46 protein-coding genes and 2 tRNA genes (1 of these 48 only partly in view) are annotated in these 57,671 nt (G+C 62.7%); 30 read left to right on the forward strand and 18 right to left on the reverse strand.

What is annotated here, in order from left to right; all coding sequences use genetic code 11:
* Positions 1–89: 89 nt before the first annotated feature.
* The gene (locus tag AC56LN_RS16205; RefSeq protein WP_499573210.1) at positions 90–2,372 is read left to right on the forward strand and encodes a tetratricopeptide repeat protein; all 2,283 of its coding nucleotides are present in this window, start codon (positions 90–92) and stop codon (positions 2,370–2,372) included.
* A 107-nt stretch (positions 2,373–2,479) separates the two neighbouring features.
* Here AC56LN_RS16205 and AC56LN_RS16210 read toward each other — a convergent pair whose 3' ends face one another.
* Positions 2,480–3,277, reverse strand: coding sequence for an FkbM family methyltransferase (locus tag AC56LN_RS16210; RefSeq protein WP_499573212.1), 798 nt, complete (start codon positions 3,275–3,277; stop codon positions 2,480–2,482).
* Between the two features lie 240 nt (positions 3,278–3,517).
* On the opposite strand from AC56LN_RS16210, the gene AC56LN_RS16215 reads away from it, so the two are divergent.
* A complete protein-coding gene (locus AC56LN_RS16215; protein ID WP_499573214.1) occupies positions 3,518–4,303 on the forward strand; it encodes a class I SAM-dependent methyltransferase in 786 nt (261 codons plus the stop codon).
* A 66-nt stretch (positions 4,304–4,369) separates the two neighbouring features.
* Here AC56LN_RS16215 and AC56LN_RS16220 read toward each other — a convergent pair whose 3' ends face one another.
* Positions 4,370–5,992, reverse strand: a complete 1,623-nt coding sequence (locus AC56LN_RS16220) for an MFS transporter (RefSeq protein ID WP_499573215.1) — start codon at positions 5,990–5,992, stop codon at positions 4,370–4,372.
* A gap of 268 nt (positions 5,993–6,260) precedes the next feature.
* Here AC56LN_RS16220 and AC56LN_RS16225 point away from each other — a divergent pair, with 268 nt between their 5' ends.
* From AC56LN_RS16225 to AC56LN_RS16250, 6 genes are all read left to right on the forward strand, one after another.
* Positions 6,261–8,465, forward strand: a complete 2,205-nt coding sequence (locus tag AC56LN_RS16225; RefSeq protein WP_499573217.1) for a TonB-dependent receptor — start codon at positions 6,261–6,263, stop codon at positions 8,463–8,465.
* A gap of 190 nt (positions 8,466–8,655) precedes the next feature.
* Positions 8,656–8,883, forward strand: coding sequence for a hypothetical protein (locus tag AC56LN_RS16230; protein ID WP_499573219.1), 228 nt, complete (start codon positions 8,656–8,658; stop codon positions 8,881–8,883).
* A gap of 231 nt (positions 8,884–9,114) precedes the next feature.
* Entirely contained in the window at positions 9,115–10,113 is a 999-nt protein-coding gene (gene dusA / locus AC56LN_RS16235; protein WP_499573221.1) for a tRNA dihydrouridine(20/20a) synthase DusA, read from the forward strand.
* Positions 10,114–10,470: 357 nt separating this feature from the next.
* Complete coding sequence (locus tag AC56LN_RS16240; RefSeq protein ID WP_499573223.1) at positions 10,471–12,261, forward strand: methyl-accepting chemotaxis protein; 1,791 nt, start codon at positions 10,471–10,473, stop codon at positions 12,259–12,261.
* A gap of 88 nt (positions 12,262–12,349) precedes the next feature.
* On the forward strand, positions 12,350–12,694 hold the full coding sequence (locus tag AC56LN_RS16245) for an energy transducer TonB (RefSeq protein WP_482897717.1): 345 nt from the start codon (positions 12,350–12,352) through the stop codon (positions 12,692–12,694).
* 221 nt (positions 12,695–12,915) lie between these two features.
* Positions 12,916–13,320 carry a YXWGXW repeat-containing protein gene (locus AC56LN_RS16250; RefSeq protein WP_499573225.1) on the forward strand — a complete coding sequence of 135 codons (405 nt, stop codon included), beginning with the start codon at positions 12,916–12,918 and terminating at the stop codon, positions 13,318–13,320.
* A 36-nt stretch (positions 13,321–13,356) separates the two neighbouring features.
* Here AC56LN_RS16250 and AC56LN_RS16255 read toward each other — a convergent pair whose 3' ends face one another.
* Both AC56LN_RS16255 and AC56LN_RS16260 read right to left on the reverse strand, forming a co-directional pair.
* A complete protein-coding gene (locus AC56LN_RS16255; RefSeq protein ID WP_499573227.1) occupies positions 13,357–14,937 on the reverse strand; it encodes a sensor domain-containing diguanylate cyclase in 1,581 nt (526 codons plus the stop codon).
* A 143-nt stretch (positions 14,938–15,080) separates the two neighbouring features.
* Positions 15,081–15,749: a pentapeptide repeat-containing protein gene (locus AC56LN_RS16260; protein WP_499573229.1), complete on the reverse strand. Its 669-nt coding sequence runs from the start codon at positions 15,747–15,749 to the stop codon at positions 15,081–15,083.
* A 333-nt stretch (positions 15,750–16,082) separates the two neighbouring features.
* Between AC56LN_RS16260 and AC56LN_RS16265 the strand changes: the two genes are divergently transcribed.
* The 6 genes from AC56LN_RS16265 to AC56LN_RS16290 all read left to right on the forward strand — a co-directional run bounded on the left by AC56LN_RS16265 (position 16,083) and on the right by AC56LN_RS16290 (position 25,226).
* Positions 16,083–17,555 carry a hypothetical protein gene (locus tag AC56LN_RS16265; RefSeq protein WP_499573231.1) on the forward strand — a complete coding sequence of 491 codons (1,473 nt, stop codon included), beginning with the start codon at positions 16,083–16,085 and terminating at the stop codon, positions 17,553–17,555.
* Positions 17,552–19,030 (forward strand): hypothetical protein, encoded by a 1,479-nt coding sequence (locus AC56LN_RS16270; protein WP_499573233.1) that lies wholly within the window; start codon positions 17,552–17,554, stop codon positions 19,028–19,030. Before AC56LN_RS16265 ends, AC56LN_RS16270 begins: the two co-directional genes overlap by 4 nt.
* Positions 19,031–19,070: 40 nt before the next feature.
* Positions 19,071–19,508 (forward strand): hypothetical protein, encoded by a 438-nt coding sequence (locus AC56LN_RS16275; RefSeq protein WP_499573235.1) that lies wholly within the window; start codon positions 19,071–19,073, stop codon positions 19,506–19,508.
* 25 nt (positions 19,509–19,533) lie between these two features.
* A complete protein-coding gene (locus tag AC56LN_RS16280; protein WP_499573237.1) occupies positions 19,534–23,256 on the forward strand; it encodes a tubulin-like doman-containing protein in 3,723 nt (1,240 codons plus the stop codon).
* A gap of 187 nt (positions 23,257–23,443) precedes the next feature.
* Positions 23,444–24,484, forward strand: a complete 1,041-nt coding sequence (locus tag AC56LN_RS16285) for a hypothetical protein (protein ID WP_499573239.1) — start codon at positions 23,444–23,446, stop codon at positions 24,482–24,484.
* A gap of 34 nt (positions 24,485–24,518) precedes the next feature.
* Positions 24,519–25,226 carry a hypothetical protein gene (locus tag AC56LN_RS16290; protein ID WP_499573241.1) on the forward strand — a complete coding sequence of 236 codons (708 nt, stop codon included), beginning with the start codon at positions 24,519–24,521 and terminating at the stop codon, positions 25,224–25,226.
* Between the two features lie 446 nt (positions 25,227–25,672).
* On the opposite strand, the gene AC56LN_RS16295 is transcribed toward AC56LN_RS16290, so the two are convergent.
* From AC56LN_RS16295 to AC56LN_RS16325, 7 genes are all read right to left on the reverse strand, one after another.
* On the reverse strand, positions 25,673–26,008 hold the full coding sequence (locus AC56LN_RS16295) for an STY0301 family protein (protein ID WP_499573243.1): 336 nt from the start codon (positions 26,006–26,008) through the stop codon (positions 25,673–25,675).
* Positions 26,005–26,442 (reverse strand): BPSL0067 family protein, encoded by a 438-nt coding sequence (locus AC56LN_RS16300; RefSeq protein WP_499573244.1) that lies wholly within the window; start codon positions 26,440–26,442, stop codon positions 26,005–26,007. The genes AC56LN_RS16295 and AC56LN_RS16300 overlap by 4 nt, the downstream gene beginning before the upstream one ends.
* Positions 26,443–27,099: 657 nt before the next feature.
* Entirely contained in the window at positions 27,100–27,474 is a 375-nt protein-coding gene (locus AC56LN_RS16305) for a hypothetical protein (protein WP_499573246.1), read from the reverse strand.
* A gap of 249 nt (positions 27,475–27,723) precedes the next feature.
* Positions 27,724–27,799, reverse strand: a tRNA-His gene (locus AC56LN_RS16310).
* 76 nt (positions 27,800–27,875) lie between these two features.
* Positions 27,876–28,751: a glutamate racemase gene (gene murI, locus AC56LN_RS16315; RefSeq protein WP_499573248.1), complete on the reverse strand. Its 876-nt coding sequence runs from the start codon at positions 28,749–28,751 to the stop codon at positions 27,876–27,878.
* A gap of 17 nt (positions 28,752–28,768) precedes the next feature.
* The gene (locus AC56LN_RS16320; protein WP_482897730.1) at positions 28,769–30,304 is read right to left on the reverse strand and encodes a fumarate hydratase; all 1,536 of its coding nucleotides are present in this window, start codon (positions 30,302–30,304) and stop codon (positions 28,769–28,771) included.
* Between the two features lie 35 nt (positions 30,305–30,339).
* The gene (locus tag AC56LN_RS16325; protein ID WP_482897731.1) at positions 30,340–30,948 is read right to left on the reverse strand and encodes a TIGR00645 family protein; all 609 of its coding nucleotides are present in this window, start codon (positions 30,946–30,948) and stop codon (positions 30,340–30,342) included.
* A gap of 219 nt (positions 30,949–31,167) precedes the next feature.
* On the opposite strand from AC56LN_RS16325, the gene acs reads away from it, so the two are divergent.
* The 4 genes from acs (at position 31,168) to AC56LN_RS16345 (ending at position 35,270) form a co-directional block, all read left to right on the forward strand.
* The gene (gene acs / locus AC56LN_RS16330) at positions 31,168–33,168 is read left to right on the forward strand and encodes an acetate--CoA ligase (RefSeq protein WP_499573250.1); all 2,001 of its coding nucleotides are present in this window, start codon (positions 31,168–31,170) and stop codon (positions 33,166–33,168) included.
* A gap of 390 nt (positions 33,169–33,558) precedes the next feature.
* Positions 33,559–33,649 (forward strand) — tRNA-Ser (locus AC56LN_RS16335).
* Between the two features lie 144 nt (positions 33,650–33,793).
* Positions 33,794–34,774, forward strand: coding sequence for a hypothetical protein (locus AC56LN_RS16340; protein WP_499573252.1), 981 nt, complete (start codon positions 33,794–33,796; stop codon positions 34,772–34,774).
* A 175-nt stretch (positions 34,775–34,949) separates the two neighbouring features.
* Positions 34,950–35,270 (forward strand): hypothetical protein, encoded by a 321-nt coding sequence (locus tag AC56LN_RS16345; RefSeq protein WP_499573254.1) that lies wholly within the window; start codon positions 34,950–34,952, stop codon positions 35,268–35,270.
* Positions 35,271–35,543: 273 nt separating this feature from the next.
* On the opposite strand, the gene AC56LN_RS16350 is transcribed toward AC56LN_RS16345, so the two are convergent.
* The 3 genes from AC56LN_RS16350 to AC56LN_RS16360 are packed head-to-tail and all read right to left on the reverse strand — an operon-like array spanning position 35,544 to position 37,320.
* Entirely contained in the window at positions 35,544–36,230 is a 687-nt protein-coding gene (locus AC56LN_RS16350) for a dihydrofolate reductase family protein (protein WP_499573256.1), read from the reverse strand.
* Between the two features lie 50 nt (positions 36,231–36,280).
* Positions 36,281–37,144 (reverse strand): oxidoreductase, encoded by an 864-nt coding sequence (locus AC56LN_RS16355; protein WP_499573258.1) that lies wholly within the window; start codon positions 37,142–37,144, stop codon positions 36,281–36,283.
* Complete coding sequence (locus tag AC56LN_RS16360) at positions 37,144–37,320, reverse strand: DUF3606 domain-containing protein (RefSeq protein ID WP_499573260.1); 177 nt, start codon at positions 37,318–37,320, stop codon at positions 37,144–37,146. Before AC56LN_RS16360 ends, AC56LN_RS16355 begins: the two co-directional genes overlap by 1 nt.
* Positions 37,321–37,723: 403 nt before the next feature.
* Between AC56LN_RS16360 and AC56LN_RS16365 the strand changes: the two genes are divergently transcribed.
* The 4 genes from AC56LN_RS16365 to AC56LN_RS16380 all read left to right on the forward strand — a co-directional run bounded on the left by AC56LN_RS16365 (position 37,724) and on the right by AC56LN_RS16380 (position 41,965).
* Positions 37,724–38,467 carry a PEPxxWA-CTERM sorting domain-containing protein gene (locus tag AC56LN_RS16365; RefSeq protein ID WP_499573262.1) on the forward strand — a complete coding sequence of 248 codons (744 nt, stop codon included), beginning with the start codon at positions 37,724–37,726 and terminating at the stop codon, positions 38,465–38,467.
* 55 nt (positions 38,468–38,522) lie between these two features.
* Positions 38,523–39,353 carry a sterol desaturase family protein gene (locus AC56LN_RS16370; protein WP_499573264.1) on the forward strand — a complete coding sequence of 277 codons (831 nt, stop codon included), beginning with the start codon at positions 38,523–38,525 and terminating at the stop codon, positions 39,351–39,353.
* A gap of 93 nt (positions 39,354–39,446) precedes the next feature.
* Entirely contained in the window at positions 39,447–41,009 is a 1,563-nt protein-coding gene (locus AC56LN_RS16375) for a TerC family protein (protein WP_499573266.1), read from the forward strand.
* 161 nt (positions 41,010–41,170) lie between these two features.
* Positions 41,171–41,965, forward strand: coding sequence for a fatty acid desaturase (locus AC56LN_RS16380; RefSeq protein ID WP_499573268.1), 795 nt, complete (start codon positions 41,171–41,173; stop codon positions 41,963–41,965).
* On the opposite strand, the gene AC56LN_RS16385 is transcribed toward AC56LN_RS16380, so the two are convergent.
* The 3 genes from AC56LN_RS16385 to AC56LN_RS16395 form a co-directional block, all read right to left on the reverse strand.
* Positions 41,901–43,466: a PepSY domain-containing protein gene (locus AC56LN_RS16385; protein WP_499573270.1), complete on the reverse strand. Its 1,566-nt coding sequence runs from the start codon at positions 43,464–43,466 to the stop codon at positions 41,901–41,903. The genes AC56LN_RS16380 and AC56LN_RS16385 overlap by 65 nt on opposite strands.
* A gap of 13 nt (positions 43,467–43,479) precedes the next feature.
* On the reverse strand, positions 43,480–45,621 hold the full coding sequence (locus AC56LN_RS16390) for a TonB-dependent receptor (RefSeq protein WP_499573272.1): 2,142 nt from the start codon (positions 45,619–45,621) through the stop codon (positions 43,480–43,482).
* A gap of 98 nt (positions 45,622–45,719) precedes the next feature.
* Entirely contained in the window at positions 45,720–46,073 is a 354-nt protein-coding gene (locus AC56LN_RS16395) for a DUF2946 domain-containing protein (protein WP_499573274.1), read from the reverse strand.
* Between the two features lie 182 nt (positions 46,074–46,255).
* Here AC56LN_RS16395 and waaF point away from each other — a divergent pair, with 182 nt between their 5' ends.
* Positions 46,256–47,278 carry a lipopolysaccharide heptosyltransferase II gene (gene waaF / locus AC56LN_RS16400; protein WP_499573276.1) on the forward strand — a complete coding sequence of 341 codons (1,023 nt, stop codon included), beginning with the start codon at positions 46,256–46,258 and terminating at the stop codon, positions 47,276–47,278.
* A 34-nt stretch (positions 47,279–47,312) separates the two neighbouring features.
* Entirely contained in the window at positions 47,313–48,323 is a 1,011-nt protein-coding gene (gene rfaD / locus AC56LN_RS16405) for an ADP-glyceromanno-heptose 6-epimerase (protein WP_332530429.1), read from the forward strand.
* Positions 48,324–48,326: 3 nt separating this feature from the next.
* Here the strand turns inward: rfaD and AC56LN_RS16410 are convergent, their stop codons facing one another.
* A complete protein-coding gene (locus AC56LN_RS16410; protein WP_499573278.1) occupies positions 48,327–50,705 on the reverse strand; it encodes a DUF4214 domain-containing protein in 2,379 nt (792 codons plus the stop codon).
* A gap of 239 nt (positions 50,706–50,944) precedes the next feature.
* Here AC56LN_RS16410 and AC56LN_RS16415 point away from each other — a divergent pair, with 239 nt between their 5' ends.
* The 6 genes from AC56LN_RS16415 to kdpD form a co-directional block, all read left to right on the forward strand.
* Positions 50,945–51,751: a TorF family putative porin gene (locus AC56LN_RS16415; protein ID WP_499573279.1), complete on the forward strand. Its 807-nt coding sequence runs from the start codon at positions 50,945–50,947 to the stop codon at positions 51,749–51,751.
* Positions 51,752–51,882: 131 nt separating this feature from the next.
* On the forward strand, positions 51,883–51,972 hold the full coding sequence (locus tag AC56LN_RS16420; RefSeq protein WP_183549701.1) for a potassium-transporting ATPase subunit F: 90 nt from the start codon (positions 51,883–51,885) through the stop codon (positions 51,970–51,972).
* Positions 51,972–53,771, forward strand: a complete 1,800-nt coding sequence (kdpA, locus tag AC56LN_RS16425; RefSeq protein ID WP_499573281.1) for a potassium-transporting ATPase subunit KdpA — start codon at positions 51,972–51,974, stop codon at positions 53,769–53,771. Before AC56LN_RS16420 ends, kdpA begins: the two co-directional genes overlap by 1 nt.
* Positions 53,772–53,785: 14 nt before the next feature.
* Positions 53,786–55,885 (forward strand): potassium-transporting ATPase subunit KdpB, encoded by a 2,100-nt coding sequence (gene kdpB / locus AC56LN_RS16430; protein ID WP_499573283.1) that lies wholly within the window; start codon positions 53,786–53,788, stop codon positions 55,883–55,885.
* 8 nt (positions 55,886–55,893) lie between these two features.
* Positions 55,894–56,502 carry a potassium-transporting ATPase subunit KdpC gene (kdpC, locus tag AC56LN_RS16435; RefSeq protein WP_499573285.1) on the forward strand — a complete coding sequence of 203 codons (609 nt, stop codon included), beginning with the start codon at positions 55,894–55,896 and terminating at the stop codon, positions 56,500–56,502.
* A 3-nt stretch (positions 56,503–56,505) separates the two neighbouring features.
* Positions 56,506–57,671: the 5' end (the start) of a two-component system sensor histidine kinase KdpD gene (gene kdpD, locus AC56LN_RS16440; protein ID WP_499573287.1), read on the forward strand. It continues 1,558 nt past the right edge of the window; only the first 1,166 of its 2,724 coding nucleotides appear in the window; its start codon is at positions 56,506–56,508; the stop codon falls past the right edge of the window.

Here is a 57,671-nt window from a genome sequence, read left to right on the forward strand (position 1 = left end):
GTCCTCTCCCTGTAGGCAATGCACAACATCGCCTGCGTGCCGCAGTGGAATGTGCCACAATTGTCATACGGAAACTTAAGTGGCCGTATATGATGGATGTTGCGGGCGCCAGCACCACGCATTCCATCCATTACAGCAAGGTATTTTCCATGACCAGTATGTCACCCGAGCCAGTGGGCATCTCCGGACACGATCGCAACGAACAGGTTCATGCACTGTTTTTAGGCGGGGTTGCGCTTCACCGAGAGAACTTGCTCCCGCAAGCGATGCAAGCTTACGAAAAAGTGCTGCGCATGGCACCCGGTCATGTGGGGGCCTTGCATCACGTCGGCATCATTGCCATCGAGACGGGTAGTTACGAAGGAGGTGCAGGCTTTCTGCGCTCGGCACTGGCAATCAATGCCGAGATCGGCGCGATTCACGTCGACCTGGGCAATGCATACCAGCAATTAGGACAATTTGATCTGGCGCTTGTCTGCTATGGCCGGGCGCTGGCACTGGACGGCGCCAGCGCGGACCTGCACTACAGCCGTGGCAACGCCTTGCAGGCGCTGCGGCGTTTCGAAGAAGCGTTGCACGAGTATGAGCAGGCGCTGGCCATGAATCCGCACGATACGCAAGCGCTGAATAATCGGGGCGTCGTATTGAGGGAATTGGGGCGATTCGAGCAGGCGCTTGCCAGTTATGATCGCGTACTGATGTTGACGCCACATTGCCTGGATGCGCTCAATAACCGGGGTAATGTGCTCAAAGAGCTGCGTCGGTTCGATGAGGCACTGGCCAGCTTCAATGCAGCGCTGTTCGTCGACCCTGCCTCGCCCGATTCCTGGTTCAATCGCGGGGTGACCGAGCATGCGCGCGGTGACCATGACGACGCCCTGGCCAGCTATGGCCGCGCCATCGATATCGACGCGAACTTTGCCCAGGCTTACCACAATCGCTCAACCGTACTGCATCATCTCAAGCGCTACGATGACGCGCTTGCCGACTGCCAACAGGCGATCAAGCTCAAGCCCGACTATCAGGAAGCCTACAAGAGCTGCGCAGCAGTACTGCGGGCCCTCAAGCACTTCGACACCGCGCTGGGCTGCGCCGACATGGCAGTGCGTTTGCTCGAAGACGATGCCCATGCGCATGACGTACGCGGAACCATCCTGAGAGACGTGAAACGCCTGGAAGACGCGCTGGCGGCGCACGAACGCGCCATTGAGCTCGAACCGCGCATGGTCAGTGCGTACCAGAATCTCGCTAACGTCTTGCGCGACCAGAAGCGTTTCGCCGAGGCCGAAGCGACCTACACCAGAGCCATTGAGCTCGACGATGAGCGTTCGGAAAGCTACCTCAATCGCGGAACCGTCTATGCCGGCTATGGTGATTATGCGCGTGCGCTGGCAGACTACGATGCCGCAATTGCGCGTGATCCGCGCATGGCTGGCGCCTATTGGAATCGCAGCCTGCTGCACCTCGAGCACGGTAATTTCCGGCAGGGCTGGATCGACCATGAGTGGCGCTGGAAGACGCCACACTTCGAGAATTCCGCAGACAGTCGCAATTTCATGCAGCCGCAGTGGCGAGGCCAGGCGTTGAACGGGAAGACGATATTGCTGAGTTCAGAGCAGGGATTCGGTGACACGATTCAGTGCAGCCGATTCGCGACGCTGTTGGCGGCGCGTGGCGCGACTGTCATCATGGAAGTGCAGCGTGGGCTGGTGGAGGTGTTAAGCTCGATTGAAGGCGTGAGGGCGGTGGTGGCGCGGGGCGACCAGCTTCCGAGATTTGACTACTGGTGCCCAATGATGAGCGTGCCAATGGCGCTCGCAATGGAGCTCGACGACATTCCCGCACCAGCCCATTATTTGCGGTCGGATACAGGCCGGATGCAGGCATGGGCGCAGCGCCTGGGGCCGCAAACGCGGCTGCGGGTTGGCCTGGTCTGGAGCGGAAATCCCACGCATGGCAACGATGTGAGTCGAAGTATCGTGTTCGCGCAATTCATGCGCATGCTACCCGTTGGACCCGAATACATATCGTTGATGAAAGACGTGCGTGATGGGGACATCGCAGCGCTTGGTGAGCGCGGCGATGTCACTCTGATCAATGAGCACTTGCACGATTTCAGTGACACTGCCGCGCTGTGCGAGCTCATGGACGTAGTGGTATCGGTCGACACCAGCGTTGCCCATCTGGCGGCCGCTCTGGGGCGGCCTACCTGGATTTTGCTGCCGGCCATCCCCGACTGGCGCTGGCTGCGCAATCGCCGCGACAGCCCCTGGTATCCTGGCGTCACCCTGTATCGTCAGCGAGTACTGGACGACTGGAGCGAAGTGCGCGAAGAAGTGTACACCAACTTGCAATCGCTGGCCCAAAGATAGGGCCTGGCATCAGGCCAGGTTCCAGGCCAGGTACCAGTCCACCTATCATGCCTAGAGCAGGGCCAGGGTTCGGGCCAGGTAGCGGAACCCTGGCCCGGTCATGAGACTCAGCCGACGCTGATTTCCTTGCACACAGGGTCAGAGTCGTGGATCGCCAGCATATTGATGCCGAGCGGAAATATTGTGTAGCCATGGGCAGTCAGGAACGAGCTGATGTCAGCTTCATTGGACTTGATCTTCTCGATCATCAATTGGGGTTTCAGGCGCGCGATGGTGTCTTGGGCGCCTTGTAATGCTTCCATTTCCATCCCCTCGATATCGATCTTGATAAAGTCGAGGCGGGGCAACCCGTAGCTGTCTATACACCGCATGTCGGTCAGCTGGGTTTTCTCTTGCGAGTAATCGATGTGCTGGCCAATGAATTCATTGTGCACGCTCTTTTTTATTTCCAGACTGCCGAAACTGGAAGGTGAAAAGTAGTTGGGTACGGGCACCCTGATCGTTCCATCCACGGCACCAACCGCAGCCCATACTGCCCGTGCGTTGAAGCAGTTGTTCATCGTCACGTTTCCGGCGAGTGCGTAAAACACCCGTTCCTGAGCTTCGAACGCGATAACTTCGCCCCATCCATACATTGCACGCGCCCACTCGATCGTATGCACGCCAATGTTGGCGCCACAATCGATCGCCACCACGCCATCGCCAAAATTCTTCCGGCGCGAGGCAAGCAATTGCAGCGCGGTGTCGACTTCTTCATGGTCAAACGATGACGTTTCGAGAAGCTGGTATCCGACGCCATAGGCGCCGTCAGGTACAGCGCGGTAATCGTGGCGGTTCACCAGCAAACTACCATGATTGGTTGAGACCAGCGTGAATGCAACGGGGCGCGAAACGGAGTTTTTCATTGAGCTAATCTTGGTTGGTTAACGGGTATTCTTGTGTAAAAATGAATAACAATATAATAAATTTATTTTTGGACATAAAGAATTCCTCATGGTATTTTTGGCGATCACGTGTGGAAAGTCAAGGTATGTGCAGGTCAACCTCATGCGCAAAGGTTTTCTTCATGGAAATATACGGCTTGGTGTAGTGTAGCGGGGTAGCATCATCACGCTCAATCACACTTTGCCACTACCGGAAATTTCATGGATATCGTCACCCCAAGTCAACAGGCAACCAGCATCGAATGCACTTGTCCAGTATGTGAAAAAACCGCATTGATATACGACGTGGTTGATCTCAACAAGAGTTGCAGCGAGTCTTGGGGAGCACACCTTCCACTGACCGGGATACCGATTTATTATCACCGTTGCATCAGTTGTGGATTCACTTTTGCTGCAGAGTTCCAACGCTGGCCGAGTGAGCGATTCTCGTCGCAGATATACAACGACGACTACATCAACGTCGATCCGGATTACATCAGCAAGCGCCCCCTCTCGAATGCGGATTTTGTTGGCAAATTGTTTAACGACCAGAGAGGTGTCATAAGGCACCTCGATTATGGTGGAGGTAATGGTTTGCTGAGCGCCAAGCTCGGCGAGCTCGGCTGGGACTCGAGGACGTTTGACCCGTTCCCTAGTAACGATCTGGCGCTCTCATCGCTGGGAAAATTCAACCTGATCACTGCCTTCGAAGTGTTCGAGCATGTGCCGGACGTGCGCGACTTGATGTCGAACCTGACCAGTCTGATGGATGAAGAGTGCGTGGTCATCTTTTCCACGCTGCTGTCAGATGACCACATCCAGTCAAAAGGTCGCCTCAACTGGTGGTATGCATCGCCACGAAACGGGCATATCAGCCTGTTCTCCAAAAAAAGTCTGGTCGAGCTGGCGAATCTTCACGGCCTTGAGTTCGGCAGTTTCAACACAGGTCTGCACTGTTTCTTCAACCGCTTGCCTGGTTGGGCGGCCAAACTGATGGGTCAGCAATAGCGTGTTCGATGCGTGGCAGCGGCGATGCCCCCGGGGCACCGCGGCCCAGTTACGTCGATGGTTTCATCACCGCGCGACCAGCCGCCGCGTAATGACCGGCCCATCCGGCCCCAGATGAAACGCCAGTTTGCGCTCGCGCAGCGCTGCGTCGCCCGCCGTCGCCCGGTCGAACCGGCGCAGGTGCTCGGTCCAAGAAGGATCGATGATCTGCTCGGTGAACAGCCCCGGATCGCTCACGTCGCGCAGCAGGGTCCAGCTCAGCGCGCCCTGGCGCAGGCGTGCGCGCCGGCTCAGTTCCATCAGTGCCATAAACGCTTCCGTGCGGGCCGGGTCGATCCGGTATTCGACCGTCAGCACGAGGCGTCCGCCGTCCTGCAGCGGTGAGAGGGAAGGGGCCAGGGCTTTCAATGCCGACGACGGCGTCATGTCTTCAAGCAGCTCGCGGTCCTGGATCAGCCGCAGCACGAGTGCCATCACAATCACGCTGCTGCCCGCCGCATAGAGCAAACTGTGCTGCACGCTGTCGAGGGTCGCCACCTGGCCCCAGACCGCCGCGCCCGTCGCGCTCGCGCCCATCAGGGCCATCTGATAGATCGACATACCACGCGCCCTTACCCAGTCAGGCAGGGCCATCTGCATCGACACGCTCAGGGAATTGGCCGACACGATGAAGGCCATTCCCGACAGCCACATCGCGCACGACGTCAGGACCACGTTGGTGCTGATCGCCGCCACCACGATCGTTGTTGCTGATAGCACCGTGCTGCCCATGACGAGCGTGTCGCGGCTGTACGTCTGGCGCATGCGCGGCAGGAATACCACCGCGCTGATCGCGCCACCGCCCATGCACGCCAGCAGCAGCGTAAACACGGCCGCACCGCCGCCGCCTTGGGCGCGCGCCACCAGCGGTAGCAGCGCCATCAGTGCAGTAGAGTGGAAAAACGATGCCGCTACCCGCACCAGCACCGCCTTCACGCGGGTCGAATGCCGGGCAAACTGCAGGCCGACGCGCATGGCCCCGCCGATGCGCTCGCGCCCCAACGGACTTGGGACGTGCGTGCGCCGCCAGCGCATGATCACAAACCCTGAAATGACCGACAGTACCGCATTGAGCACAAACACCCAGGCGCTGCCCAGGCTCGCAATAATGGCGCCGGCCGCGAGCGGCCCGGCGATGCGCGAGGCGTTCATCGCCACGCCGTTGAGCGCCAGCGCCGCCGGCAGCTGTGCGCGCGGCACAAGCTCGGGCACGATGGCCGAGAACACGGGCCAGCGCATGGCCAGGCCAATGCCATTGGCGAAGGTTAGCGCCAGCAGCACCGGCGGCGTGATGGCATCGGCCAGGATCACCGCGCACAGGATGGTGGCCACGAGCGCGACCCAGAACTGCGTGATGATGAAATAGCGGCGGCGGTCGAGGATATCGGCCAGCGCGCCGCTGGGCAAGCCGAGCAGGAAAACAGGCAGCATCGACGCCGTCTGCACCAGCGCAACCCAGATCGGCGCGGTCGTCAGCGACGTCATCATCCAGGCGGCGGCGACGTCGTTCATCCACATGCAGGTGTTGGCGATGAGCCAGGTCAGCCACAGCATGCGAAACACCGGCGCGCGCATCGGCCCGAAGGCAGACGGCGGCGGGGCGGCGTCGTTCGCCGACGGCGCAGATGCCGTGGGCGTGGCCATCACCATGCAGGAACGCCCTGTAAGAACAATACGGATGGCCGGATTCGTGTGCAGCGTGTCATGAGAAAGACGGATGCGTGGTAACAATGGCCATTGTAGTCGCCGCCGAGCAGAGGGCGGCGCGCCGATTGGTCGCCAGCCAGCAACAAGCCGTCACCTGAATGCCAGATCACGCAGGCAGACTACGGATTCGAGATGGATAGATGAGAATGGTGATGATAATAATTATCATTCAATGTTAGAATCGTCTTTTTCCTGTCTTCAAATTTTTCTTATGACCCTCGAACGTAGCTGCGCACCATTCGGCGCCGCACTCCCTGCGCAATCGGAATTGACGCGTCGCATCAAGAGCGCCCTCGGCATCGTCGCAACAGCCCCCGTCCTCCTCTTCCCGCTCGGCGCACAGGCGCAGGAGGGCGCCAGCGCCCCGGTCGAACAGGTCGTCATCACCGGTGCGAAGATGCAAGCCGATCCCGCCTACGCAGGCGGCCAGATCGGCCGCAGTGGCGGCCTGGGCGTGCTGGGCGAGGCGGACATCATGAAGACGCCGTTTTCCACCACCAACTACACGTCGCAGATGCTCGAAGACCAGCAGGTGCGCACGCTGGCCGACGTGGTCGTCAACGAAGCGTCGGTGCGCGTGATGACGTCGACCGGGGGATTTTCTGAAGACTTCCAGATCCGGGGCTTCAATGTCACCAGCGGCGACGTCGGCCTGAACGGCCTGTACGGCCTGTCGTCGTCGAACCGCATGCCGGCCGCCATCATGGAGCGCGTCGAAGTGCTCAAGGGCCCAGGCACGCTGATGTACGGCATCAGCCCGAACGGCAGCGTCGGCGGCAATATCAATATCGTGACCAAGCGCGCCGGCGACCAGCCACTGACGCGTGTCACGGCCACCTATGAAAGCCAGGCGCTGTTTGGCACCCAGGTCGATGTCGGCCGCCGCTTTGGCGAGGGCGGTGCCTGGGGCGTGCGCGTCAATGGCGTGATCCGTGGCGGCGACACCAATATCGACGACGGCAAGCAGGACGTCGGCCTGGCCGCGATCGCGCTCGATTACCGCTCGCCCAAGCTGCGCTGGACCCTGGACAGCTATGGCCAGAAAGAAAAGACCGACAACTTCCGCGCGCAGAACAGCTTCCGGCCCGACATCACGTCAATCCCGGCACCACCGTCGGGTCACCGCGCCGTGTACCGCGGCGCCGACCTCGAGTTCCGCGATGCGACGATTGCCTCGCGCCTCGAATACGATGTGTCGAACGCGTTGATGGTCTACGCGACGGCCGGCTACCACTATGGCGCCAGCGAGCAGGATTTCCCGACAGCGCGCGCCCTGAACGGGGTCGATGCTGCCGGCAACTTCCGCCTGACCAACGCCTGGTACGACGCCTATGCGCGCAGCAAGACCGGCGAAGTCGGCGCCCGCCTGAGCCTGGATACGGCCGGCATCAAGCACTTCATCACCGCCTCGGTCTCGCGCCTGGACAGCGAGGCGGGCAGCTTCTACCTGACAGCGCCGGCCAGCTCGTCTCAACTGTCGAATATCTACAATCCGGTGGCGATCACGCCGATGACGGGCAACCGCCTGGCACCGACCAAGACCTCGGAAACCGAGCTGTCGAGCGTCTCGCTGACCGACACGCTGACCTTCCTGGACGGCCGCGTCATGTTGACTGGCGGCTTGCGCAAGCAAAAGGTGTCGCTGGACAACCTGGCGCCAAGCGGCGCGGTGACGGGCTCGTACAGCGAAAGTGCCGTGTCGCCGCTGGCAGGCCTCGTCGTCATGCCAATGGAAAACGTGTCGCTGTACGCCAACTTCACGTCGGGCCTGAGCCGCGGCAGCGTGGCCCCGCCGACGGCTGCGAACGCCGGTGAAGTGTTCGCCCCGTTCAAGTCCAAGCAATACGAAATGGGCACGAAAATCGATACCGGCCGCGTGCTGCTCGGCGCAGCCGTGTTCCAGATCGACCGCCCGAACGCGATCACCGATCCGCTGACGACGGTCTACAGCCTGGACGGCACGCAGCGCAATCGCGGCCTGGAACTGTCGGCCGTCGGCGAAGCCGCACCGGGCGTGCGCCTGATGACGAGCGCCACGTTCTACAACGCCAAGCAGCAGCGCACTGCCGGCGGCATCAACGAAGGCAAGAAAGCGACGGGCGTGCCGAAGAATGCATTCAACGCCGGCATCGACTGGGATTTGCCATGGATTAGCGGCCTGAGCCTCAATGCCCGCGCCATCCACACGGCCGAGCTGGCACAGAACGTCACCAATACCGTATACATCTCGTCGTGGACGCGCTTCGACCTCGGCGCGCGCTATCGCACCGAGCTGATGGGCAAGCCGGTCGTCCTGCGCGCCAGCGTTGAGAACGCCGCCAACAAGCGCTACTGGTTGTCGAGCAGCACGCTGGCGACCGTTGGCACGGCAGCCGCGCCGCGCACGGTGCTGCTGTCGGCGCAGGTCGACTTCTAAGTCGTACCACGTTGTTGTTCGAGGGCCTGACTGCATGACGAATGCAGGCAGGCCCTGATCTTGTCGGCAGTGCCCGGACGGAGCACAGGATTCGGAACAATTTTTGTTCGTGCCGTTGTTTTGCGGTAACTGAATCGCGTGCATTCTGTTGCTCTAGGATATAGTTCTGCACATATTCTGCGAACATGTGATGAAACTTATAACCTTTGAAATCAGTGACCGTTCCCTTGCGATCACGACGGTAAAAAAAGCCGGAGAGCAATGGGAGTGCGTGCTGTCGGCGTCTGGCTATGCCGGTGACGGCGCGCTGTCTGCCATCGTCCAGAAGCAGGTCAAGTTCGACGGCGCGTATTGTGCCGATCTGGTGCTGGAGAAGGCGGTTGATTTCAGTGGCGCGTTTCTGCAGCTGATGATGTAAGGTCATCGGCGCGCTCGTCGCCGAGGGGCGTCTGCAGGGCACCAGGCCCAGACCCGGATCGCCCGGTGCACCTATCCCCCGGGTGGCGGGATGCGATAGAATGCACGGTTCAATTGTCGCCGTGCGTCTCCCGGCAAACGAATTTCTTCCTTCTTCCTGATCGAGGCTATCCCAACTCTGCGTAACGAGCGTCGCGCAGGGCGGGGTGGGCGCAAACAAGCATGAATCGCAATGACAGCAACTAAATACGGCGGGCGGCGCCTGAGTGTCGCCCCGATGATGGACTGGACCGACCGCCACTGCCGCGTCTTCCACCGGCAGATCACCCGCCATACCTGGCTCTACACCGAGATGGTCAACACCGGCGCGCTGGTCTACGGCGACGCCGAGCGTCATCTGCGCTTCGACGATATCGAGCATCCTGTCGCCCTGCAACTGGGCGGCAGCGACCCGGGCGATCTGGCCAAGAGCGCCAGGCTGGGCGAGCAGTGGGGTTACGACGAGATCAACCTGAACTGCGGCTGCCCCTCCGAGCGCGTCCAGAAGGGGTCGTTTGGCGCCTGCCTGATGAACGAGCCGCAACTGGTGGCCGACTGCGTCAAGGCGATGCGCGATGCCGTCTCGGTCGACGTCACCGTCAAGCACCGCATCGGCATCGACCATAATGAAGAATACGGCTTCGTGCGCGACTTCATCGGCACCGTCGCCGACGCCGGTTGCAAGACGTTCATCGTGCACGCCCGCAACGCGATCCTGAAAGGCCTGTCACCAAAGGAAAACCGCGAGATCCCGCCGCTGCGCTATGCGGTGGCCTATGAACTCAAACGCGAGTTTCCGGACCTGGAAATCATCATCAACGGCGGCATCAAGAGCGACGACGAAATCGCGCTGCACCTGCAGCATGTCGATGGCGTCATGCTCGGGCGCGAGGCGTATCACAACCCGTGGACGATGGCTGACTGGGATGCCCGTTTTTACGACGCGCCCGGCGCGCTGCGCACGCGGATCGACGTGCTGCAGGCGATGATTCCGTACATCGACGCGCAGCTGCGCCAGTACGGTCCGCTGGGCCTGAAACTGAACAGCATCACGCGCCACATGCTGGGGCTGATGCAGGGCTTGCCAGGCGCACGCGCTTTCCGCCAGACGCTGTCGGACTCGAAGCAGCTGGCGCTGGGCGACGCCCGCCTGTTGCTGGCCGCCGCCGCACGGATGCCGGCCACCGCGTAACCACGATTTCGCTGACAAGAAGCGTGCTTCGGCACGCTTTTTTTTCGTCTGTCGACAAATCGAGACATTTCCTTGTAGAAACAATCATGGTCAACCAATTTTGCTTGCCGATAGGCAACCTCAGTTCCATAATGCCCACTTGTTCTGTTTCTTAAGCGATATCAACGGTGTTGTTACGCTGAAACAATTCATTCGAGAAATAGATTTTCACGCTTATTGAAGAAGTCTTGATTTATCCTTCATGAAATAGCTGAAAACTGTAGGAAACAAAGATTTCACTTGCGCATCGTGCGGCGTATCGCGGGACGCGATCTCAACCGAACGAGTTTTGATCAATAAGTTACAGGGAAAACACGAATGAATTTGAACAACATGAAGGTCGGCACCCGTCTGGCCCTCGGTTTTGCATTGGTTCTGGTACTGCTGGTCGCAGTGGCGGTCGTCGGTATCCTGCGCATGGCGCAGATCCAGGATCGTCTGGACCACGTGGTCAGCGTCAGTAATGTATCGACCGGTCTGGTGGTCGAGATGCGCAACAACGTCAGCGACCGTCTTGCTTCCCTGCGCGTGCTGACCTTGATGACCGACCCGGCCGACATGGAACCGGAAATCGTCAAATTCAAGGAACAGACCGCCAAGTACGATGCAGCGCAGGCCAAGCTGGCCGCGTTGTTCGCAACGTATGCCAACGGCCAGGAAAAAACGCTGCTGAACCAGATCAAGGAGCACGAAGCGACCGCGATGCCCGCCATTGCCCGCGCGACCGAACTGTATCTGGCTGCGAACGCGATGGACGCCACCCGCGTGATGATCCGCGAAGTGCGTCCCGTGCAGCGCAAGTGGACCGACGCCCTGAACGCATTGTCGGCCCTCGAAGACAAACAGAATGCACAAAGCAAGGCCGACGCTGAAACCGCGTTCGCCAATGCCCGTAACTTCATGCTGATCCTGCTGGTGCTGGCGGTCGTCATGGGTATCGTCGCTGCCGTGGCCATCACCCGCAGCCTGCTCAAGCAGCTCGGCGGCGAGCCAGCCTACACCGCGAAGATCGCCGGCAGCATCGCCCACGGCGACCTGTCGATCGCCATCGACACGAAAGCATCGGACCGCGGCAGCCTGCTGGTCGAGATGAAGGAAATGCGCAACAGCCTGGTTGGTATCGTCGAGCAAGTGCGTCGCGGTACGGAAACCATCGGCACCGCCTCGCGTGAAATCGCTGCCGGCAATATCGACCTGTCGTCGCGTACCGAACTGCAGGCAAGCTCGCTGGAAAAGACGGCCTCGGCGATGGAGCAGCTGACCGCGACCGTGAAACAGAACGCCGACAGTGCCCGCGAAGCCAATTCACTGGCGGCAACCGCGTCGGACGTGGCCCGCAAGGGTGGCGATGTGGTGTCGCAGGTGGTTGGCACGATGGGCGAGATCAATACATCGGCCAACAAGATCTCGGACATCATCGGCGTCATCGATGGCATCGCTTTCCAGACCAACATCCTGGCGCTGAACGCGGCAGTCGAAGCGGCACGTGCCGGTGAACAGGGCCGTGGTTTCGCGGTCGTCGCCTCCGAAGTGCGCAACCTGGCGCAGCGTTCGGCAGCCGCAGCAAAAGAAATCAAGACGCTGATCGGCGACTCGGTCGAGAAGGTCGAGCGCGGCAGCAAGCTGGTCGGCCAGGCCGGCGTGACGATGGACGAAGTGGTCTCGAGCGTCAAGCGCGTGACCGACATCATGAGCGAGATCGCCAACGCCAGCGCCGAGCAGAGCGCCGGCATCGCCCAGGTCAACACGTCGATCATCGAGATGGACAGCATGACGCAACAGAACGCTGCGCTGGTGGAGCAAGCCGCTGCAGCCGCCCAGAGTCTGCAGGATCAGGCAGGCGAACTGGCCCGCGTGGTCAGCATCTTCAAGCTGGAAGAGGGCGAAGAGCACCACGTCCCATCCCAGGCCCCGGCAGCGGCGCCGGTCGTGACCACCACTGCCGTGGTGACGCGTCCGGTTGTCAAGCGCCCGGCGCCACCGGCACTGAAGAAGCCGGCCGCAGCACCTGCCGCACCGAAAAAAGCGGACGAGGCAGTTGCAACGCCGAAGCCGAAGAAAGCCGCCGTCAGCGCCACCGCCAGCGCCGACGAGTGGGAAGAGTTCTGATTTAAGTAGTTGACCAGCGCCGGCCCGCCGTGCGGCGCATACCAAGACCATTGCCGTTCCAATTCAAAAACCTTAAGTGGGGAAAATCATGAAAAACCTGTCCGCCAAACTGTTCGTTGCACTGACCCTGACCGCCGCTGCCGGCGCGAGCTTCGCCGCTGAAACCGCTGCCCAGTTCGATCCAAAGAAATGCAGCATCGAGTACCCGAAGGCGTCGCTGATGAATGAAGAGCAGGGCACGACGACCGCGTCGTTCCTGGTCACCGCGGACGGTACCGTGACCGAATCGAAGATCGACAAGTCGAGCGGCTTCAAGAACCTGGACCGCGCGCTGGTCAAGGGCCTGACCTCGTGCAAGTTCAAGCCGGGCACCAAGGATGGCGCACCAGCACAGACCTGGACCAAGATCGACTACGCCTTCAAGCTGGACTGATCCACGCCCCCTTTAGCGCAGCCGGCACCCCGTGCCGGCTGCGTTGTTTCACCACCCCGCAGTACGCTGTTCCACGTTGTATCCCCCGCCCCGAATAATCTTGGTTGTTACAAGATTGTTGCCATATGTTACTACTGTAATGACTTGGTTCAATCCCGTTTTTTGTCGCATGTGCCCGCTATAGTGGGGTCATACAAACAGACACCGAAACGGAGCACACCATGAAAACCTTCCTCTCGACCGCTACCGCCGCCGCTGCCGCGCTCCTGATCGGCACCTCGGCTTTCGCACCAGTGCAGGCGCAGCCGCACCATCAGCGCGCCGACGTCATCATCATCAAGAAAGCGCCGCCAGCGCCGCGCCGCGAAGCCGTGCCGAACGCGCGCCGTGGTTTCGACTGGGTGCCGGGTTACTGGAACTGGAACGGTCGCCGCCACGACTGGGTGGCGGGCCACTGGGAAAAAGTGCGTCCTGGCTACGCTTACCAGCGCGCACAGTGGCGTCAGGACCGTAATGGCTGGCACCTCGACCGCGGCGGCTGGCGCCAGAGTGCCCGCGGCGACCGTGACCGCGACGGCGTCCCGAACCGCCACGACAACCGTCCGAACAATCCGAACCGTTATTGATTCAGATGTGCAAGGCGGCGGTGCGCCACGGCTTGATCACACCGCCGTGTCGTCGCTGCCGCACACCTGATTACGGCCTGACATCTTCGCCCGGTAAAGCCGGGCGTCGGCACGTTCAATCAAGGTGTTGGTGGCAACGGCCACGCCTTCTCCGCTAGTGACGGCCGCGACCGACGTGTAGACGCCCGCGCTGATCGTCACGATGCCGGTGTCATTGCCGGCATGCGCGATCTGCAGCGCCATCACGGCGCAGCGGATGCGCTCGGCGACCATCCGGGCGCCGGCCGGGTCGGTATCGGGCAGCAGCGCCACGAATTCTTCCCCGCCGTAGCGCGCCGCCAGATCGGCCGGGCGCACCAGGCTGTCGCGCAGCGCTGCCGCCACCTGGCGCAGGCAGGCGTCGCCGGCCACGTGGCCATAGGTATCGTTGAAGCGCTTGAAATGATCGACGTCGAGGATGACGATCGACAGCGGCAGCCTGCTGCGCGCAGCGCGCGCGGTTTCCTTGGCCAGTACCGTCTCGAAGCGGCGCCGGTTGGCGATGCCGGTCAGGCCGTCGTGGTCGGCCAGCACGGTCAGCGCCCGGTTATGCTCCTGCAACTGTTCGCGCGCGCCCACCAGTTCATGCTGCAGGTGGTCGCGAATCATGATCTGGCGCACCAGGCGCCAGCCAAAACCCAGCAGCAGCACGATGGCGACAAACGTGATCGCCGCTTGCGTGAGCATCGACTGCAGCCATTTTTCAAGGATTTCCTGCTTCGATTGCGCAGTCGCGACAATCAATGGATAGGTGTCCAGGTGGCGGTAACTGTAGAGTCGCTCGATACCGTCGATCTTCGAGCGGCGCATGCCGCTGCCGATCGGCCCCTGGCTGATGTACATCTGCTGGATGGGCCCGTTGCTGACGCTGGTGCCGATCAGCGACTCGCTGTGCGGCAGGCGGTAGACCATCGTGCCATCGTCGAGCGTGAGCATGACCACGCCGGCGCGGCCGACGTCGAAACTTTCGTACAACGTCGAAAAATACGCGATGCGGATGGTGCCCAGCGCCACACCGGCGAAGGTGCCGTCAGGATGATTGAGTCGGCGTGACACCGGCAGTACCCAGTCGCCGGTCGACCGGCTGCGCACGGGTTTGCCCACGTGCACACCGCGATCCGGGTTTTTCAGGTGAAACTGGAAGTATTCGCGGTCGGCGTTGTTGTACTGCGGCGTGCGGTCTTGTGACGTCATCACCCAGCGCCCGTCGGCGGCGAACACGAACAGGACGTGCAGCTCGTCGACCTGCGACGCCATATTCTTCAGATGCAACTGCAGCCGGGTGCGCGCCTGACCATTGTCGATGCCATCGGTTTCCACGCGTTCGACCACGCCGGCAAGCACGGTATCGACCACGCGCACCGCGCTTTCCCCCTGCGCCGCCAGCGCGTGCGACATATTGGCAGTGGCCACGGCGACCTCGGCCAGGCGTTCCTTGCGCGCGCGCCAGCTGTCCGAAATCTGGATCGCCAGCAGCAGCAGGCACAACCCAATCACGAACAGCACGGCATTGCGGACGGCGGGGCGCTTTTCAGCGGTCAGGCGGGAGATTTCGGGAACGGCGCTGTGGTCTGGCATGGCGGGGCGGCGAGCCGCCACTGGCGCAACCAACGGGGCCGTCAGCTGCAGTGACTCTCATTACTGGTAGAAAACCGACGAATTGTCGCACAGCGCTGCCGGTTCGCCCGGATTGTCTCCGCCTTGTTACAAAGCCGCGCAGCTCATGCCACGCGCAACTCCAGCTCGCTGATCAGCTCAGCCGCCTGGCGCGGCGTGATCCAGGCGCCCTGGAACAGCTTGACGTCGGCCAGCGTCAGGCCCGACAGATCCGCTTCACGCAGGTCGGCGTTATCGAAGCGCGCCTGCTTCAGGCTGGCATTGCGCAGGCTGCCGCCCTCGAATACGGTGTCGCGAAAGTCGCAGGCAGCCAGGTCGGCATCGGAAAAATCGAGCGCCTTCAAGGTCGACTTGCGAAACGACATGCGGCGCAGGTCGGCGCCGATCAGCAAACACTCTTCGAAGGTCAAGCCCAGGTGCGCGCTTTCCTCGAAATTCGCCCCCGTCAGCTTGCACCCCCTGAAGGTCAGCGAGGCCAGGCGCGCGCGGCGCCAGCTGCTGTTGTTCAGGTCGCAGCTCTGGAACTGTGCATCGGTCAGGTCGGCCGCCTCGAAATCGGCTTGCCGGCCGCGGCAGCGTTGCCACGTCGTCTGCGCCAGCTTGGCGGCGTAGAACGAGGTTTCGGCAATGCTGCAATTGATGAAACTGCTGCCGCGCAGGTCGAGCCGCGACAGGTCGGCAGCGTCGAGCATGCAATCGAGAAAAGTGATGCTGCCAGTTGTAAGCGCCGCAGCGATGTCGTCGCGGCCTGGGGAATCGGTAAATGTATGCATTAATTTGTTTTGAAAAAAAGCGCGTACGAAAGCGGCGACCTTGTTTCAAGTTCCCGGGTTACGCTAATGGCGGCCAACATCATGATTGCAGCAGTTTACCTGAATTTGCCCATGCTCAATTCGTGCCTGATTTCATCGACAATTGCACGCATTTAAAGGGTGGAGCAGGGTGTTGTGCGCAGGGCGGGAAAAGGTCAACGCTGAGTTTCCACTTGGACAAAAAAAAGGTAAGATAGTGTCGCTCCCTTTATGTTTTTGATAAGCGCTTATTATTGGTTAAGCCTGTTGAAAACAGTTGAAGGGTAATCGTGTTTGAGAAATTCGGAATACAAGATGGATCATAATAAATCGGCTGATTGGGAACTTGATTCCGGCAGCTGGACGGTGGCAGCCAACGATGGCGAGATTCGCCTCAATCGCACGGTGATGGGCAATGCCGTTGCCGCCTCATTGGGTGCCGCGGACATTGCCGCCATCATGAAAATGCGGCGTGCCAACGGTGCGCCAACGCTGTATCCCCCCGATTTCAATTTCTCGCCCGTCGATGGCGCCCGGCTGGCACCCAATGCCGCGAGCGGCGCCAGCTGGATCGCGCCAAGCGGCGCGTCGGCCATCACGGACGCCGGGATGCCCGAAGCTGTCGGCCTCAAGCGCACGCGCCACAGCGTGCCGGTCGATCGCCTGCGCCGGCATGACGCCGACAGCATGGCCGACATGGAATTGCCACTGCCGCCACCCGGCGAGTATGAATTCTTCTCCGGCACCTTTGGCACGGTCGATGCGGTCCTGCTGGCGCTCGATACGGGCAAGGGCACGCTGTTCGGCTGGTTGCCGGCATCACAGAAATGGCAGCCGCTGCTGGGCACCGGCACGCGCCTGCTGTCCGAATCGAACTTGCCCGTGCATGCGTGGCGCGCCGAGATGGCCGCCGCCTTCAACAGCCGCCTGTATATCCCCACCGAGCATGGCTTGGCGATGCTGGTGCCCGATTTCGCGGCGCTGCAGTTCCGCATCGATTACGTCGGCAACGCCCCGGTCGTGGGCGCGCCGGTGGCGTTCGATCACCAGGTGTGGGCGCCGATCCGTCACGAAGACGGCGTGGTGCAGTTCGTGTTCGCCGACGCCCATGGCGTAGCCGGTCCGCCGCTGCGCGTCGATGGTCGCTGGGCCCTGGGCGAGATGGGCGCGCCATGCGCCTACGGCCGGCTGGCGGTCTGGCCCTGCACGGCAGGGCAGTTGCGCTTGCAGAAAATGACCGACGGCAGTGTGGCCGCCACGTTCCTGGCCTGGCCGGACGGCATCACGCCACATTTCGAGTTCGGCAGCGCCCACATGGCACGCTCGGGGTCGTTGTGGCAGTTGTGCTTTGACAGCCGTCTCGACAGTTATGTGTACGTGCGCCTTGGCGTGAACGAGCACGAACAGGTCGCCGCGCTCAATCCGCGTATCTCGTCGGGCACCATCAACTACCGCTTTGCCACCAAGCTGAAAACCGATCCATGGGTCGAGCCGGAGCATGGCGACGACGGCGCAGCCAACACGGTCGTCGTGCCGCTGCTCGAGCTGGGCGAGCGCAGCGCCGTGCTGGGGCTGCGCATCGACAGCACGGCCGGCCTGGGCACCTTGCTCAATTCGGCTGAACGCATGCGCGCGCAACTGGTCTACGATGATGAGAACAACGACATCGTGTTCCACACCATTGCGGTCAGCAAACCATGGGAACTGCGCCTTTTCCTGCACAACGGTTATTTGTGGGCCTACCACCCCGGCATGCAGCGCATCCTCGGCTGGGACGTCCAGCAATGATGCCGCGCGCGTGGTGCGCGGCGCTCGCGAGCGTCGTCCTGGGTCTGTGTGCCGTACCGGCGCAGGCCATCCAGCAAGCGTTCCTGGTACAGAATTCGGGCTGGATGGAGCCGTTCTACGCCGATCCGCAATCGCAGTTCAAACCGCTGATCGCCGCCGTGGCCAATGCCGCCGCGCGTCCGGGCGACAAGGTCATGGTGCTGGCGTTCAGCCAGTCCAGCGGCAGCAATGTCTCGCCGCAACTGCTGGGGCAGGGCGATGGCGCCGCCCAGGTGGCCGGCTGGCTCGCGCCGCTCGCGCCGGCGCGCAAGAGCGCCAGTGCACTGGCCGACACGGATTTTCGAGAAGCGGTGACCAAGACGATCGGTGAGACGTTCAAGTCGCGCCCCGGCATCATCTGGATTTTCACCAACAACAAGAACAGCCCCGGCAACGATCCCGCCACGGCGGCGCGCAACCTGGAGTTCTACCGGCTATTGCATCTGGAGCCGTCCATCACGCGCACCGTGGTGTTCCCGCTGCGCATGCCGGTGCAGGGCAAGTTCTTTGCCGCCAAGGGCTTGATGGTCTATGGGCTGGCCTATGGCAAGGAAGCCGGCGACGAGCTGGGCCGCATGGTGGCCGAAGGCCGGTTGTCGACCATCCTCACCAAGCCGCCGGCGCGCCTGAAGCCGGTGGACCAGGACGGCGTGCGCATCGTGCCGCAGGCCGTACTGAATACCCCGAACATGACGGCCTCGATGGGCACCGACAAGCGCACGGTGGTGCTTGATGTGGATGCCGATAAACTGGTTCCGCAAGTGCGCCTGAAAGCGTCGTTGCAGAACCTGTTCTACCCATACCTGATTGCCCAGGCGAACGTCGATGGCCAGCTGCGCACGCGCGCCGGCACGACGCCGCTAACTGTTTCGCCAGCAGCCGTGAGCAATCTTGCGCCGGGCGCCAGCCAGTCGATCGAGGTCAGCTTCAAGCTGCCGCTAGAAGAAGTGCCGTCGGCCTGGTCACGCCAGGCCATTGCGGCAATGGGCAAGCAAGTGATCATGCCGATGTCGGTGAGCCTGGGCCTGAGCAATCAACGGCTGGCCTTGCCGGCATCCTTCAAGACCGAGATGCAGGAATTGTTCCCCGGCGATCCGCTGTCGGACATGTTCGTGCCGCCCGACAGCGTGAAATCGTCCACGGCGCAGGTGCCGCTGATCGTGCGCGTGCAATATCCATTGATGCCGGTGCTCGTGATCGTTGGCGGCGTGCTGGCGTTGCTGCTGGCGCTGGCTGCGCTGGCCTTCCTGGCCATGAAAACCACCCGCTATCCGGTCATGGTCAACGGCGTGCGCCGCAACGTGCTGCTCAAGCCGTTCAAGTCGCTGGCGATCAAGGCCGACGACGGCGCTGCGGTCGGCGAAATCCGGCGCGGGCTCGGCCGCCCGACCGTCGTGCAGGTCGAGCCGGGCCAGACGTTGACCATCGCGTCGTAATCCATTCAAGTAGTCTTTACCCCATTCAGGAGAACGTGGCATGACGCAGCAAGCAAAAGATAACGCAGGCTTTACCCTGCCGGCACCGGTCGAAGGCCAGCAGGCGCCAGCCGCGGCGGCGACCCCGGCGACCCCGGCAACGGGCACGCCCGAGACGGTCGAGTCGCTGCCGGTGACCCCCGACGTCGACACGTCGTCGCGCGACGCGCTGATCGGCGGCGGCGTCCTGCTGGTGCTGTTCATTGCGTTCTTCTTTGCCAAAAATGCCTACGCCAACACGCTGGTGGCAAAACGTATTCAACCGGGCAAGGCGAATGCGGCCGGCTGGTGGCTGTTCATCTTTTTGGCCAGCCTGTCGACCGGCGTCGTGCTGGCGGCGATCAATGCACCGAAGTTCATGGCGCCCCTGATCATCGGGCCACTGACGCTGATCGGCCTGATTGCGCTGGTGCTGATGCTGCTGTCTTCCCGCAAATAAGTACCCAGACCAGGAACCACGCGACATGGCAGATAATCTGAACCAAACGATCGGCGCCGGCACCGGCGAACGCAAGCAGGAGCAGAGCATCGACCTGCGCCCGACGCTGTTCATCGGCATCGGCGGCACTGGCATGGAAGTGCTGATGCGCGTACGCCGCCGCATCCTCAACACGCTGTGGGGCGGCAACGGCGCGCGCACCCGCGTCGACAGCCTGGCCGAATTTCCGGTCGCGCAGTTCATCCAGTTCGACCTCGACACGGGCGCCGTCATCGACAGCGGCCGCGCCCAGGCCGAAGACCTGCAATTTGACCAGGTCAAGTTCACCGACGAAGAGAAAATCGTCGAAGCGTTCGACATGGACAAGTACAGCCGTGACGACGACGCGCTCGAGAAATACCCGCACATCAAGGAATGGCTGTCGCTGACGCCGAAGAAAATTCGCGAACTGGGCATCGATCCATCGAAGGGTGCGGGCCAGATCCGCGCCGTTTCGCGCCTGTACCTGTTCGACAAGTACACCAAGATCCGCGACAAGATCCGCCTGAAACTCAAGACGCTCAAGGCCGGCCTGTCGCACGAGCAGCAACTGGCGCGCCTGGGCCTGCGCATGGAAACCGAAAAGTTCCGCATCGTCATCGTGGGCTCGGTGGCCGGCGGTACCGGTTCCGGCGCCTTCCTCGACATGGGTCTGCTGGCGCGCTGGCTGGCCAAGTCTGAGGTGGGCAATGCCGACGTCGAACTGATGCTGTTCCTGCCGACCGGTTATGCGGGCGCCAACAAGGAGCGCACCGAAGCGAACGGCTACGCCGCGCTGATGGAACTCGAATCGGCCATGCTCGGCAACAAGGGCTACGTGGGCCGCTGGGATGCCTACGACCAGCCGGAATTGCCGCGCGAACCCTACAGCGAAGTCTATCTGATCGACTCGGGCAACCTGGCCCAGCAGCACACGAACGACGTCAAGGATGTCTACCACATGGTGGCCGACACGCTGTTCGAAGATTTCGCGTCGGGTGACTTCGCGCGCCGCAAGCGCTCGGTGGCCGTGAACCAGGCGCAGCACAAGAACTTCCTGCACGATGCGCTGGTGCCGAAGAACCGCTTTGCCGACATGCGCCTGTCGTACTCGAAGCGCTTCTCGTCATTCGGCCAGGCCGTGCTCGACACGCGCCAGGAAGCGCGGCGCGAAGAGCGCGCGCACCGCTGGGCCGGCGCGATGCTCAAGGCCTTCTTTGGCGTGGGCGGCGTCGATACCGGCGTGAACCGCGCCACCGACAAGCAGCGCGACGAATTCATGGCGGCCCAGATGGCGCTGCGCGCCGCGCCGTTCAGCGACTTCCCGACCTTCTCCGACCGTAACGTCGAGCTGAAGCGCTCGAGCGGCGAGTTCCTCGATTACGCCCTCGTCGACGACCTGCTGCAGGACAAGCACGGCCTGCTGCTGGCCGGCGTCGAGCAGCGCGTCAATGCGCGCATCGACAGCATCCGTACCGGCTTCGATCGCGCCGAGTGGCCGACGCAGGTGCGCGACACCGTCCAGCAGCTCGAGCGCGACTCGGTGCGCGACCAGGATTCCACCGCCGACACGACCGAAGACCGCGTCGTGAAACGCCGCCGCGAAGTGCTCGAACGCATCAAGCAGGCGATCCGCGACCAGCTCTACGCCTACCTCGACAACAAGGATTTCGGCGGCCTCGAATACGTGCTGTCGCTGGTCGAGCAGATCAAGGACCGCCTGGAAGCGCCAGGCACGGGCCTGATCAGCGCGTTAAAACTCAACAGCGAGCGTTACCGCGAGATCAAGGAAGCGGTGCGCACCCGCGAATACGAACGTCTGCTGGCCAACCTCGAACAAACCAAGGGCGGCTTCTTCAGCAGCAATAACGAAAAGCAAGCGGTCACGGTGCTGGACCACCTGCGCACCGAAATCGCCAACGCGCTCAAGTTCCACCTGCGCGCCAAGGCCGCCGACGAAGCGGCGATCCTGATGGCCGACCTGTCCGCGTGGCTGGGCAAAAAGAACGGCGTCGACGCGCAGGGCCGCGCCATCTGGAACGGCCTGGTCGGCGAATTCCAGGCCGGCCGCGAAGCCGTGCTGGCCATGCTGGGCCAGCTGCAGCACGCCAATGCGATCATCCAGCAAGACCTGAACAAGGACCATGCCACCCTGATCACGGTGCCGGTGGCCGAGCGCAACGTGCCGATGCCGGGCGCGCTGCAACTGCGCGAATGGGCCGATGAGGCGTTCAAGGATTTGGGCGGCTCGAAGGTGCTGTTCCCGATGCTGGGCGACGCCGCCCAGCGCAGCGAGATCATCAACAAAGTCAAACGCATGGCCGAGCGGCAGTTGACGCTGGCCGGTGCGGGCGATGCTGAAACTGCTGACCACGATCCGTTGATCGAGGCGCTGGAACAGATGAACCCGGCCGAACGGATGGACCGCTTCCGCAAACTGCTGGCCTGCGCGATGCCGTGGATCGATGCGAACCTGTCGGGCGACTTCACGGTCAAGGCCGACCAGTTCAAGTGCTTCGTGGGCGTGGCCAATGCCGACCGTTTCAAACGCCTGTTCGGTGCTGAACTGAATACCTGCGTGCCGACCCAGGCCAATATCACCGCAGCGCAATTGTCCATCGTCGAGACCGGCGTACCGGGCCGCGCCGTCTGCTACTGCGAGCTGTCTGGCATCCCGATGACGGTGCTGCGCGGCATGGAAGGATGGCGCACCAGCTACCGCAAGGAAGCCGAAAAGAACCCGACCCACACGCACATCGACTCGACCCAGTTCAGCCATCCGATGGCGCCAACGACCGACGAGATCAACCGCCTGGCCGAAGACTTCAAGCAGTACCTGCAGGCGATCATGCTGGGCATCCTGACGCGCTCGACCCAGCGCGTGATCCCGCGCGGGCAGTACCAGTTTGCCGTCGCGCGCGGCGACGTGCGCCGCATCGGCAACGAACGGGCGATTCGTCAGAACGGCTTGCCAGCCACCTACCGCGACGCCATCGTCGAACGGGTGCAGGAGCGCCTGGCTGAACTCGACGCGAGCCAGACCGTCGCGCTGGCGGCGCTGGCCAGCTACTACGAGACAGCCGTCTACACGCCGAAACTGGTGGAAGACGCGACCGGCGCGCAGGATGACCGCAAGGGCTTTGCCAGCGCGATTGCCGGCGAAGCCAAACGCGAGCTGGCCGAGAAGGCCCGCCGCAAGGGCATGAGCCAGCGCGACATCGACCGCGCTGACGAGCAACTGCTCGAGGTGCTGACGGAGTGGGCGAGCGTCGTGCCGGATTCGGATGAAGACGCGTATGACTGGGAAGTGCGCGAGCCGGGCGAGGATGGCCATCTGCGCCTGAAATACGTGATCAAGCCGGACGCGTTCAATGCTGGCAAGTTAGACGCGTTGCTGGCACCGCAGGCTACTGCGCCTGTTGCCACGTTCCCGGCTGGCGCGCCGGGCATGCCGCCGCCGCTGGTTGCCTCGCCACCGCCGTTGGGTGGGATGCCGCCACCGCTCGTCGAGCATCAATATCATCTGGGCATTGGCGGGCAGCAGTTCGGTCCGTACAGCGCGCAGCAGGTCGTGCAGATGGTGCAGGCGGGGCAGGTCGTGGTAGCCGGCACGAAGGTGTGGCGCGTCGGTCTTGCGGCCTGGGGTGAGCTGGCGCAGTTGCCGGAATTGACGATGCTGTTCGCAGCGCCGGCGCCGGCAGCGCCGCCGCCGTTGCCACCGATGCTGTGAGGACGAAACTTTGAAACAGTGTTCTGGCTGCAGTGCGACGCTGCAGGGTGAGGTGGCGTTCTGTCCTTTCTGTGGTGAAGGGGTGGATGGGGCGGTGCGCAAGGTTGTGCCGGCTGCTGCTCCGGTTGTGGCTACGGTTGCTGCCATACCAGCGCCGCCGAGTGTGCCTGTGCCTGCTGCGCCTGTCGTGACACCACAACCTGCTGCAGCGCCGGCGGCAAGCGTGCCGCCGGTTGCCGCTGTGCCGCCATCTGCGCCCCCAACGCCTGCCAGGCCTCCAGCGGATCGCGCGCCGATACCGCCCGCGACGCGCAAAGGCGGGAAGGGCAAGTGGATCGCCGGCGGGATCGCACTGCTGCTGGTCGTGCTCTACAACGTGGGCTCCCGCGACAAGCCCGTGATCGAGGAGAACGCCTGCGAATCGGCCTTTGATCTTGGCACCAAGGCGGTCACGTCGGGCGACCTTGATGCCGCGCGCACTCAGGCGCTGCGAGCCAGCGCCGAATGCGGCGACAAGGAGCGCGCCAAGGTCAACACCTTGCAACGCGCCATTGCGGCAGCGGAAAAGACCGACAACACCTGCCAGCGCAATTTCCGTGCGATCGACGGCTTGCTGCAGGACAGCCGGCCAGGTCGTGCCCGCGCAGGCCTGAACGAATTGACGGCGGCGTGTTCAAACAAGCCGGAGGCCGAAGCCTTGCGCACCCGGTTGGAAGCGACCCAGGAATCCATCAAGGGAGCGCTGGCTGATGTGCGCAGTGCGCTCGACGCGCGTGACCAGGCGCAAGCCAAGGCTGCACTGGCCAAACTGACTGGCCTGAACCGCGATGAGCCCAGCCTGAACCAGCTCAAATGGGAAGTCGACGCACTGGATGCTGCCGCTGCGGCTGCAGCCCAACCGGCGCCGCCTGCCGAGGTCTTCATGCCGGGTGCGGCGCCGGTCCAGCGCGCGCCAAGCCAGGTGCAGGAGCCGACGGCGCCGCGTGCCCCGACCGCGCCGACTGCGCCAGGTACACAAGACACGGGTGCAGCGCAGCGCACGTCAATGGCGACGATGTTCCTGCGCGATGCCGAGCAAGCGCTGTTGCAGCGAAAATTTGATGCCGCAAAAACGTATGTGGAAAGTGCGCGCCGGGCCGACCCGAACAATCCGCAGCTCGACAGCATGATGCAGCAGATCCGCGATCGCGAACGCCAGATGCTGCAAGAAGAAACCACCATCAGATAATGCAGGCTCATCAGGGAAAACCATGAAAACGCCAATGAAAAAGATCGTTGTCCTGACCTTGCTGACGAGCCTGGTATCCGGCTGCGCCACGACGGGCCAGAGCGGCATGTCGCAAACGCAGTACCCGCAAGGCGGCGTCGCCGCCGAGCAGGACCCGTGCGCTGTTGGCTCATCGGCACTGATGGGCGCCGCCGCCGGCGCATTGCTGGGCGCGCTGATGGACGGCAAACGCGGCGCAGCAAGGGGCGCCGCCGCCGGCGGCATCGTGGCCGCACTCGGCTGCGTGGCAATCAACTCGCAATCGCGCCAGACCCGCACTGCCGCCCAGGTCGACAGCGACTTCATCCGCACCCGCGGCCGCCTGCCAGCCGAGCCGCAAGTGGTGTCGTATCAGCCGCGCCTGAATGCCAGCACGGTACAGCGCGGCAAGCCGGTGGTGGTGACGTCGACCGTCGAACTGGTCAACGGGGCGACGACGCCGGTCAGGCAGGTGCGCGAAGAACTGGTGGTGTTTGACCAGGATGGCAAGCAGTTCAAATCCGGCTCGAAGGCACTGACCAACAGTTCGGGCGGTCGCTTCGAGAACTCGTTTGAAATCACGCTGCCGAAGGATGCGTCGCAGGGACGGTATGCGCTGCGGACCAATTTATATATCAACGGCAAGCTGTCGGCGTCGCGGGATATGAATACGCAGCTGGTGTGGAATGATGGGGTTGAGCAGGTGATGATTGCCAGCCGCTGAATTAAGCCAAAGCCGGGGTCAGGTCTGACATTCGGACACGAGCTCAGGCTTACATAGTGTCGAAGGCTGAAAAGTTTGGCTTAGCAACGACATTATTTGCCGCGCTGGAAGGAAAACTGGATGAATGTAGGGCACGTAAGTGAATGCCAGAACGGATCCCCGCTTGTACTCAGAACAAAAAGCCCAGTCCGTAGACTGGGCTTTTTGCTTCAATTCTGTGTGTCAGACTAAAAGCCAGCAATAGCCAGAGACAGCTCTGACATGCCGACACAAGCTCCTACTTAAAGAGCATCGAAGACTAGGAAGTTTTGCTGAGCGAAGAGCTTCGATACGTGCAGCGGGGATTGCAAGGCGAATGTAGAGTAAGTATCTGAATGTCAGACCCGATCCCATCTTTGTGACCTGATCCCACCTTTTCTGGGCCTGGCCGAAGTAGGGGCGCAAAATCATTTGCACTGGACCGATGCTGTCACTCGGCGCGACTCCAGTGTTCGCTGTCTGAGTATGCAATGTTTCGCGGAAGGGCTCACGCGATACCAGCGAGCGGTGGTGGGCTCGTACCAGCAGGCTATCCACTTCACCTCGCCACCATTGAAGCCGAATCTGACATCCTGGCCGGCGTACACCATTTTCGGCTCACCCATCAATTCGTATTGTTTCCCATCACCTTCAAACATGCCGGCTCCGATGAGCCTCGCTCCAACATTCGTCGCAGGGCATTCGATTACCTCTGCTTGCACGGTACCAGAAACCAAGATAATTGCGAGTAGTGCTGCTTTCATTTGGAAATCACCACGTAGAATTGATCTGCGTTATCTGAGTCAGAATAGGCGCTTCCCTCGGCCTTACTTTTGCCGCGTGCGACGATTTCCCGCTGCCTGACGGTATTTGGGATGCGTGTGCGCCACTGGTCCATGACCCGTATATTCTTTGCTTTGGCGCTCGACACGCCCCTTCCACAAAAATCCACGAACAGAGCTGCATGGTATCCATGCTGATTTGGGAAGCGCCCATTACCCTGCTTGTCGAATATGAAGTTCGCGATCACCGTTCCCGGATTCAGGTAGCTCAGGTCGACTACGCGAGGTCCTGGCCTCCATCGGCTCGTATGACCAACACTTGTCGTTGCCTGCACAAGCGCCACACACTCGCCGTCTGAAAATGGCGCGCGACCGTTTAGTTTTTCCACGTTACCAGAATAGATGAAATAGGCCATAACCCCTCCCAATTGAATTGGGGATATTTTCTATTTGTAGTCGCTACCAGATTTTGGCGTGGGTCAGCGCGGTTGAGATGTGAGGTTGACTTACTTGGATCAGAGGTAACTCAGCAAACACTTGCTCGCTTATGGCCCGGCGCTTTTCCGGACGGGTGAGCACCCGCGCTCACTGAAGACGACGTGGCTGCCATCCAGGAGCGCAGCGCCTATTCGACCGACGTTTGCGCGTTGCTGTGGGAAGCCAGTGAAGCCAGGAAGCCAGGGAAGCCAGGGTCAGGTCTGACATTCGGACACGGGCTCAGGCTTAACATGACAGCAATAGTTGAGAAAGTTTGCTGAACAAAGAAATTCGATGCCGTGCAGGGAAGAATAGAGGCTCAATGTTGAGCACGTGTCCGAATGTCAGACCTGACCCCGGCTTTTGTTCGGATCAGAACGCAAAAAGCCCAATCCGAAGATTGGGCTTTTTCCTTGCATTCTGTGGGTGGCTGATGGGGGACCACTGGCCACAGCAGTGTATCTACGCTCCCGGGGCGTTAGGGCAGTTGCTCCACGGGTCTGTGAGACGAATTGTGATACGAAAGCAGTCCTCTTGCAGTGCCGCTTTTGTCCAGATTGTTGGTGACGAGGTCCGTAGCGATGAGCGTACCCGGGCTAGCTCCAGACAAAGGCAACGTGTTCCTTGCCTCTATCGTCAATGACAAAAGCCCGAACGTACATGCGAAAATTTTCGGCGACATACACTTCGGTGCGAAAAGTCTTGAGTGCTGACGCGTCAACGTGATGTCGCCGAAGGTGTTCCGCTAATCCAGCCCGGTAAGCCTCTACACATTGTTGTACCCGTGGCGGGAGGTCGCGCGAATCTTCGCCGTCGGCAGGAATCCAGCTGATGATGACCTTCTCGCCGCGTCGCTCTCTGGCCAGCGTGTACACGTCTTCAAAGACGAAGGCATCGTCCACGTAGTTCATTTCGCTCATGAAGGAGTGCGACCAGTTATGCGCCATCGAGCGGATAAGTTTGTACTTCATCTACTTGTGCTCCTCGTGTGCGCCAATGCCAGCCATTGGCAGTTCCTTCGTGCTTGTTTCAAGCGAGCACCTTGCGGGTGTCAACTACCTGCTGACCAGGTTGGTAAATCAAAACTGCGTCCGCGCATGTAGACACTTCTGGCGCTCAATGTTGAGCACGTGTCCGAATGTCAGACCTGACCCCGGCTTTTGCGCGGATCAGAACGCAAAAAGCCCAGTCCGAAGACTGGGCTTTTTGCTTGCATTCTGTGGGGTGGCTGATGGGGCTCGAACCCACGACAACAGGAATCACAATCCTGGACTCTACCAACTGAGCTACAGCCACCACTGAACTACTACATCTGTCTCGTTGTTTCCGCGACAGAACAAGATTATATAAACTTTAGCCCGTGCTTGCAAATTTAATTGCATGTCGAAGCAGAGGGCGCTTGCGGCTCGGCAATGTCGACCGCGTACACCGGCGGGTCGATCCCCAGCAGGCTGCGAAACGCTGCCGTCAGCGCCGCCGCATTGGCCGTCGTATAGCCCGTCAGCCTAGCTGGCAGCGCATCCGAACCAACAGCCCGCGCCAACCCACCAGCCGCCAGCAAACGCGCCAGTTGCCGCGCCACAGCGTCCCCTGTATCCACCAGCGTTACATCACCACGCCCCGCATCCACCAGCAGCCGCTCGATCGCCCCACGCACCAGCGGATAGTGCGTGCAGCCCAGCACCAGTGTATCGGCATCCTGCGCCAGCAGCGGCGCAATGAAGCGCTCCAGCATGGCCGTCGTGACGCTTGATTCAACCTCGCCAAATTCAATCTGGTCGGCCAGGCCGACACACGGCTGCAGCAGGAAGTCGACGCCCGTGTCCTGATGGATCTGGTCACGCAGTTGCAGGAACTTGTCGCCGCGCAGCGTGCGTTCGGTAGCCAGCACGCCGACCTTGCCACTGCGGGTCAAAGCAGCAGCCGGCTTCAACCCCGGCTCCACCCCCACGACCGGCATCCCCGGATGCGTCTCACGCAGCACGCGCACGGCAGCCACGGTGGCCGTATTACACGCCACCACCAGAGCTTTCGCACCTTGCGCAATCAGAAAATCAGCAATCGCCAGCACACGCGCAATGACGAGCGACTCCGGCTTGTCGCCATACGGCGCATAGCCGGAATCGGCCACATACAACAGGTGTTCATGCGGCAGCTGCGCCTGGATGTGGCGCAGCACCGAGAGACCGCCGACGCCCGAGTCGAACATGCCGACCGGGGCGTCGTGCGTAAGCGTGGTGGATACCATGCTGGAGGGGAGAGGGGTTATGCGACGTTGATCGGCACGCCGCGCAGCGATTCGATCTTGGCCGACCATTCCTTCGGGCCAGTCGTGTGGACCGACGTGCCGGTCGAATCGACGGCGACGGTCACTGGCATGTCGGTCACGTCGAACTCGTAGATCGCTTCCATGCCCAGGTCCGCAAAGCCGACGACGGTCGCCGACTTGATCGCTTTCGAGACCAGGTACGCCGAGCCGCCGACCGCCATCAGGTACGCCGATTTGTGCTTCTTGATCGACTCGATTGCCGCCGGGCCGCGCTCGGCCTTGCCGATCATCGAGATCAGGCCGGTCTGCTCGAGCATCATGTCGGTGAACTTGTCCATGCGCGTGGCGGTCGTCGGGCCAGCCGGGCCGACCACTTCGTCGCCGACCGGGTCGACCGGGCCGACGTAATAGATCACGCGGTTGGTGAAGTCCACCGGCAGCGACTCGCCCTTGGCCAGCATGTCCTGGATGCGCTTGTGCGCAGCGTCGCGGCCCGTCAGCATCTTGCCGTTGAGCAGCAGCGTCTGGCCAGGCTGCCACGAAGCGACTTCTTCTTTCGTCAGCGTGTTCAGATCGACGCGCTTGGATTTCTGCGTGTCCGGCGTCCAGTTCACATCAGGCCAGCTCGACAGCGCAGGCGGTTCGATGTAGACCGGGCCCGAGCCGTCCAGCACGAAGTGCGCGTGGCGCGTGGCGGCGCAGTTCGGGATCATCGCCACGGGCTTCGAGGCCGCGTGGGTCGGGTACATATTGATCTTCACGTCCAGCACCGTGGTCAGCCCGCCCAGGCCCTGCGCGCCGATGCCAAGCGCATTGATCTTGTCGCACAGCTCGATGCGCAGCTCTTCAAGCTTGTTGTTCGGGCCGCGCTGGCGCAGCTCGTACATGTCGATGTCTTCCATCAGCGACTCTTTGGCCATCAGCATCGCTTTTTCGGCAGTGCCGCCGATGCCGATGCCGAGCATGCCCGGCGGGCACCAGCCCGCGCCCATCAGCGGCACGGTTTTCAGTACCCAGTCGACCAGCGAGTCGGACGGGTTGAGCATGACGAACTTGGTTTTATTTTCCGAACCGCCGCCCTTGGCCGCGACTTTCACGTCGACGGTTTCGCCCTCGACCAGCTCCATGTGCACCACGGCCGGGGTGTTGTCCTTGGTGTTCTTGCGCTCGAAATGCGGGTCGGCGACGATCGAAGCGCGCAGCTTGTTGTCGGCGAAGTTGTAGGCGCGGCGCACGCCTTCATTGACGGCATCCGTGACGGTGCCCGTGAAACCCTCGAAGCGCACGCCCATGCCGATTTTCAGGAACACGTTGACGATGCCGGTGTCCTGGCAGATCGGGCGCTTGCCTTCGGCGCACATGCGCGAATTGGTCAGGATCTGGGCGATCGCATCCTTGGCGGCCGGGCTCTGCTCGGCCTCGTAGGCGCGCGCCAGGTGCTGGATGTAATCCGCAGGGTGGTAGTAGCTGATGTACTGCAGTGCTGCCGCGACCGATTCGATCAGGTCGTCTTGGGTAATCACGGTTGCCATGTTCGCTCTTTCAGGAGTACCAGGAAGGTTCTGTTTTAAGAATGCTTGTCGTTGTGCGTGCTCATCACGATGCGGTCGGTGTAGGCAATCGCCATGGCCGAGAGCAGGAACGCGAAGTGGATCAGGGTCTGGAAGAACAGCGTCTTCACGTCGTAGGACGACGCATTGATGAAGGTCTTGAGCAGATGAATCGATGAAATGCCGATGATCGCCATCGCCAGCTTGGTCTTCAGGACCGACGCGTTCACGTGCGACAACCACTCTGGCTGGTCCGGGTGGCCATCCAGGTGCATGCGCGACACGAACGTCTCATAACCCCCGATGATCACCATGATCAACAGGTTCGAGATCATCACCACATCGATCAGGCCGAGCACGACCAGCATGATGATGGTTTCATTGAGCCGGGTAGGGCGCGCGGCGCCCGGGACGCTGACGGCATCGATGATGTGTTTGAGCGAGTCGGCGTTGCCCATGGCGGCGCCGATCAGGTCGACGAGTTCGACCCAGAAGTGAAAGACGTAGACGCACTGGGCCAGGATCAGGCCCAGATAGAGCGGCAGTTGCAGCCAGCGGCTCGAGAAAATCAGCGAATTGAGGGGCGACAGCTTGCGAAAAGGCTGGTTCGGGGGCAGGGACGACATCGGGATGGAACTCCAGGAAATGCGAGAAAATTCAGCACGGCATTTTACACCGGCGCCAGCGTTACGGTGTCGTCTGGCGCGCACTTGTCCGCTTTGCAAGCGACGGCGTTAGAATGGGTCAGGCGGCATCTGCCGGTCGCCGGGGGCGATGTGTAAGGGCTCAGTAAGCGAGCGCCCCTATGGTATCGGCATAACCCACTAACTAGAATGGAGACTGATATGTCCGACAACGAGACGACGCAGGAGCAATCCCAGGGCCTGCAAGAGCACCGCGTGTTCCAGCCGCCGCACGAATTTGCCGCCAACGCCACGGTCAGCGGCATGGCTGCTTACGACAAGCTGTGCGCCGAAGCGGCCAGCGACTACGAAGGTTTCTGGGCGCGCCTGGCGCGCGAGAACCTCGACTGGCACAAGCCGTTCACCAGCACGCTCGACGAGTCCGACGCACCGTTCTACAAATGGTTCGGCGACGGCCAGCTCAATGCGTCGTACAACTGCCTCGACCGCAACCTTGAAAACGGCAACGCCGACAAGACCGCGATCATCTTCGAAGCCGACGACGGCGCCGTCAACCGCGTGACCTACCGCGAGCTGCACGAGCGCGTCTGCAAATTCGCCAATGCGCTCAAGTCGCGCGGCATCAAGAAGGGCGACCGCGTCATCATCTACATGTCGATGTCGGTCGAAGGCATCAGCGCGATGCAGGCCTGCGCCCGCATTGGCGCGACCCACTCGGTGGTGTTCGGCGGCTTCTCCGCCAAATCGCTGCAGGAGCGCATCATCGACGCCGGCGCGGTCGCGGTCATCACGGCCGACGAGCAGCAGCGCGGCGGCAAATCGCTGCCCCTCAAAGCCATCGTCGACGAAGCCCTCGGCATGGGCGGCTGCGACACGGTCAAGGACGTCATCGTCTACAAACGCACCGGCGGCGACGTCGCTTTCAAGGAAGGCCGCGATTTGTGGCTGCACGAGCTGGTCGAAGGCCAGTCGGCCGACTGCGAGCCGGAATGGGTCGACGCCGAGCACCCGCTGTTCATCCTCTACACGTCCGGCTCGACCGGCACCCCGAAAGGCGTGCAGCACTCGACCGGCGGCTACCTGCTGTGGGCCGCGCTGACCATGAAGTGGACGTTCGACCTGAAGCCCGACGACGTCTTCTGGTGCACCGCCGACATCGGCTGGATCACGGGCCACACCTACATCGCGTATGGCCCGCTGGCCGTCGGCGGTACGCAGGTCGTGTTCGAGGGCGTGCCTACTTTCCCGAACGCCGGCCGCTTCTGGAAGACGATCGAAAAGCACAAGGTCAGCATCTTCTACACGGCGCCAACGGCGATCCGCTCGCTGATCAAGGCGTCGGACGTGGACGAGAAAGTTCATCCGAAGAATTCCGACCTGTCGAGCCTGCGCCTGCTGGGTTCGGTCGGCGAGCCGATCAATCCGGAAGCCTGGATGTGGTACTACAAGAACGTCGGGGGCGAACGCTGCCCGATCGTCGACACCTTCTGGCAGACCGAAACGGGCGGCCACATGATCACGCCGCTGCCGGGCGCGACGCCGATGGTGCCGGGTTCGTGCACGCTGCCGCTGCCGGGCATCATGGCCGCGATTGTCGATGAAGCCGGCGCCGACGTGCCGAACGGGCAGGGCGGCATCCTGGTCGTCAAGCGCCCATGGCCGTCGATGATCCGCACCATCTGGAACAACCCGGACCGCTTCCGCACCAGTTACTTCCCGGACGAGCTGGGTGGCAAATACTACCTGGCGGGCGACGGCGCGATCCGCAACAAGGACACGGGCAATTTCACGATCACGGGCCGCATCGACGACGTGCTGAACGTGTCGGGCCACCGCATGGGCACGATGGAAATCGAATCGGCGCTGGTGGCCAATTCGCTGGTGGCCGAAGCGGCGGTGGTGGGGCGCCCGGACGACACGACGGGTGAATCGATCTGCGCCTTCGTCGTGCTCAAGGGTGCGCGGCCAACGGGCGAAGAAGCGAAGAAAATCGCCAATGAGCTGCGTGCGTGGGTGGGCAAGGAAATTGGGCCAATCGCCAAGCCGAAGGAAATCCGCTTCGGCGACAACCTGCCGAAAACCCGCTCGGGCAAGATCATGCGCCGCCTGCTGCGCGTGCTGGCCAAGGGCGAGAACATCACGCAGGATGTGTCGACGCTCGAGAATCCAGCGATTCTGGAGCAGTTGAAAGAATCGGCGTAATCGCAAGTAGCTGCACCGGCCTGCGGGCCGGTGAAAAAAATGCCCGTCTTCGCACTGCGAACACGGGCATTTTTTATGACGTAGGGTGGATGGCTCCGCCATCCACGCGTCCAACCACCCTCACAACTTCTGCAACTGCTCCTTGGCATACGCCGCACCCGCACCGGTCGGCGCCAATTCAAAGTACGTGGTGAATGCCACCTCGAACACGAAGTCGCCGCCTCCCGATCCCGGCAAGCTGCTAAAGGCGGGCGTCTGCCAGTCGGGAACGATGCCATTCGCAGGTGGCGATGGGAAAGCAGCTTGTCTCGCCGTTGTCAGGTCGGTCTTGTACTACCGGGAATTGTTGTTATAATGAGCGGCTTCGTGGAATGCACACGTTGACCATCAGGAGAGATGGATGAGTGGTTTAAGTCGCACGCCTGGAAAGCGTGTGTAGGTTCATAGCCTACCGGGGGTTCGAATCCCCCTCTCTCCGCCAGATTTTACGAGGGTTCCTAAATCCTTGATTTTAAAGCGTTTTCTTGTCCTGCCATTGCTCCATTTGGAGTGTGGATTTGGAGTAATAGAAAACGCTTTTTTCTTTTCCGATGTTGTGAAAATAGTACGAAAGTTTTCGTCCGACATGACTCTCGAATTCAATCCCCTTACGTCCATCCTTTCAATATTTGGCGCTTTGGGCGTTGCTGGACTCATCGGATGGATTAAGAAGGCCCGACTAGTCGCATTGGTTCCGAAAACTTTTTCCTACTCCGAACTTACCGAAAGTGGTCATGGTCAACTCGTGGAGATCGCGGTTTTCAATCGCGGTTGGAAAACTGAAGACACAATCGATGTGACCATGAATCCGACGTTGTCGTATCAAATGCTGGGTGCCAATAGCCAAGACGTTAAAGTAGAGAAAAATCGGCTCAAAATTTCTAGGGTCGGACCGGCAGACGAAATCACAACACTGCTGATCGTGGAAAAGGGAACTTTCCAACTTGGGGATATACTTCAGATTGTCTCGAAAGAATCTAAGGGAATCATCGTCTCTAAGGCTGAAGAAATTGGCCTGACCGGGCCACAGCGAATCCAAGTCGTAGTTTACCTTGTAATTATGCTATTGACAATCGGTGCCATTGTCTATTTCTTTTCGCAGATTACCGGATATTCGTCAGCTTCTCAAAATGAGCCACCGCCAGCCATAACAAAGAAAGACGATCTTCCAGTAAAAGTCGGCGATTGGAACATCCAGGAACATTATCGAAGCAAAGACAATTCGCTATACCAAGGATTGCTTAAGAATGAGATAAAATTCACTGTAGGCACCGCCCACTCGAAAGGGGATAGTACTTTAGTTCCGGTGCGAATGACTAACACTGGTGCGTCACCGCTGTTGGTGACGTTATCAATGAATTCTAATGCATCAGCGGGTCGTATCCCTTCCTACGAGTTGCGTAGCTCTGAAATTACTTTGGCAGCAAATCAAACTATTGAACGATCGATTCGCGTTATTATCCCGATCCGCAGTTCAGAAATGGATCGTTCCGTTTACATGGAAGTTTTCATCAGATCAATTGACGGCGAAACTTTGCAGATGAAGCAGATTTACACAGTGAAGTGAAAGTTATTCCCCATAGCGTTACAGCGGTTTTATGTGCGTTTCGTTACTGGCTAGGCGGAGTTTCCTGAACTAGCTGAAGGCGCACAAGTGTTGTTTCGTTACATTCGACGCAGGTAGCTGAAAGCGCATCTGGATATCGTAGCATTTCTGTAGTTTTCGTTTGAATAAAGTTTGTATGGGCGCACGCCTTGCAAACTATTGGCGTCAACCTTTGGACGTAAGTAATTTGGTCACCGTCGCGACTGACCGCATCGACGGGGTCAGGTCTGACATTCGGACACGGCCTCGGCTGAAGCAGGGCAACAAAGCAAAGCAGGCCAACGTGACCACGTCTAGTAGTCGGAAACACGGACACAGCCCCGGCTTCAGCGAAGGCGATGGCGTCAAGAAGGCAATGCAAATGCCAGGCAGCGAGAAGCAAGGCACGAAGCCGAGCCTGGCATTCGGAAACAATCTCGCCTGGCGGCGGACAGCTTGGAAGAAATTAATCGACTAAGGGATTGATATACCGTTATATCCCATCGGTGACTGGCCTTATCCCGCTGGTATCCTGCCAAAACAGTCGCGACGCGGCACACTGATAGGGGAGGCGCTGTCGGGATGATGGTCCGGTGTCGTCACCGTAGAACGGCGCCACCGTTGTGCTGACGACAGGTCTGGCAATAGCCGTGTCACCCGCATGCGCCCCGCATTTTTTCGACCACGCAGCGGCGACTACACGATGCCACGCGCGAGTTGCGTCATCTGTAATCATCCCCCGCTCAAAACATCACGACCGCTTGTAACGCAGCCACACGCCGCCACCGTCCTGAACCTCTGCCGATTCGAGTTTCAGATAACTCGGCTGCTTCCAGGCTTCTTCGGCAATTTCAAACGATGCAGGATGATGGCCTCGCCCGTCGACCAGCGGCAGTATCAGCACGCTGACTTCATCGACCAGCCCGGCGTTGACGAAGGAGCCGCTGACGTGCGGGCCACCTTCGACAATCAGTCGCTTCGTGCCCAGCTCATCGGCCAGGGTTTGCACGACCTGCGCCAGATCGATATCGGTTTTGCCTGCGAAAAAATACGACACCTCGATCGACTGCAGATAGGCCAGATAGTCGTCCGACACGGCTTCCGTCAAAACCGCAACAACGTGGGAGCCGAGTGCCTCATTGCTTTTCCATGCAACCTTGCCATGACCATCAATGGCAATGGCGTAGGTTTTCGCGTCACGCTTGGCGAAATAGGGCGTACGTGGGATCGGCTCCTTTGCCAACCCTTTCGGATAACCTTCGCCATGCGCGATTTCTTCCATGGTCGTGCGGCCGCAAATCCAGCCATCGAAGTCAAACGTGGCGGCCAGCTTTTCATACAGCTCGCCTGCGGCTTTCTTGAAGGGCCGATCCCAGCCATCGGTCAGTGCGTGGCCGTCGATGGACGACATCATGTGGCAAATAACATAGGGTTTCATTAGATTCTCCAAAACGAGACATGAAAAAGTTGCTCGTCAATTAAAAAGGGTCATGCCCCGTCATCAAAGTCGGCAGACACGCTCAGATCACGGTGCATCGAGATATCGCGAACGCGTTCCTGCAGGCGCTCAACAACGGCATCGAAGCCCCAGGCGCCGAGCACGAGATGCCGTGGCGCGTCGGCGCCGTTCGCAATCGTGACCATGGCCTGCGCGGCCCTGACCGGGTCGCCGGCCTGCGCGCCGCTGGTTTCTTTGGTGACGGCCAGGCGCTTTGCCGCCGTATCGGCGTAATCGGCAATCCCGCTCGTTGTCTGGCGCAAGGAGCGGCCCGCCCAATCCGTGCGAAATGGCCCGGGCTCGACGCAGGTCACGCCAATTCCCAGCGGAAGCACTTCGGCGCGTAGCGCATCCGACCAGCCCTCAACCGCATGCTTGGACGCGGCATAGTAGCCAGACCCCGGATAACCGATGAGACCAGCGACCGACGTGATATTGATGATGTTGCCCTTGCGCTGCTCGCGCATCAGGGGAAGTACTGCCCGCGTCATGGCAAACAGGCCGAAGACGTTTGTGTCGAACTGCGCACGGATTTCAGCTTCTTCACCTTCTTCGGCCGTGCTCTGGTAGCCATAGCCGGCGTTGTTGGCCAGGACATTGCTGCGTCCGAATCGTTCGCGCGTCGCGGCAACGGTTGCATCGATATCTTCAGAACGCGTGACATCCAGAAACAGAGCGAGTACACGATCCGGTGCGCTGCGTTCGATGTCTGCGATGGTGTTCTTGTCGCGCGCGGTGACGACCACGCGCCAGCCGCGCTGAACGATCAGTTCGGCCAGGGCGCGGCCCAGGCCGGTTGAACAGCCGGTGATGAACCAGACCGGCGTGTTGTCTTGCTCGGGAGAGCCCTGCATCACTTGTTCAAGTGCTCGCGCACCTTGGCCGCACTGTTGCCCACCTGGCCAACCACGCGCTCCAGCTCTTCTTTACTGATGCCAAGGGCTTCAGTCCAATAGCGGACCTCATGGGTCTCGGTGAGACTGATGAGGTTGCGGTCCGGGTTGCCTTTGTTCGAAAGATTATCTGACATGGGTATCTCCTCAAAACTTCAGGATGCGCGGCCAGAGAGCACTGAGTCAGTGCGTGATTTCACGAACCGCTTAACAACATGCGTGCCGTCCCGATAACGCAGTGCTGCCTGTCTGTTGTTTTCACGGCATGCAGTTCGTCCACTGTTTTATGCAATTCGTCCACCGTGCACCAGTGGTAACCGCGATTTGCCCGATGCCTCGCTTGAAGAACTTCGTGGATACATGAAAGGCAATAAAAATTGCAATATGAATATTGATTTGGCACACCAAGAATCTGCTAGAATATTTTACAAGCAATAAAAATTAATAACAATCTACAAAAGTTTCATTGTCTGAGCCACGGCCAGCTCAGGAAATGCCGCTCCCCGTCACTAATATTGATATTCCACGGAGTCCCGTCCCATGCGCATCAAGTCAGTCCTGCTGTTGCTGTCCGCTTTCATCACCTTCAGTGCGGGCATCGCCCATGCCGGCCCGATCCTGGTCCAGAACGGCAATTTCGAGCTGACCTCGAACGGTGGCAACAAGAAGATAAACGGCACCACGGTCGATGCAAAAGGCACCACGTTGACCGGCTGGACCAGCAAGGAAGGCAACGGCGGCTCAGGCGGCTACAACTTCGTCCTGGATGGCGCGACCGCCACCACGACCACGTCGGCGTTGCGACTCGAAGGCACCAAAAACGGTTTCACCGCCTCGCCAACCGGCGGCAATTTCTTCGCGTCCGACTCGCAGTACTACCCGGGCCAACTGTCCCAGCTCATCAACGGCCTGACGATTGGCACCTCGTACCTGCTGACCTTTGACTTCGCACTGGCGCAGCAATCCGGCTTCGTCGGCGCCAACTACGACAATTACTGGCAGGTCGGCTTTGGCAAAGCCACGCAGAACAGCACCAAGCTGAGCATCCCGGATGACGGTTTCAGCGGCTGGAAGTCGGCCACGATGGCCTTCACCGCCACCAGCGCGAGCGAGATGCTGTCGTTCCTGGCCCGTGGCACCGCGCCGGGTGCGCCGCCATTCCTGCTGCTCGATAACGTCGCGCTGAACGCCGAAGTGCCTGAGCCAGCCACCTGGACCATGCTGCTCGGCGGCCTGGGCCTGATCGGCTTCTTGGCGCGCCGTCGACGCAACGGTCAGGTCTGAGAGGACGACCGGGGCGCGGCAAGTCAGCCTGCTGCGACCCGGTCGTGACGCCACCATGCACTTTTCACCCGCCGAATTCGCTGCCACCGCACTGCGCCTGTGCGTCTGGCTGATCCTGCTCACGGCCCTGTTCGTGCCGCTGGAGCGCTGGTTCGGCGTGCGCCACGACGGGCCGAACGGTGAGCTGCGGCACAATCTCGCGTATTACTTCCTCAGCAGCCTGGTGCCCATTGTCCTGCTGAGCGCACCGATGGCGCTGCTGGCCGCGCTGGCCGCCTGGCTGGTCCCGGATGCGTTGACCGCCACAGTTGCCGGTTTGCCGCTCGCGGTGCGCATGATGCTGGCCTTCGTGGTCGCCGAAACGGGCTTCTACTGGGGCCACCGGCTCAGCCACGAGCTGCCGTGGCTGTGGCGCTTCCACGCGCTGCACCACAGCACCGAGCGCATGCATTTTCTGGCCAATACCCGTAGCCATCCGGTCGACATGGTCATCACGCGCCTGTTCGGCATCGTGCCGCTGTATCTGCTGGGTCTGGCCAGCCCGACGGCGGCCGGCAGCGCTGCGCCTGCCGCACTGATCGTGCTGGGCACGCTGTGGGGTTTCTTCATCCACGCCAACCTGCGCTGGCGCTTCGGCCCGCTCGAATGGTTTGTTACGACGCCGGCCTTTCATCACTGGCACCACAGCCGGCACGAACACATCAACCGCAACTACGCGTCCACGCTGCCGTTCCTGGACCGCCTGTTCGGCAGCCATTATCTGCCGCACCACTGGCCGGCCGAAGTAGGGACGGACACGCCGCTCGCGCCCACGGTCACGCGCCAGCTGCTCGAGCCGCTGCGGCCGGCGCTGCCAGCCAGGGCGGCGGCCGAACAGCCGTTTTGACAGGCGACGCCAATACAACGGCGCCGCCCGGATCTGGTTGATTGACGACGTGATCGCGTACAATGACGTGCCAATCACTACCAAACACACCTAATGGAATGGCTTTTTGACCCAAATATCTGGGTCGGCTTGTTCACCCTTGTCGTGCTCGAGATCGTCCTTGGCATCGACAACCTGATCTTCATCGCCATCCTGGCGGACAAACTCCCCCCGCACCAGCGCGACAAAGCCCGCCTTGTCGGCCTGTCGCTCGCCATGATCATGCGTCTTGGCATGCTCACCGTCATCGCCTGGCTCGTCAAACTCACCGCGCCCCTGATTGCACTCGGCCCGCTGACGTTCTCCGGGCGCGACCTGATTTTGCTGGTGGGCGGCTTCTTCCTGCTGGCCAAGGCCACGATGGAGCTGCACGAGCGCGTCGAAGGCAAGCTGCACGTCGCCACCGGCAAGCGCGCCTATGCCAGTTTTGCCGCCGTCGTTGCGCAGATCATCGTGCTCGACGCCGTGTTCTCGCTCGACGCCGTGATCACGGCGGTCGGCATGGTCGAGGAACTGGGCGTCATGATGGCTGCGGTCGTGATCTCGATGGGCGTCATGCTGTTCGCCTCGAAGCCGCTCACGCGCTTCGTCAACGCGCATCCGACCGTTGTCGTGCTGTGCCTGAGCTTCCTCTTGATGATCGGCCTGTCGCTGATTGCCGAAGGCCTGGGCTTCCATATTCCGAAGGGTTACCTGTACGCGGCGATCGGCTTCTCGGTCGTCATCGAGCTGCTGAACCAGCTGGCGCGCCGCAACTTCGTCAAGCAGGATGCGCACATCCCGCTGCGCGACCGCACGGCGGATGCGGTGCTGCGCCTGCTGGGGAGCACGCGCGGGATCGAGCCGGGCGACGAGCCGGAGACGGTCACGAACAAGCAGCAAAAGCTAAAGCCGGACGAGCCGACCTTCGAGCTCGAGGAGCGCAATATGGTCAGCGGGGTCCTGAGCCTGTCGCAGCGTTCGGTGCGCTCGATCATGACCAACCGCTCGGACATCTCGTGGATCAATATCGAGGACGATGCCGACACGATCCGCGCCCAGCTCCTGGCCACGCCGCACGGCTTCTTCCCGGTCTGCCGGGGCGAGCTCGATGAAGTGATCGGCGTCGCGCGCGCCAAGGACCTGATCGCCGACCTGGCGCTGTCGGGCGCGATCGATGCGAACCATATCCGCGTGCCGATCATCGTGCCCGACGCCAGCGGCGTGCTGAAGGTGATGGATCGCCTGAAACGCTCGCACGGCCAGCTGGTCCTGATCGCCGACGAATACGGCACCTTGCAGGGCCTGGTCACGCCGATCGACATTCTCGAAGCCATCGCCGGCGAATTCCCGGACGAAGACGAGCAGCCCGTCGTGCAGGACCTGGGCGGTGGGCGCTGGCGCGTGGATGGCACGGCCGACCTGCATTATCTGGAACAGGTGCTTGAGGTGGACGCGCTGGTGGGCGACACCGACGACTACACGTCGCTGGCCGGCCTGATGCTCGAGCGTTTCGGCACCTTGCCGCTGGTGGGCGACGGCATCGAGATCGAAGGTCTGCGCATGGAAGTCGAAGAGGTACTGGAGCGGCGTATCGCCTCGGTACTGGTCACGCGCATTGATGACGCGCAGGGCTGATGCGCTTTTTGCGTGTCCGGAAACACGCTCGCATTGCACGGTAAACAGGCCCCGAAATACCGCTCTGCTCAGCCGTTAGAAACCGGTAGTCGCACGTTACTCTTGGTGCATCGTCAGGACGTCGTTACGTCCACAGACCATGTACAACAGGGAGAAACAACGTGTTCGAAGGATTCATCCAGCTCACCCCAACGGGCGTCGCGCTCACCATGGCCGCGTCGTACATCATGACCGTGTTTGCCAGCGAACTGTATCTGCACCGTTCGCGCAGCCACCGCGCGATCACGTTCCACCCGTTGCTGTGCCAGCTGTTCCGCCTGTGGATCTGGCTGACGACCTACGGCGTGACCGCCAAGGCCTGGGTGGCGGTGCACCGCAAGCACCACGCCAAGTGCGACACGGTCGACGATCCGCACAGCCCGCACATCCACGGCCTGTGGACCATCCTGACCAAGGGCACGCTGCTGTACCGGAAGGCCGCGCGCAACGCGGACCTGATCAAGGCCTACGGCGTGGGCATCAAGGAAGACTGGATGGACGCGCACCTGTACACGAAGCACCGCTTCCGCGGCGCGTTCCTGTTCCTGGCGTTCGAGATGCTGGCGTTCGGCGCGACCAACGGCTTCCTGATCTGGCTGTTCCAGTTTTCGATCCTGCCATTCTGGGCCTCGGGGTTCATCAACGGGATCTTCCACGTGGTGGGCTACCGTAACTTCCAGACCAGGGAAGGGTCACGCAACTTCTTCCCGATCGGGATCATCTTCGGCGGCGCCGAACTGCACAACAACCACCACGCCAACCCGGCGTCGGCCAAGCTGTCGATGAAGTGGTGGGAGTTCGATGCGGGCTGGCTCGTCATCCGCACGCTGTCGGTCATGCGTCTGGTGACGATCAACCATGTCGACCGGTTGCCGGCACCGGATGCGGCGCAGGCGCGGCGGCACGCGGCGGGTTGACGCCCGCCGGGCGCAGCTTCCTGCCAAGCCGGCGCCACCCGATCACCACGCCCGTCACGCTGAGCAGCAAACCACCGAGGCTCAGCATGACCAGCACGATGTCCCACAGCGGGCGCCGCTCCAGTAGCGGCAGCCAGTCCCACGAATGCAGCATCGCGAACAGCCAGCGGCTGGCGCGCTTGCCGCTGTCGATGTGGCCCAGCACCGCGCCGGTACGCGGGTCGAGATGCACCCAGGTCGCGTGCGGATCGGCGAACACGAGGCGCAGCACGGGCAGCGGCTTGTCGGCGCCGCCCATCATCGTGTGCGCATCGCGTGCGTAGTAATACAGGTCGTATGCGGCCAGTTGCTCGACCCGCGCGACGGGCGCGTCGACCAGGCGCGCGGCTGCAGCCTGCAGCGCCGCTGCGTCAAGCGTCAGCGGGCGCGCGGCCTCGCTGTCCAGTACCTGTGGCGCGCCGCCCGCGCGGTAGGCCAGCACGCGGTTCTGGCCCAGCACGCGCACCCAGCGCAGTTCGCGCACGGCGCCGCTGCTGGCAGCCAGCAGCGCCGGCGGTGCGGCATCACGGTCCGTCAGCGTCAAGGGCCCGCCCTGCATCGCTTCGATGCGCAGCTGCGGCGCACCGGTGTCGAAGATGTGCCATGGGTTCATCGACATCAGCCCGCTGAAGATCCACGCGATCGTCACCAGCGCAAACAGCAGACCCGTCACGTGGTGCCAGCGCATCATCGCATTCGGGTAGGGCGTGCGCGCGCCGCTGCGGTAGGGCGTGCGAAAGCGCCAGCGCAGGATGCCGGCCACGGTGCCCGACAGCGCAGCCGCGATGCCGGCGATCGCCAGGTAATTGACGATATTGGTCCAGTAAGGCTGGAACACATTGCCGCGAAACGGATACAGCCAGTGGATCCAGGCGCCGGCGTAATTCCACAGCTGTTCGCTGCGCGTTGCATCGCGCACGACTTCGCCGCTTTTGCCCGACACGTACAGCAGCGTGCGATCGGCGTCAATCACCTCGACCCGGTGCAGCGGGCGCTGCGCATCGAGTCCGCGCGAATGGGTGAAGGCGTCTTCGTCGATCACGTCCCGGTAATGCACGTTCACGCCGGGGCCGGCCCAGGCGGCAGCGCTGGCCAGTGCCTGCGCCGCGTTCACCGTGTCCACGCGCGCGCCGCTGATGGCGTCGATGACGATGGCGCCGTGCTTGCCGCTGCCATTGGGCGTCGCCACGTACACGGCGCGCCCGCCACCCGATGCGGCCAGGCGCAACCCGTCCAGCGGCCTGGAGACACCGGCCCTGGCCAGCGCCACGCTGGGTGCCAGCAGCGGCGCCTGTTGCGACAGCGCCGGCAGATGCGCCAGCCGTTCGGCATCGGTCAGCTTCGGGTAGCCGACGTACATCATGACGATGCCCGATGCGAACCACATCGCAAACAGCACGCAACCACCGATGCCCAGCCAGCGGTGGGTCAGGAACAGCCAGCGCTTGAGTTGTGCCTTCATGCGAGACTCCCCGTCAGAACGCCACGCGCAGCGACACGTCCGCCGTGCGCGCTGCGCCCAGGTACGCCATCGTGCTGTTCACGTTGGCCGCGTAGATGCGGTCGGTCAGATTGCGCACGCGCCCGACCAGCATGATGTCGCGTGTCACCTGATAGGACAGGCCCAGGTCGACGAACATGTAATCCGGCCAGTACAGCGTGTTGGCGGCATCGGCATACACCTTGCCGACGCGGCGCACGCCGACGTTCGTCTGCAGCGCCGGTGTGACGGCGTACGACAGCCACAGGTTGGCCACGGTGGCCGGCGTGTTGACCGGCGTCTTCCCGGCCAGCGACACGTTGCCCTGGCGGTAGTTCTGGTATTCGGCATCCACGTAGGTGATGTTGCCCTGCAGGCCCAGGCGGCGCGTCGGCTGCAGGCCGACGGCCAGTTCGACGCCTTGCGATGTCTGCTCGCCCACGAGCAGGGTCAGGGCGCTGTTGTTCGGGTCCTGCGTCGCGATGTTCTTGCGCGTGATGTGGTACGCGGCCAGCGTCGCCGTGCCCTTGCCGTCCCAGAATCCCAGCTTGCTGCCCACCTCGAACTGGCGCCCGGTGGTCAGCTCGCTGTTGTTGCGCACGTCCGCAAACGACGCGGTCGACAGCACGCCGGACGGCGGATCGGCCGCTGTCGCGTATTGCGCATACAGGTTCATGTCGGGCGTGACATCCCACACCAGGCCAAGGCGGCCCGTCGTCGGCGTATAGCTGCGCGCGAAGCTGGCCGGGCTGGCGCTGGTCACCTCGCGGCGGTTGGTCAGGTCGAGTTCAATGCGCTCGTGGCGCAGCGCGGTCACCAGGTTCAGGTCGGGCACCAGCGCCGTGCGGTTCTCGACATACAGCGCCGTCGTCGTGACCTTGTTGTCACGGTCGGGCCGGAAGCCCGGGCTCATGCCCGGCACGGCGAAAAAGCGTTCGGTGACGAAGTCGTACGGGTCGACCGTGCTGACCGTGGCGGGCAGGCTGTTCGGGAAGCGCGTCTGCTTGTTGACGCTGACGTCCAGGCCAAAGGCCCAGTCGCTGCGGCGCGCGCCGATGCGGCTCTTGTACACGCCGTCGAGGCGATCGCCCACCATGCGCTGGTCGTGGCGCTGGAGCAGGGCGGCCGAGCGGATCACGGCCGTGTTGGACGGGTTGAAGCGGTAGGTCTCGACATTGCGGTAGTCGCGCAGTGCATCGTAGAGATACAGCGTGTTCGTCAGCTGCAGCGCGTCGCTGACCTGCCACTTGCCGATCGAGCGCAGCCAGTGCACGCGCTGGTCGTAGACGCCGTCGGCGCTGTTGTAGTTCTTGAAGCGCGTCGCCTCAAGAATGCGCGCCTGGCCGGCGATCGGATTGGCCAGCGGCGTGCCCCAGTACGGCCGATCCACGTCTTCCTGCTGGAATTCGTAGGCCAGCGTGTGCGTCACGCCGCGCCCGAACTGCGACAGCAGGGATGCCGCCAGCTGGGTCGAGCGGCTGTCGACGCCGTCGATCGGGCTGCCGGTGTCGCGGTGGTTGATGTTGATGCGCGCGTACTGGCCATCGTTCAGCTGGCGATTCAGGCCGGCCGATGCTTCTTTCAAGCCATGCGCGCCAAGCCGCACCTGGGCCTGCGACAATTCGCGCGCCTCGGCCAGTTTGGTGAGGTAGTTGATCGAGCCACCGACAGCGCCCGAGCCGAACAGGAAGCTCGACGGCCCGCCGATGGCCTCGACCCGGTCGATGATCCAGCTGTCGACGGGGCGCGCGGCGATCGCGTACTGGACGTTGATGCCGTTGAACAGCTGGCTGATCGAGCCGCTGCCAAAGCCGCGGTAGCTCACGCCGATATTGCCCGGCGCATTGTGGGCGGTCACGCCGGGGATGGCGCGCAGGATTTCCTGCGTGTCCTGGGCGCCGCGCACGTCGATCAGGGCGCGGTCGACGACCGTGACGGTGGCTGGGGTTTCGCGTGCGCTCAGGCCAAGGCGGCTGGCAGTATCGAGCGGCGTGTCGAGGTCGAGCAGGCTGCCGGCGCGCGGCGCATCGGCTGTGATTTCGACGGTGGGGATGGTCTGGGCCTGGGCCTGGATGAGCAGCGTGCAGCCAAAGGCAAGCGCGGTCATGCGCGGCCGGGCGTGAAAACATGGGTTCATTGCGTTTCCTGTGCGCGCGACGGGCAAACACACCGCGTCGCGCATGGTCCGCCGGCGATGCACGCAGGTGCGCCGCCGGCATTAAAAGTGGGGACGGATCAGGAGAACGACGAAGGCGGCCCGCGCGACTGCGCAGCGGTCCAGGCGAATTGCGGGCGTGGCGCCTGATAGAACAGGGGCGGGTAGGGATCGCGCCCGAGGCTTGCCACCAGCAGCGCGCCAGCATAGGGCGGCGGCGCCATGGCGGCGTGCTGGTGCGAACAGCACAGGTCGCAGTGCGACATGTCCGGCACCGGGGGCGCCGTCGTCTGGCCCGCATCGTCCACGACCAGGACGTGGCGGGTGCCGCTGGCGCTGCAAATCTCGGTCAGGTAAGTGCTGGGCGGCTGTGCGGTGGCCAGGGCCATGGCATGCGACAGCACGGGCGTGAACAGGCCGAACAGGAACGCCACGAGGACGGTCCAGCCAAATAGCGCGCGTGTTGTGCGAAGCCTGTGCATCGGCAAATTATAGTCCTGGCAGTGCGCCGCGAACCACGGTTGGTCAATTTGTCCATCTGGCCGGGCGGCACGCCACATCGCGCACGATTGCTATAATCGCGGCCTGTGCCCTTCGCCCAAGATTGATGAACACCATGCAGCGCACCCTTGTGATTTCCCCCAACTGGATCGGCGACGCCGTCATGGCCCAGCCCTTGCTGCGCCGCCTCCGTGAACGCCATCCCGATCGGCCGATCGATGTCGTCGCACCCACCTGGGTGGCCCCGGTCTGGCGCGCGATGCGCGAAGTCGACACGGTGCTCGAATCGCCGTTCAAGCATGGCGCGCTGCAGTGGAAGGAGCGCAAGGCGTTCGCCAGGATTCTCAAGGCGCGCGGCTACGCCGACTCGTACGTCCTGCCCAACACGCTCAAGTTCGCACTGATACCGTGGCTGGCGGGCATCCCGCGCCGCGTGGGTTACAAGGGCGAGATGCGCTATGGCCTGGTCAATGTCATGCACCACGACGACAAGGCCGCGCCGCGCCCGATGGCCCAGTTCTACCAGGCGCTGGCCGACGCGCCGGTACGCGGCCTGGCACGGCCCGAGCGCCTGCCCGAACCCGTGATGACGGTGGCGCCCGAGGAAGCGCAGGCCGCGCTCGCGCGCCTGCAGCTGCCGGGCGGCGCGCATGTGGTGTTCGCGCCGGGCGCCGAATTCGGCCCGGCCAAGCGCTGGCCGTCCGCCTACTTCGCCGAGCTGGCGCAGACGATCCTGGCCCATCGCCCGGATGTGCAGATCCTGCTGCTCGGCTCACCGAAAGACCGCGCGGTCTGCGACGAGATCACTGCCATCGTGCCGCAGGCGCACAACCTGGCCGGTTCGACCTCGCTGGCCGAAGCCATCGCGCTGATCTCGCGCGCTGCGGCCGTGGTCACGAACGACTCGGGCCTGATGCACATCGGCGCGGCGCTGGGACGGCCCGTCGTGGCCATCTACGGGCCGACCGATCCGCGCCATACGCCCCCGCTGTCGCAACTGGCGCAGGTCCTGTGGCTGCACATCGAATGCTCTCCCTGCCAGCAGCGCGAATGCCCGCTGGGCCACCAGAATTGCATGAAGCAGATCCTGCCGCAGGCTGTCTGGCAGCCCTTGCAATCCATGCTTGCCGCCGCGTGACGCGGGCAAGCCAAACGATTTAACAGAGGACCCCATCATGATTCTGGTTACCGGCGCCGCAGGTTTTATCGGCGCGAACCTCGTGCATGCGCTGTCAGCGCGCCAGCCGTTCAGCGTGTTCGCCGTCGACAATATGTCGCGGCCCGAAAAATTCCACAACATCGTCGATGCCGAGATCGCGGACTACGCCGACAAGGAAGACTTCCTCGTGCGCCTGAAGGCCGGTGAATTCGACAACAAGTTCACCGCCGTGCTGCACCAGGGCGCGTGCTCGAACACGATGGAGACCGATGGCCGCTACATGATGAAGAATAACTACGACTACACGGTCGCGTTGTTCGAATTCTGCCAGCGCCAGGACATCCCGTTCATCTACGCGTCGTCGGCCGCCGTGTATGGCGCCGGCACCGTGTTTCGCGAAGAGCGGCCGCTCGAGCGGCCACTGAACGTCTACGGTTATTCCAAATTCCTGTTCGACCAGTACCTGCGCCGCTACTGGGCCACCAAGGGCAAGGATGCCGGCAGCCAGGTCGTCGGCCTGCGCTACTTCAACGTCTATGGCCCGCTCGAAGGGCACAAGGGCACGATGGCGTCGGTACCGTTCCACCAGTACCACCAGTTCCTGAAGGACGGCAAGGTGCGGCTGTTCGGCGCCAACGATGGTTACGAAGCCGGCGCGCAGATGCGCGACTTCGTCTACATCGACGACGTCGTCAAGGTCAACCTGTTCTTCCTGGACCATCCGGAGCAGCGCGGCATCTTCAACCTGGGCACCGGCCGCGCGCAGCCGTTCAACGACCTGGCGGTGGCCACGGCCAATGCATTGGCGAACGAAGGCAAGCCGGCCTTGACGCTGCAGGAGATCGTCGACCAGGGCCTGCTCGAGTACCTGCCGTTCCCGGACAAGTTGAAGGGCAAGTACCAGAGCTTCACGCAGGCCGACATCTCGGCGCTGCGCGCCGCCGGTTACAACGAGCCGTTCACCGACGCGGCTACCGGCGTGGCGAAGTACATGGACTGGCTGCGCGCGCAGCCGGTGCGCTGATGGTCAGGGGCGGGTGTACTGCATGCCCAGTGCGGTTTCACTTGCCACCTGCGCCTTGTTCTCCGGGCTGTTGCTGAATTCGATCAGCAGGCGTTCGACCGGCACGCCGTTGTTCAGCTGCTGTAGCCAGTACGCCGCGCCCACAGTGTCGGGCGCCCGATGCAGCACATTGCGGTACATGGCGGTGATGAGCTGTACCGGCGTTGGCGCGGCGCCGTACAGGCTGGCGAACTCGGTGGAGCGCGCGAATTCGCGCCCCATGTCGTCCAGCGGCAAGCCACCGTCCACCGCGCGAATCCAGAATCCGAGCCCGTGACTGTCCGGCTGGCGGTTGAAAGCGGCGCGGTACAGCCGGTAGGTATCGCCGGCGCTGCCTTCGATGTCGAAGGCCAGCGTCACATCGGTAAATTCCAGGCGATACGGGTCGCGCACGGTCTGCGTGCCGTCCCGGCCAGTGCTGTCGACAATGGTCAGGACATTGTCGCTGCGGGTGAGCGTGTAGGCCGAACGTGGCCCGCTGAGCGCGGCGCCACGGACGGTCACGAACGCCGGCACGCCGGGATCCGAATCGTACAGGTGCGCCAGTTCCACGCGCGGGATCAGCAGATAGGCGCCCGGCCTGGCGTGACTGAGCGTGAAGGCCCCGTCCGCACTGCGGTAATCGCCCGCGTTACCCGGCGTCAGCGCATCAAGCCCTTCAACGTCGACGGCGCTCACGTGCCATCCCGTGTCCGGTCCGATGAAGGCAAAATCCGTGGCATCCATGACCAGTCGCAGCCGGATGATCTGTCCGCGATAGGCGCTCAGTGCGACCGGCAGCGTGCCGGTCAGCGGCGCCGTCGAGTCTGTGCCAGACTCGCTGTAGGCATCTTTCCAGCTCGCGCCGTCGTCGCCGGAGACCTGCACCCGGAATCGCTGTTTGTTTGTCGCCGGGTGCATGGTACGGCTGACCAGCACCCGGGCGCTGTCGCTTGCGACGAACAAGGGCTTGCCGAGCGTGGCGCTTTGCTGACCCCAGTCGTTTGTGGCGACATGAAAGCGCAGCGCGCCAACCGCAATGATGTCGTGGTGCCCGGCGTTCGCGCCCGTCCAGTGGGCGGTATCCAGTGGTGCCCGCGTGGTGCCGGTGGCGGCGCGCAACATGGCCGTCACGCTGTAGCCGGTGGCGCCGGGCAGTGCCGCGATGCGTACCTGGTACGGCGTGTCTGGCGGCGTTTCTGCCGGCGCGGTGACCACGGGCTGCAACCGGTTCGTGCTGGCGACGGCCGGATCGATGACCGTGACGTCGTAGTTGAAGCTGCGCGCCCGGTTCGCGATCACGACGTTGGTGATGCTGACGCGATAGCGCACGTCGTTTGCCGGCTGCGCATGGTGGCCTGCGGGGTCGATGTCCGCCATTTTCCAGACAAGGGTGTTTTCGCCAACACCTTCTTTCACCGGTTCGAGCGTGACGTTGACCGGTGCGCCGTCGCGCGTGACGTTCACCACGGCCTGTGCGAAGTCGGCGTCCGGATACGACAGCGACCAGCGTTCGTACACGGTTGCGTAGGGCACGTAGCCCTTCGCCGGCCATGCGACGAAATCGTCGCGTACGGCCGACCTGGCGCCGAAATAGTCGGTATCGGTCACCCACAGCGCATTCGCGGCCCACACCTTCTTGCCGTCGATTTCACCTGCGGGCACGTCGCCGGTGCCCATCGTGCGTGTGTTGGGATGGAAGATCCAGCGCCGGTGTCCGACAGGTCCATTGTTGCTGCCGAAGTCCTGGATATACCCGTCGATGACCTCGGGGCCCATCGTGCCGAGACCCAGGTTCGAGGAAATCGCTGCATCGGCGCCTTCCTGGGTGTAGAACTTCCAGGTCGGTGGTGGCGTATGCGACAGCTGGCCGGCCACACTCATGATGAGCGCCGCGTGCTGTGCCTTGGCGCTGTTCTGTTCCGATAGCCGGACGGCGGCCGGCAGGCCCGCCATCGCCCGATACCAGTTCACTCGTTGTATGACGGCCGCTCTGAACGCGGGAGTCGTCGTGCCTGGCGCGCCAGCCGCATGGTTGCCGGTCCAGCCGATCGGCGGCGTCGGCTCGCGGTGGATGCGGTTGTAAAACAGGCGCACTGCCTCGCGGTCGCTCGTATCGATCGTGAATGGCGTGCCATCGACAACCAGCGCGGATTCCTTGCGCTGGTAATCCACGCCCGGTGCGAAGCCTTGCGCGGCCCGTGCCGCCTCGTTGGTGACCGGCGTACCAAGCTGTATTGCAGCGCGCGGGGAGGCCATGGACGCCGCGCTGCCTGTCTGCAGCACTGGTGCATCGGATTGACCGCCGCAGCCAGCGAGCGAGAAGGCCAGCAGGACAGCTGCAACACGTGAACGACCGACCATAATTATTGCCTAATGGAAAAATCCAATAATTATGCCGTAGGGAAACTCTGGTGTATAGCAAAGACGGCTTCGCTGTCACGGATATGCGCGCGGCATGGAGGACGGCGGCGTATACATCGCGTTTACAACGGGCGGGCGCTTTTATACCCGGTTTTTATGCCCGGATCGCTAACCTGATCGTGTTCCATGCGGCGCTATCGTGCGCCGCCTGGGTTCCACCACAACCACGAGCAGACACCATGAACGCATCGATTCACGCGCGCCGCGCCGCCCTGGCGGCAGCCGCCATGCTGGCCATCAGCGGCGCGGCCCAGGCCCAGGCCCAGGCCACCGACACCGTCGCGCTGGCTGAACCTTCCGCACCCGTATCCCCCGTCACCTTCAATGCCGCCCTCACGTCGGACTACCGCTACCGCGGCATTTCGCAGACGCGCCTGCAGCCTGCGCTGCAGGGCGGTCTTGATTACGTCCACGCCGCTGGCTGGTACGCCGGCGCCTGGGGCTCGACCGTCAAGTTCGCGAAGGATGCCGGGGGCGATGGCGACGTCGAGATCGACCTGTACGCCGGCAAGCGCGGCGAGTTGGCGGTCGGCCTGTCCTCGGGTCTGACGTACGACGTCGGCGTGCTGCGCTACCTGTATCCGGACAATGGCCTGGGCCAGGTCGCCGGCTTCGTCAATGCCAACACCACCGAGCTGTATGCGCAACTGGGTTACGGCCCTGCCTACATCAAGTATTCGCACGCCACCACGAACCTGTTCGGCTTCGTCGACAGCGAGGGCAGCGGCTACCTCGACATCGGCGCCAGTCTCGACGCCGGCCATGGCGTCACGGTGCAGCTGCACGCCGGCCGCCAGCGCGTGGACAACAACCCGGCAGCCGATTACACCGACTGGAAGATCGGCGCCTCGCGCAGCTTCGCGCTGGCCACGGTGGCCGTCGCGTACGTCGGCACCAACGCCAGCAAGAGCGCCTACGCCTCGCCACGAAACGGCAAGTTCACGGGCCGCGACGCGCTGCAGCTGACCGTCAGCCGCACGTTCTGAACCCAACCACCAGAATAACAATCACGCTGAAAGCGAACGTCCATGGATCTCATCTATATCGGCGCGCTCCTGGTCTTTGTCCGCCTGACTTGCCTCCTGGTGAGCGGTTGCGGACTCCTCGGAGGCAAGCAATGAATCTCTCCTACGCGATCGGCGGCCTGGCCGCCTGCGCGCTCCTCGTCTATCTCCTGATCGCCCTGTTCAAACCGGAGGACATGTGATGGCCACCCATGAACTGATCACGCAGTTCCTGCCGCTGCTCGCGCTGTTCCTGGTCGTGCTGCTGGCACTGGCCTGGCCGCTGGGCAAGCTGCTGGCGCGCATCGGCGCCGCCGACATCAAGCCGGGCGCGGTGCCCGGCCTGGGTTGGCTTGGCGGCATCGAGCGCGCGATGCTGCGCGCCGCCGGTCCCGCTGCCAGCGCCGCACAAGGCTGGAAAGCCTATGCGCTGGCGCTGATCGCCTTCAATGCGGTCGGCGTGGTGTTTGTCTACGGCTTGCAACGCCTGCAGGGCTGGCTCCCGCTCAACCCGGAAGGGATGGCGGGCGTGAGCCCCGATTCGAGCTTCAACACCGCCGTCAGCTTCGTTGCCAACACCAACTGGCAAGGCTACAGCGGCGAGCAGACGATGAGCATCCTGACCCAGATGGTCGGCCTGGCCGGCCAGAACTTCTTCTCGGCCGCCACCGGCATCGCCGTCGCGTTCGCGCTGATCCGGGGCTTTGCGGCCCGTTCGGCCGGCGCGATCGGCAATTTCTGGGTCGACGTCACGCGCTCGACGCTGTACGTGCTGCTGCCGCTGTCCGTGATCCTCGCCGTGTTCCTGGCGGGGCAGGGCGTGGTGCAGAACCTGTCACCGCATGTCCAGGCGCAGGTGATCGAGCCGGTCGCCTACACGCAGCCGGCCACCGATGGCCAGGCGGCAGTCGAGACGCGCGCCGGGACGCAGGTGATTCCGATGGGGCCCGTCGCCTCGCAGGAAGCCATCAAGATGCTGGGTACAAATGGAGGGGGCTACTTCAACGCCAACTCGGCGCACCCGTTTGAAAATCCGACCGCGCTGTCGAACTTCGCGCAGATGGTGGCCATTTTCCTGATCCCGGCCGCGCTGTGTTTCGCGTTCGGCCGCATGGTGGGCGACGCCCGCCAGGGCTGGGCCGTGCTGGGCACGATGACGCTGATCTTCGTGATCGCGGCCATCGGCGCCTTCTCCGCCGAGCAGCAAACCAATCCGCTGCTCACGCCACTGGGCATCGACCAGGCGGCAAGCAGCCTGCAGTCGGGCGGCAATATGGAAGGCAAGGAGACCCGCTTCGGCATCGCCGGATCGAGCCTGTTCGCCGTGGTGACCACGGCTGCATCATGCGGCGCCGTCAACGCCATGCACGACTCGTTCACGCCGCTGGGCGGCATGGTGCCGATGGTGATGATGCAGTTTGGTGAAGTGATCTTCGGTGGTGTCGGCTCGGGCCTGTACGGCATGCTGGTATTCGCGATCCTGACGGTGTTCATCGCCGGCCTGATGATCGGCCGCACGCCGGAATACCTGGGCAAGAAGATCGGCGCCTTCGAGATGAAGATGGTCGCCGTCGTCATCCTGGTCACGCCATGCCTGGTCTTGCTGGGCACCGCATTGGCCGTCACCACGGGCCTGGGCGCGGCCGGCGTGGCCAATCCGGGCGCGCATGGCTTCTCCGAAATCCTGTATGCGTTGACGTCCGCCGCCAACAACAACGGCAGTGCGTTTGCGGGCTTGTCGGCCAATACGCCGTTCTACAACACGCTGCTGGCGGTGGCGATGTGGTTCGGTCGCTTCGCCGTGATCGTGCCGGTGCTGGCGATTGCCGGTTCCCTGGCCAGCCGCCAGCGCCTGCCCGCCACACCCGGCACCTTGCCCACCCATGGCCTGATGTTCGTCGCCATGCTGGCCGCGATCGTCGTGCTGGTCGGTGTCCTCAACTACGTCCCGGCGCTGGCGCTGGGTCCCGTGGTCGAACACCTGCAACTGTTCGGAGAATGACAATGGATCAATCAATGATCAACGCCACTGAAGCAACGCCGGCCCAAGTGCCGCGCAAGTCGCTGAACCTGTTCGACGGCGCGCTGGTCTGGCCGGCGATGCTCGACGCATGCAAGAAGCTGCATCCACGCACGCAGCTGCGCAGCCCCGTGATGTTCGTCGTCTACGTCGGCAGCATCATCACGACGCTGCTGTGGTTCCAGGCGCTGGCCGGGCATGGCGAGACGAGCGCCGGCTTCATCCTGGCCACTGCCGTCTGGCTGTGGTTCACGGTGCTGTTCGCGAACTTCGCCGAAGCACTGGCCGAAGGCCGTAGCAAGGCGCAGGCGGCATCGCTGCGCAACCTGCGCCAGACCGTGACGGCGAAAAAGCTCGAGGTGCCCAAGCATGGCGAGCCATGGCAGGCCTGCCCGTCGGGCGATCTGCGCAAGGGCATGTTCTTCCTGGCCGAAGCGGGCGACGTGATTCCCGTGGATGGCGAAGTGGTCGACGGCGTGGCCTCGGTCGACGAAAGCGCCATCACCGGCGAATCGGCGCCCGTGATCCGCGAGTCGGGTGGCGATTTCGGCTCGGTCACCGGCGGTACCCGCGTGCTGTCGGACTGGCTGGTGGTGCAGGTGAGCGCCAATCCCGGCGAGACGTTCCTGGACCGGATGATCGGCATGGTCGAAGGCGCGTCGCGCAAGAAGACCCCGAATGAGATCGCGCTGACCATCCTGCTCGTCGCGCTGACTATCGTGTTTCTGGTCGTGACGGTGACGCTGCTGCCGTTCTCGCTGTTTGCGGTGCAGGCGTCCGGCAGCGGCGCGCCGGTGACGCTCACCGCGCTGGTGGCGCTGCTGGTGTGCCTGATCCCGACGACGATCGGTGGCCTGCTGTCGGCCATCGGCGTGGCCGGCATGAGCCGCATGTTGCAGGCCAATGTAATCGCCACGTCGGGCCGCGCGGTGGAAGCGGCGGGCGACGTTGACGTGCTCCTGATGGACAAGACGGGCACCATCACGTTCGGTAACCGCCAGGCCGCCGCCTTCCTGCCGGCGCCCGGCGTGACGGAAGAAGAACTGGCCGACGTGGCGCAACTGGCCTCGCTGGCCGACGAAACGCCGGAAGGCCGCAGCATCGTGGTGCTGGCCAAGAACCGCTTCAATCTGCGCGAACGGGCGATGGAATCGCTCGGCGCGGTGTTCGTGACGTTCACGGCGCAGACGCGCATGAGTGGCGTGGACCTGGGTGAGCGGCAGTTGCGCAAGGGCGCCGCCTCGGCGCTGCGCCGTCACATGGAAGCGCTGGGCGCGGTCTGGCCGGGCGACGTGGAACGCAGCGTGGACGAAGCGTCGCGCCGTGGCAGCACGCCGCTGGTGGTGGCCGATGGCAGCCGCGTGATGGGCGTGGTCGAACTGAAGGACGTGGTCAAGGGCGGGATCCGTGAGCGCTTCGCCGAACTGCGCCGCATGGGCGTCAAGACCGTGATGGTCACCGGCGACAACAAGCTCACGGCGGCAGCGATTGCGGCCGAAGCCGGGGTCGATGACTTCATCGCCGAAGCCACGCCGGAAGAAAAGCTCGCGCTGATCCGCAAGTACCAGAGCGAAGGCAAACTGGTGGCGATGACGGGCGATGGCACCAACGATGCGCCGGCGCTGGCCCAGGCCGACGTCGCGGTGGCCATGAACTCGGGCACGCAGGCGGCCAAGGAGGCCGGCAATATGGTCGACCTGGATTCGAATCCGACCAAGCTGCTCGAGATCGTCGAAATCGGCAAGCAGATGCTGATGACGCGCGGCGCGCTGACGACGTTCTCGATCTCGAATGATATCGCCAAATACTTTGCGATCGTGCCGGCGATGTTCGTCGCCACCTATCCCGAGCTCAAGGCGCTGGACGTGATGGGGCTGACCAGCCCATCGTCGGCCATCATGTCGGCGGTGATCTTCAATGCCCTGATCATCGTGGTCCTGATCCCGCTGGCGCTGCGCGGCGTGCGTTATCGCGCCATTGGCGCGGCTGCGCTGCTGCGCCGGAACATGCTGATCTACGGCCTTGGCGGCCTGCTGCTGCCGTTCGCCGGCATCAAGCTGATCGACATGGCGCTTGCTGCACTCAATCTGACCTAGGAGTTTTCATGCAATCGATTCTTCGCCCCGCACTCGTGCTGTTCGCGGTGCTCACGCTGATCTGCGGCGTGTTCTATCCACTGGCCGTGACCGGGATCGCCCAGGCGGCATTCCCCATCCAGGCCAACGGCAGCCTGGTCGAACGGAATGGCAAGACCGTCGGCTCGGCGCTGATCGGCCAGTCGTTCACCGCGCCGGGCTACTTCTGGGGGCGGCCATCGGCCACCGGCCCGATGGCCAATAACGGCGGCGGCTCGGGTGGCTCGAACCAGGGCCCGCTCAATCCGGCCCTGCAGGAAGCGGTCAAGGGCCGCGTCGCTGCGCTGCGCGCACTCGACCCGTCCAACACGGCGCCGGTACCGGTCGACCTGGTGACCGCGTCGGCCAGCGGTCTCGATCCCGAGATCAGCGTGGCGGGTGCGCAGTACCAGGCGGCGCGGGTGGCGCGTGCGCGCGCGATGCCGGTCGAACGGGTCGGCGCGCTGATCGAACGGCACACCGAGCTGCCTGTACCGGGCTTGTTGGGTGAGCCGCGCGTGAATGTGCTGGCCCTGAACCTGGCGCTGGACCAGGCGGCTGGCGTGGCGAGCGGCCCTGAAAGCGGGCATACTCGCTAGATCATGCACCACGACGACCAGCGACCCGACCCCGACGCACTGCTTGCGCAACTGCGCGAGCAGGACCGGCGCGCCGCGCGCGGGCGCCTGCGCATCTATTTCGGCGCATCGGCCGGCGTGGGCAAGACCTACGCCATGCTGCAAGAAGCGCGCAAGCTGCAGCGCGATGGCGCCGCGCCGCTGATGGGCGTGATCGAAACCCACGGACGCACCGAGACGGCGCGCCTGCTCGACGGGCTTGAACTGCTGCCGCGACGGCGCATCGATTATCGCGGCAAGACGCTCGATGAATTTGATCTCGACGCCGCGCTGGCGCGTGCACCCGCCGTGATCCTGGTCGATGAACTGGCGCATTCGAACGCGCCCGGTTCGCGCCATCCCAAACGCTGGCAGGACGTCGAAGAATTGCTGGCGGCGGGCATCGACGTGCTCACCACCGTCAACGTGCAGCACCTGGAAAGCCTGAACGACGTGGTGGGCGGCATCGCCGGCATTCGCGTGGCCGAGACGGTGCCCGACCGCGTGTTCGACAGCGCCGACGAAATCGTGATGGTCGATCTGACGGCCGATGCGCTGCTGGCGCGGCTGAAAGAGGGCAAGGTGTACCAGCCGCAGCAGGCCGAGCGCGCCGCCGGTAATTTCTTCAGGAAGGGCAACCTGATTGCGCTGCGCGAACTGGCGCTGCGCCGCACGGCCGACCGCGTCGAAGGTGACGTGCGCGCCTGGCGCGAAGCGCAATCGATCGACGCGATCTGGAAGACCGGCGCCGGCCTCCTGGTGTGTATCGGGCCTGGTACCCACGCGGAACACGTCGTGCGCAGCAGTGCGCGCATGGCGTCGCAACTGGGTACGGGCTGGCATGCGGTGTATGTCGAGACGGCGCGCCTGGGCAAGCTGCCAGAATCCGCGCGGGCGCGCATCATGGACACGCTCAAGCTCGCGCACAGCCTGGGCGCGACCACGGCCGTGCTGTCGGGCGAGGACATCGCGGCCAGCACGCTCGATTACGCACGCGACCATAACCTGTCGCGCATCGCGCTGGGCCGGGATGGTTCGCGCTGGCCGTGGCGCCGGCGCACGGCGCGCCGGCTTGCGCGGCGCGCGCCGAACGTGGACCTGATCGAGATCGGGCAGCCGGCGGTGCCGCCTGCTGCAGTCAGCAGCACGAC

This window comes from Telluria sp. ZT3P26, assembly GCF_059686035.1.

Bases quoted from the DNA above. Each gene is read 5' to 3' on its own strand.
- AC56LN_RS16385 (WP_499573270.1), bottom strand. From the start codon at position 43,466: ATGAAGGCACAACTCAAGCGCTGGCTGTTCCTGACCCACCGCTGGCTG.
- AC56LN_RS16340 (WP_499573252.1), top strand. From the start codon at position 33,794: ATGACTCTCGAATTCAATCCCCTTACGTCCATCCTTTCAATATTTGGC.
- AC56LN_RS16350 (WP_499573256.1), bottom strand. From the start codon at position 36,230: ATGAAACCCTATGTTATTTGCCACATGATGTCGTCCATCGACGGCCAC.
- AC56LN_RS16215 (WP_499573214.1), top strand. From the start codon at position 3,518: ATGGATATCGTCACCCCAAGTCAACAGGCAACCAGCATCGAATGCACT.
- AC56LN_RS16370 (WP_499573264.1), top strand. From the start codon at position 38,523: ATGCACTTTTCACCCGCCGAATTCGCTGCCACCGCACTGCGCCTGTGC.
- AC56LN_RS16250 (WP_499573225.1), top strand. From the start codon at position 12,916: ATGAAAACCTTCCTCTCGACCGCTACCGCCGCCGCTGCCGCGCTCCTG.
- murI (WP_499573248.1), bottom strand. From the start codon at position 28,751: ATGGTATCCACCACGCTTACGCACGACGCCCCGGTCGGCATGTTCGAC.
- AC56LN_RS16300 (WP_499573244.1), bottom strand. From the start codon at position 26,442: ATGGCCTATTTCATCTATTCTGGTAACGTGGAAAAACTAAACGGTCGC.
- AC56LN_RS16230 (WP_499573219.1), top strand. From the start codon at position 8,656: ATGAAACTTATAACCTTTGAAATCAGTGACCGTTCCCTTGCGATCACG.
- kdpA (WP_499573281.1), top strand. From the start codon at position 51,972: ATGGCCACCCATGAACTGATCACGCAGTTCCTGCCGCTGCTCGCGCTG.
- AC56LN_RS16240 (WP_499573223.1), top strand. From the start codon at position 10,471: ATGAATTTGAACAACATGAAGGTCGGCACCCGTCTGGCCCTCGGTTTT.
- AC56LN_RS16360 (WP_499573260.1), bottom strand. From the start codon at position 37,320: ATGTCAGATAATCTTTCGAACAAAGGCAACCCGGACCGCAACCTCATC.
- AC56LN_RS16420 (WP_183549701.1), top strand. From the start codon at position 51,883: ATGAATCTCTCCTACGCGATCGGCGGCCTGGCCGCCTGCGCGCTCCTC.
- kdpB (WP_499573283.1), top strand. From the start codon at position 53,786: ATGATCAACGCCACTGAAGCAACGCCGGCCCAAGTGCCGCGCAAGTCG.
- AC56LN_RS16355 (WP_499573258.1), bottom strand. From the start codon at position 37,144: ATGCAGGGCTCTCCCGAGCAAGACAACACGCCGGTCTGGTTCATCACC.
- AC56LN_RS16245 (WP_482897717.1), top strand. From the start codon at position 12,350: ATGAAAAACCTGTCCGCCAAACTGTTCGTTGCACTGACCCTGACCGCC.
- AC56LN_RS16305 (WP_499573246.1), bottom strand. From the start codon at position 27,474: ATGAAGTACAAACTTATCCGCTCGATGGCGCATAACTGGTCGCACTCC.
- AC56LN_RS16375 (WP_499573266.1), top strand. From the start codon at position 39,447: ATGGAATGGCTTTTTGACCCAAATATCTGGGTCGGCTTGTTCACCCTT.
- AC56LN_RS16255 (WP_499573227.1), bottom strand. From the start codon at position 14,937: ATGCCAGACCACAGCGCCGTTCCCGAAATCTCCCGCCTGACCGCTGAA.
- AC56LN_RS16210 (WP_499573212.1), bottom strand. From the start codon at position 3,277: ATGAAAAACTCCGTTTCGCGCCCCGTTGCATTCACGCTGGTCTCAACC.
- kdpC (WP_499573285.1), top strand. From the start codon at position 55,894: ATGCAATCGATTCTTCGCCCCGCACTCGTGCTGTTCGCGGTGCTCACG.
- AC56LN_RS16270 (WP_499573233.1), top strand. From the start codon at position 17,552: ATGATGCCGCGCGCGTGGTGCGCGGCGCTCGCGAGCGTCGTCCTGGGT.
- AC56LN_RS16410 (WP_499573278.1), bottom strand. From the start codon at position 50,705: ATGGTCGGTCGTTCACGTGTTGCAGCTGTCCTGCTGGCCTTCTCGCTC.
- AC56LN_RS16345 (WP_499573254.1), top strand. From the start codon at position 34,950: ATGGGCGCACGCCTTGCAAACTATTGGCGTCAACCTTTGGACGTAAGT.
- AC56LN_RS16260 (WP_499573229.1), bottom strand. From the start codon at position 15,749: ATGCATACATTTACCGATTCCCCAGGCCGCGACGACATCGCTGCGGCG.
- AC56LN_RS16320 (WP_482897730.1), bottom strand. From the start codon at position 30,304: ATGGCAACCGTGATTACCCAAGACGACCTGATCGAATCGGTCGCGGCA.
- AC56LN_RS16295 (WP_499573243.1), bottom strand. From the start codon at position 26,008: ATGAAAGCAGCACTACTCGCAATTATCTTGGTTTCTGGTACCGTGCAA.
- AC56LN_RS16415 (WP_499573279.1), top strand. From the start codon at position 50,945: ATGAACGCATCGATTCACGCGCGCCGCGCCGCCCTGGCGGCAGCCGCC.
- acs (WP_499573250.1), top strand. From the start codon at position 31,168: ATGTCCGACAACGAGACGACGCAGGAGCAATCCCAGGGCCTGCAAGAG.
- AC56LN_RS16265 (WP_499573231.1), top strand. From the start codon at position 16,083: ATGGATCATAATAAATCGGCTGATTGGGAACTTGATTCCGGCAGCTGG.
- AC56LN_RS16275 (WP_499573235.1), top strand. From the start codon at position 19,071: ATGACGCAGCAAGCAAAAGATAACGCAGGCTTTACCCTGCCGGCACCG.
- AC56LN_RS16205 (WP_499573210.1), top strand. From the start codon at position 90: ATGATGGATGTTGCGGGCGCCAGCACCACGCATTCCATCCATTACAGC.
- AC56LN_RS16220 (WP_499573215.1), bottom strand. From the start codon at position 5,992: ATGGTGATGGCCACGCCCACGGCATCTGCGCCGTCGGCGAACGACGCC.
- AC56LN_RS16390 (WP_499573272.1), bottom strand. From the start codon at position 45,621: ATGAACCCATGTTTTCACGCCCGGCCGCGCATGACCGCGCTTGCCTTT.
- waaF (WP_499573276.1), top strand. From the start codon at position 46,256: ATGCAGCGCACCCTTGTGATTTCCCCCAACTGGATCGGCGACGCCGTC.
- AC56LN_RS16365 (WP_499573262.1), top strand. From the start codon at position 37,724: ATGCGCATCAAGTCAGTCCTGCTGTTGCTGTCCGCTTTCATCACCTTC.
- AC56LN_RS16280 (WP_499573237.1), top strand. From the start codon at position 19,534: ATGGCAGATAATCTGAACCAAACGATCGGCGCCGGCACCGGCGAACGC.
- AC56LN_RS16225 (WP_499573217.1), top strand. From the start codon at position 6,261: ATGACCCTCGAACGTAGCTGCGCACCATTCGGCGCCGCACTCCCTGCG.
- dusA (WP_499573221.1), top strand. From the start codon at position 9,115: ATGACAGCAACTAAATACGGCGGGCGGCGCCTGAGTGTCGCCCCGATG.
- AC56LN_RS16290 (WP_499573241.1), top strand. From the start codon at position 24,519: ATGAAAAAGATCGTTGTCCTGACCTTGCTGACGAGCCTGGTATCCGGC.
- AC56LN_RS16325 (WP_482897731.1), bottom strand. From the start codon at position 30,948: ATGTCGTCCCTGCCCCCGAACCAGCCTTTTCGCAAGCTGTCGCCCCTC.